At 68.8% G+C, this 55344-nt stretch carries 54 protein-coding genes and 1 pseudogene (2 of these 55 cut by a window edge); 31 read left to right on the plus strand and 24 right to left on the minus strand.

All coding sequences use genetic code 11. The features are described from left to right. The 5 genes from AMK34_RS05300 to AMK34_RS05320 form a co-directional block, all read left to right on the plus strand. Positions 1-285, plus strand: the 3' portion of a protein-coding gene (locus AMK34_RS05300; RefSeq protein ID WP_073843327.1) for a type 2 lanthipeptide synthetase LanM family protein. 2586 nt of this gene lie to the left of the window's left edge; only the last 285 of its 2871 coding nucleotides appear in the window; its start codon lies beyond the left edge, outside the window; the stop codon is at positions 283-285. A gap of 13 nt (positions 286-298) precedes the next feature. Next, positions 299-493, plus strand: a complete 195-nt coding sequence (locus AMK34_RS05305) for a hypothetical protein (RefSeq protein WP_016334466.1) — start codon at positions 299-301, stop codon at positions 491-493. Between the two features lie 90 nt (positions 494-583). Next, positions 584-3472 carry a helix-turn-helix transcriptional regulator gene (locus tag AMK34_RS05310; protein ID WP_073843329.1) on the plus strand — a complete coding sequence of 963 codons (2889 nt, stop codon included), beginning with the start codon at positions 584-586 and terminating at the stop codon, positions 3470-3472. Positions 3473-3475: 3 nt separating this feature from the next. Then, the gene (locus AMK34_RS05315; RefSeq protein WP_073843331.1) at positions 3476-3715 is read left to right on the plus strand and encodes a glutaredoxin family protein; all 240 of its coding nucleotides are present in this window, start codon (positions 3476-3478) and stop codon (positions 3713-3715) included. Beyond that, positions 3712-3927: a putative acetyltransferase gene (locus tag AMK34_RS05320; protein ID WP_038513192.1), complete on the plus strand. Its 216-nt coding sequence runs from the start codon at positions 3712-3714 to the stop codon at positions 3925-3927. The genes AMK34_RS05315 and AMK34_RS05320 overlap by 4 nt, the downstream gene beginning before the upstream one ends. A 218-nt stretch (positions 3928-4145) precedes the next feature. On the opposite strand, the gene AMK34_RS05325 is transcribed toward AMK34_RS05320, so the two are convergent. Continuing rightward, positions 4146-5027, minus strand: coding sequence for a manganese catalase family protein (locus tag AMK34_RS05325; RefSeq protein ID WP_073843333.1), 882 nt, complete (start codon positions 5025-5027; stop codon positions 4146-4148). Positions 5028-5058: 31 nt separating this feature from the next. After that, positions 5059-5514, minus strand: coding sequence for a DUF4383 domain-containing protein (locus AMK34_RS05330; RefSeq protein WP_038513188.1), 456 nt, complete (start codon positions 5512-5514; stop codon positions 5059-5061). 166 nt (positions 5515-5680) lie between these two features. Between AMK34_RS05330 and AMK34_RS05335 the strand changes: the two genes are divergently transcribed. Further along, entirely contained in the window at positions 5681-6349 is a 669-nt protein-coding gene (locus AMK34_RS05335; protein WP_073843335.1) for a hypothetical protein, read from the plus strand. Between the two features lies 1 nt (position 6350). Here the strand turns inward: AMK34_RS05335 and AMK34_RS05340 are convergent, their stop codons facing one another. The 4 genes from AMK34_RS05340 to AMK34_RS05355 all read right to left on the minus strand — a co-directional run bounded on the left by AMK34_RS05340 (position 6351) and on the right by AMK34_RS05355 (position 13214). Then, positions 6351-7658: an aldehyde dehydrogenase family protein gene (locus tag AMK34_RS05340; RefSeq protein ID WP_073843337.1), complete on the minus strand. Its 1308-nt coding sequence runs from the start codon at positions 7656-7658 to the stop codon at positions 6351-6353. 233 nt (positions 7659-7891) lie between these two features. After that, positions 7892-10225 (minus strand): chitobiase/beta-hexosaminidase C-terminal domain-containing protein, encoded by a 2334-nt coding sequence (locus AMK34_RS05345; RefSeq protein WP_073843339.1) that lies wholly within the window; start codon positions 10223-10225, stop codon positions 7892-7894. Positions 10226-10349: 124 nt separating this feature from the next. Further along, the gene (locus AMK34_RS05350) at positions 10350-12713 is read right to left on the minus strand and encodes an ATP-binding protein (protein WP_073843341.1); all 2364 of its coding nucleotides are present in this window, start codon (positions 12711-12713) and stop codon (positions 10350-10352) included. An 81-nt stretch (positions 12714-12794) separates the two neighbouring features. Then, positions 12795-13214, minus strand: a complete 420-nt coding sequence (locus AMK34_RS05355) for a hypothetical protein (RefSeq protein WP_241832689.1) — start codon at positions 13212-13214, stop codon at positions 12795-12797. Between the two features lie 195 nt (positions 13215-13409). Between AMK34_RS05355 and AMK34_RS05360 the strand changes: the two genes are divergently transcribed. The 4 genes from AMK34_RS05360 to AMK34_RS05375 all read left to right on the plus strand — a co-directional run bounded on the left by AMK34_RS05360 (position 13410) and on the right by AMK34_RS05375 (position 16908). After that, positions 13410-14429, plus strand: a complete 1020-nt coding sequence (locus tag AMK34_RS05360; protein WP_143202337.1) for a hypothetical protein — start codon at positions 13410-13412, stop codon at positions 14427-14429. Between the two features lie 79 nt (positions 14430-14508). Next, complete coding sequence (locus AMK34_RS05365; protein WP_038513178.1) at positions 14509-15333, plus strand: hypothetical protein; 825 nt, start codon at positions 14509-14511, stop codon at positions 15331-15333. Positions 15334-15454: 121 nt separating this feature from the next. Then, a complete protein-coding gene (locus tag AMK34_RS05370; protein ID WP_073843345.1) occupies positions 15455-16078 on the plus strand; it encodes a cyclodeaminase/cyclohydrolase family protein in 624 nt (207 codons plus the stop codon). Beyond that, the gene (locus AMK34_RS05375) at positions 16075-16908 is read left to right on the plus strand and encodes a bifunctional 5,10-methylenetetrahydrofolate dehydrogenase/5,10-methenyltetrahydrofolate cyclohydrolase (protein WP_073843347.1); all 834 of its coding nucleotides are present in this window, start codon (positions 16075-16077) and stop codon (positions 16906-16908) included. The genes AMK34_RS05370 and AMK34_RS05375 overlap by 4 nt, the downstream gene beginning before the upstream one ends. Before the next feature lie 166 nt (positions 16909-17074). Here AMK34_RS05375 and AMK34_RS05380 read toward each other — a convergent pair whose 3' ends face one another. Then, positions 17075-17647, minus strand: coding sequence for a TetR/AcrR family transcriptional regulator (locus tag AMK34_RS05380; RefSeq protein ID WP_073843349.1), 573 nt, complete (start codon positions 17645-17647; stop codon positions 17075-17077). A 113-nt stretch (positions 17648-17760) separates the two neighbouring features. Here AMK34_RS05380 and AMK34_RS05385 point away from each other — a divergent pair, with 113 nt between their 5' ends. Continuing rightward, positions 17761-18501 (plus strand): class I SAM-dependent methyltransferase, encoded by a 741-nt coding sequence (locus tag AMK34_RS05385; RefSeq protein WP_073843351.1) that lies wholly within the window; start codon positions 17761-17763, stop codon positions 18499-18501. A 44-nt stretch (positions 18502-18545) separates the two neighbouring features. Here AMK34_RS05385 and AMK34_RS05390 read toward each other — a convergent pair whose 3' ends face one another. The 3 genes from AMK34_RS05390 to AMK34_RS05400 form a co-directional block, all read right to left on the minus strand. Next, positions 18546-19997, minus strand: coding sequence for a cellulose binding domain-containing protein (locus AMK34_RS05390; protein WP_083649745.1), 1452 nt, complete (start codon positions 19995-19997; stop codon positions 18546-18548). Continuing rightward, positions 19994-22318 carry a cellulose binding domain-containing protein gene (locus tag AMK34_RS05395; protein WP_241832690.1) on the minus strand — a complete coding sequence of 775 codons (2325 nt, stop codon included), beginning with the start codon at positions 22316-22318 and terminating at the stop codon, positions 19994-19996. Before AMK34_RS05395 ends, AMK34_RS05390 begins: the two co-directional genes overlap by 4 nt. 121 nt (positions 22319-22439) lie before the next feature. Continuing rightward, on the minus strand, positions 22440-22805 hold the full coding sequence (locus AMK34_RS05400; RefSeq protein ID WP_073843358.1) for an RNA-binding S4 domain-containing protein: 366 nt from the start codon (positions 22803-22805) through the stop codon (positions 22440-22442). Positions 22806-22978: 173 nt separating this feature from the next. Here AMK34_RS05400 and AMK34_RS05405 point away from each other — a divergent pair, with 173 nt between their 5' ends. Beyond that, a complete protein-coding gene (locus AMK34_RS05405) occupies positions 22979-24520 on the plus strand; it encodes a GMC oxidoreductase (RefSeq protein ID WP_037338347.1) in 1542 nt (513 codons plus the stop codon). A 42-nt stretch (positions 24521-24562) separates the two neighbouring features. Here AMK34_RS05405 and AMK34_RS05410 read toward each other — a convergent pair whose 3' ends face one another. Both AMK34_RS05410 and AMK34_RS05415 read right to left on the minus strand, forming a co-directional pair. Continuing rightward, a complete protein-coding gene (locus AMK34_RS05410) occupies positions 24563-25042 on the minus strand; it encodes a carboxymuconolactone decarboxylase family protein (protein ID WP_038513161.1) in 480 nt (159 codons plus the stop codon). Next, positions 25039-26118, minus strand: coding sequence for an NAD(P)H-dependent amine dehydrogenase family protein (locus tag AMK34_RS05415; RefSeq protein ID WP_073843360.1), 1080 nt, complete (start codon positions 26116-26118; stop codon positions 25039-25041). Before AMK34_RS05415 ends, AMK34_RS05410 begins: the two co-directional genes overlap by 4 nt. Before the next feature lie 373 nt (positions 26119-26491). Here AMK34_RS05415 and AMK34_RS05420 point away from each other — a divergent pair, with 373 nt between their 5' ends. Continuing rightward, positions 26492-27637, plus strand: a complete 1146-nt coding sequence (locus AMK34_RS05420) for a Cmx/CmrA family chloramphenicol efflux MFS transporter (protein WP_073843362.1) — start codon at positions 26492-26494, stop codon at positions 27635-27637. Here AMK34_RS05420 and AMK34_RS05425 read toward each other — a convergent pair. Continuing rightward, positions 27570-28205, minus strand: a complete 636-nt coding sequence (locus AMK34_RS05425; protein WP_073843364.1) for a GNAT family N-acetyltransferase — start codon at positions 28203-28205, stop codon at positions 27570-27572. The genes AMK34_RS05420 and AMK34_RS05425 overlap by 68 nt on opposite strands. A 43-nt stretch (positions 28206-28248) precedes the next feature. Here AMK34_RS05425 and AMK34_RS05430 point away from each other — a divergent pair, with 43 nt between their 5' ends. Together AMK34_RS05430 and AMK34_RS05435 are read left to right on the plus strand one after the other, a co-directional pair. After that, positions 28249-28845 carry a formylglycine-generating enzyme family protein gene (locus tag AMK34_RS05430; RefSeq protein WP_073843367.1) on the plus strand — a complete coding sequence of 199 codons (597 nt, stop codon included), beginning with the start codon at positions 28249-28251 and terminating at the stop codon, positions 28843-28845. Positions 28846-28927: 82 nt separating this feature from the next. Beyond that, complete coding sequence (locus AMK34_RS05435) at positions 28928-29191, plus strand: amphi-Trp domain-containing protein (protein ID WP_016334492.1); 264 nt, start codon at positions 28928-28930, stop codon at positions 29189-29191. 153 nt (positions 29192-29344) lie between these two features. Here the strand turns inward: AMK34_RS05435 and AMK34_RS05440 are convergent, their stop codons facing one another. Then, the gene (locus AMK34_RS05440) at positions 29345-30070 is read right to left on the minus strand and encodes an SDR family oxidoreductase (RefSeq protein ID WP_073843369.1); all 726 of its coding nucleotides are present in this window, start codon (positions 30068-30070) and stop codon (positions 29345-29347) included. 92 nt (positions 30071-30162) lie between these two features. Here AMK34_RS05440 and AMK34_RS05445 point away from each other — a divergent pair, with 92 nt between their 5' ends. Then, positions 30163-30837 carry a TetR/AcrR family transcriptional regulator gene (locus AMK34_RS05445; RefSeq protein WP_073843371.1) on the plus strand — a complete coding sequence of 225 codons (675 nt, stop codon included), beginning with the start codon at positions 30163-30165 and terminating at the stop codon, positions 30835-30837. A 1-nt stretch (position 30838) separates the two neighbouring features. Here AMK34_RS05445 and AMK34_RS05450 read toward each other — a convergent pair whose 3' ends face one another. Continuing rightward, a complete protein-coding gene (locus AMK34_RS05450) occupies positions 30839-31687 on the minus strand; it encodes a fructosamine kinase family protein (protein WP_073843373.1) in 849 nt (282 codons plus the stop codon). A 99-nt stretch (positions 31688-31786) separates the two neighbouring features. Between AMK34_RS05450 and AMK34_RS05455 the strand changes: the two genes are divergently transcribed. Continuing rightward, complete coding sequence (locus AMK34_RS05455; protein WP_073843375.1) at positions 31787-32476, plus strand: hypothetical protein; 690 nt, start codon at positions 31787-31789, stop codon at positions 32474-32476. On the opposite strand, the gene AMK34_RS05460 is transcribed toward AMK34_RS05455, so the two are convergent. Further along, positions 32447-33274: a helix-turn-helix domain-containing protein gene (locus AMK34_RS05460; RefSeq protein WP_073843377.1), complete on the minus strand. Its 828-nt coding sequence runs from the start codon at positions 33272-33274 to the stop codon at positions 32447-32449. The two genes, AMK34_RS05455 and AMK34_RS05460, sit on opposite strands and share 30 nt — an antisense overlap. A 57-nt stretch (positions 33275-33331) precedes the next feature. On the opposite strand from AMK34_RS05460, the gene AMK34_RS05465 reads away from it, so the two are divergent. Continuing rightward, complete coding sequence (locus AMK34_RS05465; protein ID WP_073843379.1) at positions 33332-34195, plus strand: alpha/beta fold hydrolase; 864 nt, start codon at positions 33332-33334, stop codon at positions 34193-34195. On the opposite strand, the gene AMK34_RS05470 is transcribed toward AMK34_RS05465, so the two are convergent. Further along, positions 34192-34569 carry a hypothetical protein gene (locus tag AMK34_RS05470; protein ID WP_038513142.1) on the minus strand — a complete coding sequence of 126 codons (378 nt, stop codon included), beginning with the start codon at positions 34567-34569 and terminating at the stop codon, positions 34192-34194. The two genes, AMK34_RS05465 and AMK34_RS05470, sit on opposite strands and share 4 nt — an antisense overlap. Before the next feature lie 161 nt (positions 34570-34730). On the opposite strand from AMK34_RS05470, the gene AMK34_RS05475 reads away from it, so the two are divergent. Both AMK34_RS05475 and AMK34_RS05480 read left to right on the plus strand, forming a co-directional pair. Next, positions 34731-35486 (plus strand): thioesterase II family protein, encoded by a 756-nt coding sequence (locus AMK34_RS05475; RefSeq protein WP_073844590.1) that lies wholly within the window; start codon positions 34731-34733, stop codon positions 35484-35486. Positions 35487-35583: 97 nt separating this feature from the next. Further along, the gene (locus AMK34_RS05480) at positions 35584-36600 is read left to right on the plus strand and encodes an alpha/beta fold hydrolase (RefSeq protein ID WP_073843381.1); all 1017 of its coding nucleotides are present in this window, start codon (positions 35584-35586) and stop codon (positions 36598-36600) included. Here the strand turns inward: AMK34_RS05480 and xylA are convergent. Next, a complete protein-coding gene (gene xylA / locus AMK34_RS05485) occupies positions 36597-37766 on the minus strand; it encodes a xylose isomerase (protein WP_073843383.1) in 1170 nt (389 codons plus the stop codon). The genes AMK34_RS05480 and xylA overlap by 4 nt on opposite strands. Before the next feature lie 93 nt (positions 37767-37859). Between xylA and AMK34_RS05490 the strand changes: the two genes are divergently transcribed. Further along, complete coding sequence (locus tag AMK34_RS05490) at positions 37860-39035, plus strand: ROK family transcriptional regulator (protein WP_073843384.1); 1176 nt, start codon at positions 37860-37862, stop codon at positions 39033-39035. Here AMK34_RS05490 and AMK34_RS05495 read toward each other — a convergent pair. The 3 genes from AMK34_RS05495 to AMK34_RS05505 form a co-directional block, all read right to left on the minus strand. Continuing rightward, the gene (locus AMK34_RS05495) at positions 38992-39453 is read right to left on the minus strand and encodes a hypothetical protein (RefSeq protein WP_037338385.1); all 462 of its coding nucleotides are present in this window, start codon (positions 39451-39453) and stop codon (positions 38992-38994) included. The genes AMK34_RS05490 and AMK34_RS05495 overlap by 44 nt on opposite strands. A gap of 474 nt (positions 39454-39927) precedes the next feature. After that, complete coding sequence (locus tag AMK34_RS05500) at positions 39928-40845, minus strand: lysyl endopeptidase (RefSeq protein ID WP_073843386.1); 918 nt, start codon at positions 40843-40845, stop codon at positions 39928-39930. Between the two features lie 99 nt (positions 40846-40944). Continuing rightward, positions 40945-41556 (minus strand): LysE family translocator, encoded by a 612-nt coding sequence (locus tag AMK34_RS05505; protein WP_073843388.1) that lies wholly within the window; start codon positions 41554-41556, stop codon positions 40945-40947. Between the two features lie 82 nt (positions 41557-41638). On the opposite strand from AMK34_RS05505, the gene AMK34_RS05510 reads away from it, so the two are divergent. Further along, entirely contained in the window at positions 41639-42100 is a 462-nt protein-coding gene (locus AMK34_RS05510; RefSeq protein WP_073843389.1) for an Lrp/AsnC family transcriptional regulator, read from the plus strand. A 165-nt stretch (positions 42101-42265) separates the two neighbouring features. Here the strand turns inward: AMK34_RS05510 and AMK34_RS05515 are convergent, their stop codons facing one another. Continuing rightward, positions 42266-42805, minus strand: a complete 540-nt coding sequence (locus AMK34_RS05515) for an Lrp/AsnC family transcriptional regulator (protein ID WP_233629649.1) — start codon at positions 42803-42805, stop codon at positions 42266-42268. A 78-nt stretch (positions 42806-42883) separates the two neighbouring features. Here AMK34_RS05515 and pdhA point away from each other — a divergent pair, with 78 nt between their 5' ends. From pdhA to AMK34_RS05545, 6 genes and pseudogenes are all read left to right on the plus strand, one after another. Continuing rightward, positions 42884-43972: a pyruvate dehydrogenase (acetyl-transferring) E1 component subunit alpha gene (gene pdhA, locus AMK34_RS05520; protein WP_073843391.1), complete on the plus strand. Its 1089-nt coding sequence runs from the start codon at positions 42884-42886 to the stop codon at positions 43970-43972. Then, on the plus strand, positions 43972-44970 hold the full coding sequence (locus AMK34_RS05525) for an alpha-ketoacid dehydrogenase subunit beta (protein WP_038513128.1): 999 nt from the start codon (positions 43972-43974) through the stop codon (positions 44968-44970). Before pdhA ends, AMK34_RS05525 begins: the two co-directional genes overlap by 1 nt. Beyond that, positions 44963-46156 (plus strand): dihydrolipoamide acetyltransferase family protein, encoded by a 1194-nt coding sequence (locus AMK34_RS05530; RefSeq protein ID WP_073843393.1) that lies wholly within the window; start codon positions 44963-44965, stop codon positions 46154-46156. The genes AMK34_RS05525 and AMK34_RS05530 overlap by 8 nt, the downstream gene beginning before the upstream one ends. A gap of 81 nt (positions 46157-46237) precedes the next feature. Beyond that, positions 46238-47626, plus strand: coding sequence for an MFS transporter (locus AMK34_RS05535; RefSeq protein WP_073843395.1), 1389 nt, complete (start codon positions 46238-46240; stop codon positions 47624-47626). Continuing rightward, positions 47535-47810, plus strand: a pseudogene (locus tag AMK34_RS05540) (VOC family protein); the annotation flags it as partial. The gene AMK34_RS05535 and the pseudogene AMK34_RS05540, both read left to right, overlap by 92 nt. 78 nt (positions 47811-47888) lie before the next feature. Beyond that, positions 47889-48662: a PE-PPE domain-containing protein gene (locus AMK34_RS05545; protein ID WP_016334513.1), complete on the plus strand. Its 774-nt coding sequence runs from the start codon at positions 47889-47891 to the stop codon at positions 48660-48662. A gap of 372 nt (positions 48663-49034) precedes the next feature. On the opposite strand, the gene fusA is transcribed toward AMK34_RS05545, so the two are convergent. After that, positions 49035-51074 (minus strand): elongation factor G, encoded by a 2040-nt coding sequence (gene fusA, locus AMK34_RS05550; protein ID WP_073843398.1) that lies wholly within the window; start codon positions 51072-51074, stop codon positions 49035-49037. Positions 51075-51457: 383 nt separating this feature from the next. Here fusA and AMK34_RS05555 point away from each other — a divergent pair, with 383 nt between their 5' ends. From AMK34_RS05555 to AMK34_RS05565, 3 genes are all read left to right on the plus strand, one after another. After that, positions 51458-52477 (plus strand): sigma-70 family RNA polymerase sigma factor, encoded by a 1020-nt coding sequence (locus tag AMK34_RS05555; protein WP_073843400.1) that lies wholly within the window; start codon positions 51458-51460, stop codon positions 52475-52477. A 77-nt stretch (positions 52478-52554) separates the two neighbouring features. Then, on the plus strand, positions 52555-53940 hold the full coding sequence (locus tag AMK34_RS05560) for a DHA2 family efflux MFS transporter permease subunit (RefSeq protein WP_073843402.1): 1386 nt from the start codon (positions 52555-52557) through the stop codon (positions 53938-53940). Further along, positions 53937-54686: an isocitrate lyase/PEP mutase family protein gene (locus AMK34_RS05565; RefSeq protein ID WP_073843403.1), complete on the plus strand. Its 750-nt coding sequence runs from the start codon at positions 53937-53939 to the stop codon at positions 54684-54686. The genes AMK34_RS05560 and AMK34_RS05565 overlap by 4 nt, the downstream gene beginning before the upstream one ends. A gap of 50 nt (positions 54687-54736) precedes the next feature. Here AMK34_RS05565 and AMK34_RS05570 read toward each other — a convergent pair whose 3' ends face one another. Further along, positions 54737-55344, minus strand: the 3' portion of a protein-coding gene (locus AMK34_RS05570) for a serine hydrolase domain-containing protein (RefSeq protein ID WP_073843404.1). Its footprint extends 529 nt past the window's final position; only the last 608 of its 1137 coding nucleotides appear in the window; the start codon falls outside the window, past its right edge; the stop codon is at positions 54737-54739.

Genomic DNA, 55344 nt, shown 5'->3' on the forward strand with positions numbered 1-55344 from the left:
GGAGTGCTGGACGTGTTGTGCGTGCTGGCGGAGAACGGGCACACTGGCGCCGCGGCCGCGGTACGCCGCCGGACCGGTCATCTGCTCGCCGCCATCGACCAGCGCGGTGCCCGCTGCGGGACACCCGGCGCGGTCCCCTCGCCAGGGCTGCTGAGTGGCCTGGCGGGGATCGGCTACGGCCTGCTGCGGCTGGGATTCGGCGACCGGGTCCCTTCCGCGCTCCTGCTCCGCCCCGACCGGCCGCATCCCGCGGCCACCGTTTTTCCGCCGGTAAACCGAGTATGAGGAGAAGAACCACATGTACGAAAGAGATCTGCCCGCCACCGAAGACGTCCTCGGCGCCGTGAACCTGCCGCGCGCCCTCGAGGTCGGCTCGCGCAACCACGCGCTGGCGGGCAGCAAGCCGCGGCTGAGCGCCAACCCGCTCGCCACCCTGTCCACGGACACCGGTTCGCCGTCCGTCGTCAGCGTCTTCACCGGCGGCTGGATTTAAAGACAGGCTCACGGAGGCGGGCTCGCGCCGCCCGCCTTCGTGATCAACTTTTGGCCGTGACAGCGGAATCCGCTCGCTATAGTCACGGCGGTGGGTATCCGTTCGTCGCGGGTGATCGGCCGCGACGCCGAACTGGCCGAGCTCTCCGGAGCTCTCGATCGCGCCATCGCGGGCCGCGGCGGCGCGATCTTTCTCGTGGGCGAAGGCGGCATCGGCAAATCCCGGCTCGCCGTCGAAGCCGCCTCGCGAGCGGTCGCCGCCGACATCCCGGTGCTGCAGGGCAGGGCCAGTTCGATCGGCCCGCTCGTCCCGTTCCGTCCGCTCACCCAGGCATTGCTGTCGCATTTCCGCGGCGGGGGCCCGCCGGAGGCGACCGAACTCGACCCGTTCATTCCCGTACTCGCTCAGCTCATCCCCGACTGGAGTCGAGGGGACCGGCCACGAGAGTCCGGCTCCCTGCTGGTGCTCGCCGAAGCGGTATTCCGGCTGCTGGCCGTCACCAGCCGCGACCGCGGCGCGCTCCTGGTCCTCGACGATCTCCAGGACGCCGACGCCGAGACACTGTTCATCCTCGAATACCTCGTCGACAACCTGCCGGCGGCGCAGACCCTGTTCGTCGGCACGCTCCGCAACGAGCCCTCCGACGCGCTGCGCCTGGCGACCTCCGGAGCACAGCGGATGAGTTGCACAATCGCTGAACTCGGCAGGCTCGGCCTCGCCGACACCCACGCGCTCGCCGCCGCCTGCCTCGAGACCGAACCTGGGCAGTTGCCATCGGCCGCGACGGAACTGTTGTGGCGCAACAGCGCCGGCCTTCCGTTCATCGTCGAAGAACTGCTCCACGGCATGGTGAACGACGGTCTGCTGGTCGAAGGCCGCGACGGCTGGCGCGTCATCGGCGAACTCCGCGCCCGCGTCCCCGCCGCGCTGGTCACCAGTATCGGCGCTCGGATGGAGCAACTCGGCGAGCAGGCCGGCGAGCTGCTTTCGGTCGCGGCGATCATCGGCCGCCGCTTCCCGCTGACGGTGGTGCAGAAGGTCACCGGGACCAACGACCGGACGCTGCACAACCACCTCGGCGCCGCGGTCTCCGCGAACCTGGTGACCACCGACGAGATGACGCCCGGCTGGTACGCCTTCCGCCATCCGCTGACCGCGGAAGCGTTGCTGGCGCGCCAGTCACCGGCGCGGAAGGCGGAACTCGCCCGGCAAACCGCCGACGCGGTCGAGGAGCTGTACCCGGGACTGCCAGGCGACCTGTGCGCGCTCGTCGCGTCGCTCCGGCTGACCGCCCTGGATGAGCGGGCCGCGGGCCGGCTGTTCGCGGAGACCGGCCGTCGCGCTCTCGACGCGGGTGCCGCGGACTCCGCGGTCACGATGCTCACCAAGGCCCTCGACCTGCTCGCCGGGGCCGACGCGGGTGATCGGGCCGAGGTGCTGGAGACGCTGGTGCACGCGCTCGGGCAGACCGGCCAGTTCGACCGGGCCGTCGAGCTTTCCGCGGCGTTCGGTGAGATCGGCACGCTCGAACGGGCTGCGAAACTGCGCACCCAGCTGGCCTGGGCGGCCTACATCGCGGGGCGGCACGACGAATGCCTCGGCCAGATCGAACGCGCCCGTGCTCCCCTCGGCTCGGCGATCACCCCCGCTCAGCAGGCGGCACTCGACGCCGTCGAAGCGAACCTCTGGCTCGACGTCCCCGGCAAGACCGGCACGGCCGAGCGGCTCGCGCGTCAGGCGTGGAAGGTCGCCGAGGCGACCGAGCAGCCGTTCGTCGTCTGCCAGGCGTTGCAAGTGCTCGGGATGCTCGCCCTGTCGCGGGATCTCAGCGAATCCGAGCACTACATGCAACTCGCGCGGCGGACCGCCGAGGACAACCATCTGCACCATCTCCGCACCCAGGCGCTGGTCCGGCTCGGCGGGCATCGCGTGCTGATGAACGGCGACGAGCAGACCTTGCTGCTCGCTCGCGCCGACGCCCAGCGGACCGGGTCGATCACGCTGCACTGCGCGGTCGATTCCGTGCGCACCATGCACGCGATCCTGCGCTGCGATTTCGGCACCGCGCACACGTTGCTCGCGGAGAACCTCGCCGTGCTGGGCAGGCTCCGGCTGACCGCGTTGCTGCAGTACGCGCATATGACCAGGGCGATGTCGGCCGGGCACCGGGCGGACCGTCCCGCGATGGAGCAGGCACTCGACGACTTCCGCGAGAGCGGCGGCGAGAACGCGCAGGAGATGGTGCTCAGCATCGGGCTGGCGCGTGTCTTCTGCTCGCTGCTCGAGGAGGACTTCGACCGGGCCCGCCGCGAACTCGGCCAGGTCATCGAGCTGGAGGACCGGCGGCCGAGCCGGTTCCATCTCGCCGGCCAGCACGGGCTCCGGACGCTCGTCGACACCCTCGGCGGCGCGCCCTGCCCGGAGGACGGCTCCGCGGTGAGCGGGATGCGGTGGAACCGGCAGTTCGTCGAATTCGCGCGCGCCGTCGAGCACGGCAGGCGCGGTGACGCGGCCGAAGCCGAACGAGCGGTGGCCTCCGCGCTGGAGACGTCGGCGCCCTATCCCCTGGCCCGCCACCTCGGGCTCCGGCTGATCGCCGAGCCGGCCGCGGCCGACGGCTGGGGCGATCCGGCGGGCTGGCTCAAGGAGGCCGAAGAATACTTCCACGGCAGGGACATCCAGGCGGTGGCGGCCGCCTGCCGGACCCTGCTCCGCAAGCTCGGCGCGCCCGTCCGGCAACGGCGCTCCGGGGTCGACCGGGTGCCTGGCGGCCTGCGCGCGGCCGGAGTCACCGTGCGTGAATACGAGGTGCTCGTGCTGCTCGCCGAGCGGATGGGGAACAAGGACATCGGCGCCCGTCTGCACATCTCGCCCCGGACGGTCGAGAAGCATGTCGCGAGCCTGCTCGCCAAGACCGGGCTCGCCGACCGTGCGGCCCTCGCCGAACACGCCGCCGGACCGCGACCTGGCATGCTGTGAGCCATGAGCGACCTCACCGTGTACGGCGCCGGCTGGTGCCCCGACGTCAAACGCAGCCGGGCCCTACTGGACTCGAAGGGCGTCGAGTACGACTACATCGACGTCGAAGCGGACTCCGGCGCGGAGGAGACGGTGCGCGCGCTGCAGAACGGTGAGCGGCGGATCCCGACCATCGTCTGGCCGGACGGCACCCACCTGGTCGAGCCGAGCGACGACGAGCTCACCGCGCACCTGAACCGGTGACCCTCCCGGACGTCCCGGTCGGCACGAGGGTCGTCGTGCGGTATCGGATCGAAGGCGGGTTCACCGACGCCCTCGGCTACCTGCGCTCCCGTGACGACACGGAATGCACGGTGGAGACCAAACGCGGACTCGCGACGATCCGGCTGGCGGACATCGTCCTGGCGAAGACGGTCCCGCCGCCTCCTACTCCACGCACCCCTCGTGAGCGGTAAGGACATCAGAACCACCGCGTCCTCTGTACCTCCTGGTCGGAAGTCCGTGAAGGCCTCCTTGAGGGACCCAGAGTCCCTCAAGGAGGCCTTCACGCACTGGGGCACACAGGCACGGTGGGAGCGGAGGCGTGACTCGCGTGATTGGAAGCCGCACTCGGGGAGTTCCGCCGCTGATCACGCGAGTTCCGGCTTCGATCACGTGAGTGCGGCGCCGAGGGCTAGCTCTTGCGCGATTTGGTGGCCTTCTTCTTCGCGTCCTTGGCCTTGCCCTTGACCGTCCCGACGGCGTCCTGCAGCGGCGCGTAGGTGCCGAACAACGCGGGATCGGGCTTCGGAGCGGTGCCCGGACCGCCGAGCGGCTCCGGGTCCATCAGGTACTCGATCCCGTCTTCGCCGAAGCTCCAGCCGCCCTTCGCGCCGTCCGGCCCGTCGGACAGATGCCACACGGTGTTGTTGTGGTCCTGGTTCTCCTCGTCGAACAACGCCGTCGGCGCGATGTCGCTTTCCAGGCCGTCGGCCTTGAGTTCCTCGATCGCGGCGAGCCACTGCTTCTGGTGCACCGTGTCGCGGGCGAGGTTGAACTGCAGCATGGCCTTCACGCCAGGGTCGTCGGTCATGTTGTACAGCCGGGCCGTCTGCAACCGGCCCTGCGCCTCGGCCGCGGCGTTCGCCCGGAAATCGGCCAGCAGATTGCCCGACGCGACGACGTAGCGGCCGTTCCAGGGGTAGCCCTGGCTGTCGCTCGGGGTGGCCCCGCCACCGGAGATGATCGCCTGCTGGGGGTCCATCCCGCCGAGGATCGCCGCGGTGGCCGGATCCTTCGCCGCCTCGGCCACCGTGGTGGCAGGCGCCCCTTCCAGCAGCCGGGCGACCATCGTCGCGAGCATCTCGACGTGCCCGATCTCCTCGGTCGCCGTATCCATGATCAAATCCTTGTACTTGCCCTCGATCCGGCAATTCCAGCCTTGGAAGAGGTACTGCATGGTCACGGTCATTTCACCGTAGGCGCCGCCGATGAGTTCCTGCAGCTTTCGGGCGTACAAGGCGTCCGGCTTTTCCGGCTTGGCCTCGAACTGGAGCGATTTGGTGTGACGGAACACTGATTACCTCCGAATACTGGGTAAAAACGGATCAGCGAGAGTCGGCGATCGGCGCCTTCGAACCGGAAAGCGGAATGAGCCCGAGCGCGATCATCCCGACGGCCAGCCCGAGGTGCAGCCAGTTGTCGGCGCTGTTGACCGGCACGAAATTCGCCGCCGACCCGTGGTCGATCAGCAGTCCGTACAGCCAGAGCACGAGATAGACCACCCCGCCGCCGACGAGGAACGCCTTCGCGCCGCTTGCCGTCCGGGCCAGCAGGATGCCCGCGACACCGAACGCCAGGTGGACGATGTTGTGCAGGATCGAAACCTGGAACACGCCCAGCAGCAAAGCGCCGGACTCGTGCCCGGCCCCACTCAGCTGCTCGTAATTCGTCGTGACGCCGGGAATGAAGCCGAGAATGCCGACGAGCAGGAAGACCGCGCCCACGCCGAGGGCGATGAGCTGGCGCGGAGCCCGCCGAACGGTGGCCGGCGATGCAGTCATGATTTCCTCCGATCCAGGTGGAATGAGCTTCTGGAGCGTCGAGTACCCGTGCCGGAGCCGGTCACACCGGGGAATCGGTGTTTTCGAATTCGTGGGAATTCCCGTGTAATCCGATGCCGCCGGGGTAGCCACCGCCCAGTACTCACCTGGCAAGGAGGCGGAAATCGTGGCCGAGCACGAGGCACCGCAGGCAGGGCCGGTCGGCAGGCTTTTCCGGGCCGGCTTCCACTCGCTCTCCGCACTTCGCGGCGCGCGAGCGTTCCACCCGAACGGCCTACTGCTCAAAGGCGAGCTGCACGCTTTGAGGCGCGACGATCTAGCGTTGCCGCCGGAACCGGTGACCGTCACCGTGCGAATGTCCAAAGGGGCCGGTCTCCCGGGTCGTATTCCCGACGCGCTGGGGCTCGCGATCCGCGTCCCCACCGCCGACGGCGATCCGTGGGATCTCACCCTGACCACTTCGGCCGTCCGGGTGGTGCCGCGGCCGGCGCGATCCTGGACCACCGGCCGCTTCAGCTCGCTGCTGCCCTATCGCGTGAACGGCGAACTGGTCTGGCTGTCGGCCCGCGCGGAAACGCCGCGGCGCGCCGAAGCCTCACTCGACGCCTTGAGCCGACTGGTGCAGGAAGGACCGGTGACCTACCTCGTCGAAACCGTCCGCGCGAACGGGCATCGGAAACCCTGCGCGACGCTGACCCTCCACGAGGTGGACCAAGACGCCTCGCGCCCCGCCTTCGATCCGATGCTGAACGCTCCCCCCGGCTGGGAACTGCGGCCCCGCTGGCTCACCGGGTTGCGCGAGCGCGCCTACGAGGGCAGCCGCGAAGGCCGCTGACTCATCCCGCGATCGGCTTGTCCAGCACCGCCTTCACGTGGCTGAAATTCTCGATCGAGTAGCGCCCGTGATAGCGGCCCATCCCGCTCTCCCCCACCCCGCCGAACGGCAGTTCCGGCGCCGCGAGATGGATGATCGCCGCGCCGAACACCAGCCCGCCCGACGAGGTTTCCGTCTCGATCCTGCGCTTGGTTTCCTCCGATTCGGTGAAGGCGTACAGCGCCAGCGGCTTGTCGCGTTCGTTGACGAACGCCAGCGCCGCATTGACGTCGGGCACGTCGATGATCGGCAGGATCGGGCCGAAGATCTCGTCCCGCATGACCGGGGCGTCCGGCGAGACATCCGTGAGCACGGTCGGCGCGATGTACTTCTCGTCGCGGTCGGTCTGGCCGCCGACGACCGCGGTTCCGTTGTCCAGCAAGGCGGCGAGCCGGTCGTGGTGCCGGGTCGAGATGATCCGGCCGTAGGCTTCGCTGGTGGCCGGGTCGTCGCCGAACATCGCTCGGACGGCCTCGGCCAGGTGTTCCGCCAGCTTTGGGCCGGTGTCGCCGATCGCGAGGACGTAGTCGGGTGCGACGCAGGTCTGGCCCGCGTTGGCGAACTTGCCGTAGGCCAGCCGCTGGGCGGTCACGGCGAGGTCCGCCCCCGGCTCGACGATCGCCGGGCTCTTCCCGCCCAGCTCCAGCGTGACCGGCGTGAGATGCTTCGCCGCCGCGGCCATGACGATCCGGCCGACCGTCCCGTTGCCGGTGTAGAAGATGGTGTCGAACTTCTGCTCCAGCAACGCCGTCGTCTCGGGGATCGCGCCTTCGACGACACGGACGCCCTCGACGTAGTTCGGCAGATGCTCCGCGATCGCGGCCGAGGTGTTCGGCGACAGCTCACTCGGCTTGACGACCGCGCAGTTGCCCGCCGCCAGCGCGCCGACCAGCGGCGCGAGCACCAGTTGCAGCGGGTAGTTCCACGGCCCGATGATCAGCGCGACCCCTAGCGGCTCGCGAACGACGCGGCCGTCGGCCGGTCGCAGCGGATACGGCAGGCCGGCGGGCTCCGGGCTCAGCCAGGAGTCGAGATTCTCCAGCGTGTGGTCGATCTCGTTCCGTACGAGCGCGATCTCCGCGCGCTTCGCCTCGGCGGTGTTCTTGCGCAGATCGGCGTAGAGCGCCTTGAGGAAGACGTCGGCCTGCTCGGACAGAAGGGTCCGCAGGCCCGTGAGCTGCGTTCGCCGCCACTCCACCGGTTTCGTGACACCGGAGCGGAAGAGGGTGCGCAGTTCTTCGACGACGGCGGGGGCATCGCTGCTGATCATGGTTCTGAGCCTAACCGTGGGCGGTCACTGCCGCGCGGTATAGGGCGTTATACAAGAAGCCTAAGGCGTGACTCGCGTGATCAGGGACGTGACTCGCGTGACTGGAGGCCGCACTCGGGACGTTCCACCTCCTTCACTACCTTCCCCAAGTACATGAAGGCCCCCTTCCTTGCGTCTAGGGCAAGGAAGGGGGCCTTCATGTACTTCACGGTGCTCAACCCGGCGGTCGGGAGTTACGGGTAGCTCACCAGGTTGCTCGGCCGCGTGTCCGGCGGCGTCACCGCCCCGGCGTCGTTGATCACGTGGGTGATGGTCCCCTTGTAGTTCAACGAGACCGTCACCAGATTGTGGAACCGGACGCCGGAGCGGTTCGGCACCTCGAACGCGTGATACAGATTCACCGACGGGTTGTCGTTGAAGAAGCAGTAGCTGCCCAGGCCCCACGCCTCGTGCGTAGTCACGTTGTCCCCCACCTTGTAGGCGGCGTACCCGTTGAGCCCGTTGGGACTCTTCCAGCCCGCCTGGTCCGGGACGTCGTACGGGATCTCGTTCTGGAAGAAGATCGTCCTGCCGTTCTGGCCGTTCCAGATCACCTGGTACTTCTGGTAGTGCTCGACGAACAGGCCTGTCGCCAGCACGTTGTCACCGTTGACGACCACACCGGTGTCGCCGGTGTTGATCGTCCAGCCGTAGGTGCCCGCGTTGCCGTGGTCGGCCCGCCAGGCCCAGATGTGGTCGATGATCGTGTCACGGCTGTTGACGATCAGGCTGTTCGTCGCCTTCCCCGCGATCTGGCCGCCGATCCGGAAGAACACGTCCTGCAAGGTCGTCGGGTTCGCCGCGTGGTTCGTCGTCGAGCCCGCCTGTCCGACCGTGAGCAGCGACTGCGAGTTGGTCGTGCCGGCGTCGAACAGCAGCCCCTTGAGCCGGACGCCGTCGACGTCCGCGACCTTCATGGCGTCGACGCCGTTGTCCGGCACCAGCGTCGGGTAGCCGACGCCGAGGACGACGGTGTTCGCCTTCGTCACGTTGAGCGTCTGGTTCAGGTGATAGACGCCCGGCGTGAAGAACAGGTTGCAGCCCTGGGAAAGCGCGGTGTTGATCGACGACGCCGTGTCCCCCGCCTTCACGACGTAGAACTGGCTCATCGGCAGCGAGGAGCCCTGGGTGCCGCCGTTGGCCCAGCTCGGCCCAGAGGCGTTGGTGCGCAAGGAAGGCAGGAACACGCGGTACTTGCCGGAGCCGTCGAGGTAGAGATACGGGACGTCGCGGGACACCGGCGTGGTGCCGAGCGTCGTCTCCGGCGGGTTCGGGAAGGTGTTCGCGGGAGCGCCGCTCGTCCCGGAGAAGACCATGTTCCAGACGCCGCCGTCCCAGCTGCCGTAGCTGCTGTCCCGGGTGTACCACTGCTGCTGCGAGATCGACGCGGCCTGTCCGGAGACCTTGGTGTCTGCGGTGTAGCCACCGCTCGCGAACCCGTAGCTGGCCGGGTAGAGCTGGAGCCCGCCACGGATGTCCATCCGGCGGAACGGCGCGGCCTGCGCGACGGCCCAGCGGGTCGAGCCGCTGCTCGGGACGACGGCGAGGTTCTCCGCCGAGCGCCAGAAGTTCTGCAGCGCCACACCCTTGTCCGACTCGTTGAACGCGTCGACGGTCACGTCACCGTTGATCACCACGTCGCCCGGGTTCTGCCCGAGCCCCGCGACCGAGGTGTAGTAGCCGACGTTGTCGTGGATGCCGTTGTACACACCGGGCTTGAACAGGTGCGCGTACCGGCGCTCGGTGAACTGCGCGGTCAGGGTGTCCTTCTGCGCGTTGAAGTCCGCGTCGAGCCGGGACTGGATCGACGCCGCGGACATCCCCGGGTCGAAGATCCGCACGTTCGGGCCGAAGTCCGGGACCTCGGCCTGCACCGGGCAGGTCGCCTGTGTCGATCCGATCGTGTAGCTCGCCGACGCCACCGGGGAATTCGCCGAGCCGGATTTGAGCGCGATCGCGGAGATCGTCGAGGACGCGGAGACCGTGATCGGCCCGGTGTACAAAGTGGACGACGCCGTCGGCGTGGAACCGTCCACTGTGTACCGGATCGTCGCGCCGGAGGTCGCGCTCGACAGCGTCACCGAACGCGCGCTCGGATAACTGCCGCCCGGCGGATCGAAGGTCGGTGACGCGACGGTCGTGCCGCTGCCGCCGTGGGTGTACGTGAAGTGCGGGGTGTCGTACTGCGGCCCGCTCTTCTCGTATGTGAACCAATAGTCGAGCACCGTGCCCGCCGACAGCGAGCCGACGGTGTGCCGCCACGTGCCCCCGTTGTCGGTCATGCGGACGTTCTGCTGCCCCACTCCCGGAACGCCGGTGTAGTGGATGTCGACGTAGCGCGCGGGGCTCGCCGGAGTGAAGGAGAACTGCGCCTGGGTCGCGTTCAAGGACGCGGCGCTCTGGCTGTAGTCGGCGGCCGCGGCGGTGGCACCACCGAGCCCTGCCGCGATCAGGAGTGCGGAAAGGCCGAGGGCGAGCGCGCCCCGGAACCCTTTCCGCCGTTCGGGCTGCACAAAGATCCGGTTCACGTCGTGACACCTCCGGCGTTGGAAATCCACGGGCGAAGCGATTCGTTGCGCGCCACAACAAAGTAGCCGTCCGTGCGATATGTCCAGATCACGCTTCGGTAACACTGGTGGTCCAAACCACTGACTACTCCGGACGGTCCCTCCGGGTACCGCCGTTCCGCTCGCCTCGCACCGCCGTTCGGGTCACCCAGGCCGCGATCTGCGCACGGGAATCGAAGTCCAGCTTCCGCAGGATTCGCTGGACGTGCCCCTCGGCGGTGCGGCGGGAGATCACCAGCCGATCGGCGATCTCCCGGTTGGACAAGCCGTCGGTGATCAAGAGCGCGACCTCGTGCTCTCGGTCGGTGAGCACGGTCTCGACCTCGGCGACGGGACCGCTCTCCGTGCCCTCGGCTTCGTCGAGCGCGAAGGCGACGGCCTCTTCCAAGGTGAACTCGCTCCCGTACCGCGCCAGGACCGCGTACCGGCTGTCACCGAGCGCCTCACGGGTCCGCGCCTCACAGTCACCGTGCGGGGCACCGAAATACTTCGAGCCGAACATCGGGTAGCCGACCGATTGCCAGATCCGCCCGGCGCAGCCGAGCAGGGTCGCCGCACGCGCCCACTGCCGCAGCGACGACTCGATCCACGCGAGCACCTCGATCGACAACACCATACCGAGCAGGTCGTTGAAGGTGCGCTTGATCCTCAGGCAGTTGCGCGCGTAACCGATCGCCGGCTCGAATTCGCCCCGGTTCAGCGCCACGAGCGCCAGCACGTAGATCGCATAGGCATAGGCCCATTCCTCGCCATGCGCGGCGCCGATCGCCCGCGCCTCTTCGCACAGCTCCGCGGCCTCGTCCAACTCGCCGAGGAATATCGACGCGATCGCCATCTCGATTCCGGCCAGCATCACGTTGCCGTTCAGCTCGCCCAGCCGTCGATAGCGGATCCGGGCGTCCTGGAACAGGTCCTTCGCGTAGCCGACGTCGTCGCCGACCAGCGCGTTGCAACCCAGGCGGTGGATCGCGTAGGCGAGCGCCGCCTCGTCCCCGACCCTGCCCGCTTCGGTGCGGCACTCCCCCAACAGAGTCACCGCGCGCGCGACGTCACCCTGCAGCGTTGACACGTATCCGTTGACCCACAGGGCTTTCAAGCGGTCTTTGCCGCCTTCGCGGACGGCTTCGAGCGCGTGATCGAGCCAGTGTCTCCCCTCCCCCAGCACACCGCAGCCCGCCCAGTAGAACCACAGCGTGCCCGCGAGCTTCAACCCGGTCCTGCCTTCGGACGGCGTGGCGAGGCAATAGTCGAGCGCTGCGCGCAGGTTCGCGTGCTCCAGTTTGGTCCGCGCGCAGATCTCCGCCTGCTTCGGCCCGAACCAGTCCCGCTCGCTCCGCTCGGCCTGCGCGAGGTAGTAGTCCCGATGGCGGCGCAGGACCGCGTCCTCGTCACCCATGCCGTGCAGCTTCGCCCTGCCGAACTGGCGAAGCGGCTCCAGCAGCCGGTATCTCGTCCGGTCGCCGTCGCGTTCGAAGAGCAGGACCGACTTGTCCACCAGCCCGGCCAGGTGCCCGAGCACCGACCGAGCGGACAGCCCTTCCCCGGCGCAGACGGATTCGGCCGCGGACAGGCTGAACCCGCCTCCGAAGACCGATGCGCGCGCCCAGAGGACCCGCTCGGCGGCACCGCACAGGTCGTGGCTCCATTCCACGGCCGCCAGCAGCGTCTGATGCCTGGGCAGTCCGCCGCGTTCCCCCTTGGCGAGCAAGTGGAAGTTGTCCGCCAGGCGGTTCGCCAGCTCGTCGAGCGACAGCGCCCGGACCCGGACCGCGGCCAGCTCGATCGCCAACGGTATCCCCGCGAGCATCCGGCACACGTTCGCGATCAAAGCCTGGTTTTCGTCGGTGACGACGAATCCCGGCTCGACCGCGGCCGCCCGTTCGGCGAACAACGCCATCGCCGGATAGTCACGCCAGGCCCCCGATCGCAGCGGGATCCGGGGCGCGGGCAGCGGTAGCGGCGCGACCTGCCAGAGATGCTCTCCCGGGATCCCGAGCCGTTCCCTGCTGGTGACGAGGAAGCGGAGTCCCGGCGACACCCTCAGCAGCCGATCCGCCGACGCCGCACAGACCCCTATCAGGTGTTCGCAGTTGTCCAGGATCACCAAAATCCGGCGCTCCTTCAAGTGATCCGCGAGCACGTCCGCCTGGTCACGGCCCGTGTCGTCGCGGACGCCGAGCGCCTCCAGCACCGTGTGAGCCAGCAAAGCAGGGTCGGACAGATCCGCGAGTTCGACGAACCAGACACCGTCGGGGAAGGCCCGGCGCAGTTCGGCGGCGGTATGCAAGGCCAGCGTCGTCTTGCCGACGCCGCCGACCCCGGTCAAGGTCACCAACCTCGCCTTGGACAGCAGTCTTTTGACCTCGGCGACGTCCCTTTTCCGACCTACGAAACTCGTGGTCCCGGCGGGGAGGCTGCCCGGCCGGTCTGCTGCGGCCGCGGTGCCCACCCCAGAACCGTACGGACGCCCGCGACCGGCGGTCAACGAGGCCGGTGGCCCGTTCCCTCGGTCAGCCCAATCCGGATTCAGTTAGTCCGGCACCACATAGAGCGTCGACACGTCGCCTCCGTGCATGGCCACGAGGCTGGTCCGGCAAGCGAAGAGCACCTCGCGGTTCGCGACCGTGTCCGGTGGGACACCACAGCCGTCGCAAGAGAGTTCGACCGATCCCGGAAAGGTCTCGTCGATCTCGACGTCGACCGTGCGGTCGCAGCGCCGGCACCAGCGATGCCCGGTGACGACCAGTACGTGCAACGGATCGGAGATGCACTGGTGCACCCAGCAGCGGTGCACGTAACAGGTCGTGCGCGCGTGTGCGCTCAACCCGTGCTCCTCCGCCACGTCCTCGGCGGCGAGGATCGCGGCCAGCCGGCGGTCGGCGAGCTCGCCGTACCGATCCAGACGACCGCCCGCCCGGGGTGTCGTACGCGCATCCTCCGAGGAGACCAACCGGAGACGGGCTCGCGAGGGCGGTGTAGCACTTAGCACCATGTGGGTCTCGACCTTTCGGCATCCACTGGAAGTCCTACCAGGTTGCTCTCGTTCCGCCTGGGCGACACCCGTACAACTACCTGTCTTCTTACCTGAGCGCACTTTGAGTTTCGAGGTGAGACAGTCGCGGCGGCGCTCCCTCCGAGCTACGCTTTGAGCCACGAAATCGCGCTGGGGTTACGTCAGGGGTTAATGACCATGACAGATCCTGAAGCCGCCTCTCGCCACCACCTCATTCCTGACCGGGTGCGGGACCATGATGTCGAGGCGCTGGAAACACAGACGAAAGCGCTTCGTGCCGTCGACTACCAATGCGGGGGTGGGATGTGCCGCGACGCGGTCGTGGTCCGGATCCGCCGCGGCCATCGGATGCTCGCGATGCCGATCTCCGAACCGTTGCGGGCCAGGCTTTTCTCCGCGGTCGCGGATCTCCACAACCTCGCCGGATGGACGTGTTTCGACAGCGGTCACGTCGGCGCCGCGCAGCATCATCTCGATGTCGCGCTGAGGCTCGCCGCCGATGGCGAAAACGCCGAATTGATCGCGAACATCCATTACCGGCGAGGCCGGATCGATCTGCATTACGGAGTGATAGACGAAGCCCTCGCACAATTCGAACTGGGCAGGCTCGCCGCGAAGCGGGCCGGTTCGAAGCTGGCCGCGAGCATCCTGAGCGCGAACCAAGGCTGGGCCTACGCCAAGAAAGGCGACGCGAACCTCGCCGTCGGGCTGATGGGCCAAGCAGGCGAGGAATTCGCCGAGAAGGGTGACGCCGAGCCACCCGACTGGGCGAGGTTCTTCACGGAGGTCGACGTTTCCGCGATGGCGGGCTCGGTACACACCGACCTGGCTTTGCGCAGGGGTGGCCGCCATGTCGGACAGGCGATCGCCGCGCTCACCGACGCCGTACGCGGATACGGTCCGGAAATGGCGCGCAGCCGTTCCCTGTGCCTGGCCATGCTGGCCACGGCACACGTTCTCGGCGGAGACGGCGACCAGGCGCTGTCCGTCGGCATCCAAGCGATCGAAAGCGCCGAAACGGTCAAATCGGTCCGCACGAAAGACCGGCTGCGCCCGCTTGAGCGAGAAGCCGCCAAACACCCCGATGACGCCGCTTGCTGGACTTTGTCCGAGGCGGTGACCTTGTTCGTCACCGGCCGCGACCAAACCTGAAGAAGATCCGTTTGTACGGCCCTTGTATTCCCGCTGCCCATGCTTCCCGGACCAACCGGACCCGTTCAGGAGGCAGGAATTGTTGACCAAGGTAGCCGTGCTCGCGACAGCGACCGCGCTCTCCTTCGGCGTGGCCGCACCGGCCGGCGCCGAAGTGACCGCGTTGCCGACCGCCAGCATGGAAGCGGTGCTCAAGGCCGCGCAGATCGACCCGCGCCGCGCGGACAGCGCGCTGACCCCCGGCGCCAAGGACAGCGTGCTGCTGGTGGAGCAGGCACTGGCCGCCAAGGGACTGCTCGACCAGCAATACGTCGACGGCCACTTCGGCACGTCGACGATCACGGCGTACTCCAGCTACCAGAAGTCGCTGGGCTACACCGGGATCGACGCCTCCGGCCTGCCGGGAAAGACGTCGCTCGAGAAGCTGGGCGAGAACCGTTACACCGTCACCGCGGTGGTCTCGGCGGGTAGCCGCCTGACCTACCACGGCAAGACGATGAACACCCGGACCAAGGCGATGCTGGTGAAGGCCGAGGGTCTGCTCGGCAGGCAGCTCACCATCACGCAGGGCTCGTACAACCCCGGTGGCGTCGGTGCTTCGGCCGGGACGCACGACGGTGGCGGCGCGCTCGACATCGGCGTCGAGGGCATGTCCTCGACCACTCGGACCGACGTCGCGCGGAAGCTGCGTCAGGTCGGTTTCGCGGCTTGGGTCCGGACCCCGGCCCAGGGCTTCGCCTACCACATCCACGCCATCGCGCTGTCCGATCCGGACCTGTCGTCCGGCGCGCAGCACCAGGCCGGTGACTACTACCTCGGCTACAACGGCCTCGCCGGTCGCGGTGCCGACGACGGCCCCGCCGTGTCGCCGAAGCTCACTTGGGAGGAGTACCTGCGTTCCTGAACACCCTCACCGAAGGCCACCTTCACCGACGTAGATCGTCGCGAAGGTGGCCTTCGGGCTGTCCGGGAACGCCCAGGTAGGCTTCGGCGCGACGGCAAAACCAGCGGGAAGGGAACATCGCGTGGAGGCTCAACCGGTCGGTCAGTGGCTCGACGAGCTGGCATCGAAGGCCTCGACGCCCGGTGGTGGCGCGGGTGCCGCGATGAACGCCGCCGTCGGTGCCGCCCTGGTCTCCATGGTGTGCAACCTGACCATCGGCAAGCCGAAGTACGCCGAGCACGAGGCCACCATGACCGAGGCGCTAGCCAAGGCCGAAGACCTCCGTGCACGCGCTCTCGGCCTCGCCGCCGACGACGCCGCCGCGTTCGACGCCGTGGTCGCCGCGTACAAGCTCCCCAAGGCCACCGACGAGGAGAAGCAGGCCCGCACGGCCGCGATCCAGGCCGCGCTGGTCGGCGCCGCCGAGGTGCCGCTGCGCACGGCCGCCCTCGCCGCCGAGGTCATCGACGTCGCCGCCTCGATCCTCGAAGGCGCCAACACCAACGTCATCTCCGACATCGCGGTCGCGGCCTCGTCCGCGAAGTCCGCGCTCGAATCGGGAGTGGTCAACGTCGAGGTCAACCTCGCGTCCATGTCGGACGGGCAGCTCCGCAAGGAGACCGAGGCCCGCCTCACCGAGTACACCCCCGCGGCCGGGCGCGCCGACGCCCTGATCGCCCAGGTTCGCGAAAGGCTCGCCCGATGACCCTGATCGACGGGCGCGCGATCGCCGCCGCCATCACCGCCGAGGTCACCGAGACCGCCGCCAAGCTTCGAGAATCGGGCACCGCCCCGACGCTGGCCGTGCTCGTGCCGACCGACGACGACGCCACCGCCTGGTACGTGCGCTCGATCGAGCGCGCCGCCAAGAAGGTCGGCGTCGACTGCCGCGTGGTCCAGCTCGAGAAGCCGACCGGCGCGGACGTCACCCGCGAGCTCGACAAGCTGTCCGCGGACCCGTCGGTCCACGGCATCATCTGCCAGACCCCGCTGCCCGAAGGCGTGACGCTCGACGACGTCGGCGCGCATATCGACCCGCGCAAGGACGTCGACGGCGCCAACCCGGTCAGCCTCGGCCGCCTCACCGCCGGCCTCCCGACCTACGCTCCCGCCACCGCGGCCGCGGTCCTGGAGATCCTGAAGCGCGAGCAGGTCGCCCTGTCCGGCGCCCAGGTCGCCGTCGTGGGCCGCTCGACCATCGTCGGCAAGCCCGCCGCGCTGCTGCTGCTCGGCGAGCACGCGACCGTGACCATCTGCCACTCCCGCACCAAGGATCTCGCGGCGGTCACCAAGGCCGCGGACGTCCTAGTCGTGGCCGTCGGCCGCGCGCACTTCCTCGGCGCGGACCACGTCAAACCCGGTGCCGTGGTGATCGACGTCGGCACGAACCCGACTCCCGAAGGCGGGCTCGTCGGCGATGTCGACCAGGCCGCGGTCGAGGAGATCGCGGGTTCGATCACGCCGGTCCCCGGTGGCGTCGGCCCCGTCACGACGTCGCTGCTGCTGCGGCACACCGTCACCGCCGCGCAGTCCTGATCCACCGAGATCGAACTCCGCACTCGCGTGAGCAGAGGCGGATCTCGCGTGATTGAAGCCGGAACTCATGAGTTCCGGCTCTGATCACGCGAGTTCCGCCTTCAATCACGTGAGTGCGGAGTCTGATCACGCGAGTCACGCCTCCGGCACCGCCGGGCGAACGTCGTCAGGTCCCGATCACCGTCTCCACCACCTTCCGCACCTGGGCGGTCTCCGGCGCGGGCGCGGTGCGGTCCGCGTACAGCAGATGCGTGGCACCGATGAGCGTTGCGGCCAAAGTCTCGACGTCGGCGCCCTCGGCGACCCGGCCCAGATCCCGCTCCGCCTTGAGGTAGCCGCCGATCATGACGGCGGCCTGGGTCAGCACCGGAACCCCGGCAGGCCATTCGCGGCGTAACCGGGCACGAAGCTCGTCACGGAAGATCACGAGCGGGACGATCGCGACGGCGACCGACTCGAACACCGCCGTGAGCGCCGTGGTGAGGTTGTCCACGACCGTCCCGGTGCCGACGGCCTCCCGCAGTCCCTTCTCGTCGAGTTTCTCGATCCGGTCCAGCACGAACTCGGCGAGAAAGCCGTCGAAATCGTCGAAATGCCGGTGCAGCACGCCTTTCGCGCAGTCCGCCTCCGTGGTCACCGCACGGCTGGTGAGCCCGCTCGGCCCGTCCCGCAGCAGGACCCGTTCGGCGGCGTCGAACAACTGCGCGCGGACGGCACGCAAAGCCACTCCTGTCGGCATACGGCTCCCTTGCGTTGACGAGTGGGCACGTGCCCACTTAAGGTGGGCGCATGCCCACTCTACCTTCGGGGCAAGAGCCTCATCGTCATCGACAGGCCGCGGAATCCTTCGGCGTGGACGTCGAACGCTACGACCGGACCCGCCCCTCCTATCCCCCGGAACTCGTCGAACACCTCATCGCCGCCGCTCCCGGCCGCGAGACCCTCGACGTCGGCGTCGGCACCGGCATCGAAGCCCGCCAGTTCCACGCGGCGGGCTGTCACGTGCTGGGCGTCGAGCCGGACGAGCGAATGGCCGAGTTCGCCCGGCAGAGCGGAATCGACGTCGAAGTCGCGAAGTTCGAGGATTGGGAGCCCGCCGGACGCCGGTTCGACCTGCTCGTCTCGGGACAGGCCTGGCATTGGGTCGACCCCGTGGCCGGCGCCGCCAAGGCCGCCGAAGTCCTACGGCCCGGAGGACTCTTCGCCGCGTTCTGGCACGTACCCGAACCGCCGGAAGAGGTCGCGGACGCCTTGGCGGACGCTTACCGGCGGCTCGTGCCGGACGCCCCGATCGATCTCAAGAGCGTGCCGAAACAGCCCTCTGACCCGTACGGGCCACTCATCGTGAAGGTCGCCGACGGCCTGCGCGAAGCGGGCGGATTCGGCGAGCCGGAACGAAGCCGCTACGACTGGGACCGGGTCTACACCCGTGACGAATGGCTGGACCAGCTTCCGACGTTCGGCTCGCTGACCTGGGTCGAATCCACAGTGCGACAAGAGATCCTCGCTGAAGTCGGGGCGGCGATCGACAGGATGGGCGGCCGGTTCACCACGCGCTACGCCACCGTCGCGATCACCGCGGTCCGGGACTGACCCGCCGGTGACGGGAGCCGCGCCGCTCCCGTCACCGGCGTCCGTCAAGGCGTGACGGGGACGTTGGTCAGCCCGTTCACCGCCCTGGACACGGTGTTGGACGCGTAGACCACGTTCGGCCGTTCCGAGCATTTCGACGTCGACGTGATCTTGATGGCGTACTGGCCGACGCCGCCGAGATCGGACTTGTTGTCCCGCCAGACGTTCCCGCAGCCGTTCGGGAACGACGGGGTGGTGGCGGGATTGTGCGTCTCGTAGCCGTTCGCGAAGGTTCCCGGCGAGGCGAAGGTGCCGGTGTTCCCCTCGATGACGTATCCGAATCCCTTGACGTCGATCCAGGAATCGGCCGAGTTCTGCCCGGAAATCCCTTGACCGTCGAAGGTGTTGCCGCGGATCACGCCGCCTTCGGTGCCCTCCTTGACGTCGATGCCCTCCGCCGCCACGTACGGTCCGATGTGGTTGTTGAGCACCTGGATCCGGTCACTGCGGTCGACCCCGCCGGAGTTCCCGTGGCAGGCCCAGTTCGAGTTCGCCGAGCCGAGGTAGACGCCCTCGCCGTAACCGGCCTGCACGAGCCCGGTGTGGCTGATCGTCGAGTCACGGATGACGCTGTCGGCCGAGGAACGGCGGAAGTGCACGGCCTCCTCGTCGATCCGGTGGACCCGCAGCCCTTCGATCACCGTGTGGTGCGAGTTGTCGGCCACGATCCCCTTCTTGGCTTCCTGCACGGTGAAGCCCTGGAGGTGCCAGTACGGCGCGCCGTACAGCCAGAACCCGTACCCGGAATCCCAGCCCGCCGTCGGGGCCGGGCAGGACGGTGCCTCACCGGACGGGCCGTCGTTGATCAGGATCGCCGTCGACGGTCCGGTCACCGTGATCGGCGCGTCCGCCGTGCCGGGTTTCGTCGCGACGAACGAACCCCGATACGTTCCCGCGGCCAGCCGGATGGTCCGGCCCGGGATCGCCGCGGCCAACGCGGCCTGCAGTTCCGCCGCGGTGCCGACGTCGACGACGTCCCCGGACGGCACGCTGGTGGTGGTCGTCGGCGAAGTGCTTGTGCTGGTCGGGGACGGCGGGGTGGTGGTCGTGGTCGGCGCTCCTCCCCCGCACGGGCTGCCGTTGACCGTGCATCCGGTCGGCAGGCCCAGCCCGGTGGTGTTGAATCCGAAGGACGCCATGGCGCCGGGTTTGATCGTGCCGTTGAAGGCGGCGTTGGTCACCTTGTAATGCTGCCCGCTCCTGGTGAGCACCGAGCTCCACGACGTGGTGATCGCGGTGCCCTCGGGCAGATCGAACTCGATCGTCCACTGTGTACTGTTCGCGTCCCCGGCGTTGGTCAGCGTGTACTTCCCGCCGTATCCGCTGTCCCAGGCCGAGCTTTGGGCGAACGTCGCGGTCAGGCTCGGGGCTGCGGCTTCCGCCGTGACGACGGCGCCGAACAGTCCCGCCGCCGACGCCGTGGCCGCGATCGCGGCGAGCAGTCGTTTCCTCGTCATTCCGTGCCTCCGCATTTCGTTCCGGCGATCGAGCAGGCGAACGGCAGCCCCTGGCCGGCGGTGTTGAAACCGAACGTCGCCGTGCCGCCGGGTTGGACGCTCCCGTTGTACGTGGCGTTCCCGAATCGATAGTGCTGCCCGCTCTTGGTCAGCACCGAACTCCAGGAACTCGTGATCGTCGTCCCGGCGGGCAGGTCGAACTCGACCGCCCACGAACCCACGGAGGCCGAACACGTGTTGCTGATCGTGAAGCCGGCGCCGTAGCCGCTGTCCCACACCGACTTTCGGGTGAAGGTCGCGTTCAGGCAGGCAGCGGGGTTCTGTGTCGTCGTAGTGGAAGTGGGGGTGGTCGTGGTGGGGCTCTGGCTGGTCGGGGAAGACGGCGGCGTCCCGTCGACGGCCTTCAGGAACAGCGACGACGCGGCATCGGTCTTAGACGCGTCGACACCGTGCCCACCGGTGTAGTCCCGCTGCTCGTTCTTCGCCCAGTCGGCGATCGGGGTCCCGCCGACGTCGAGGTGTTTGTAGGCGGTGCCGTCCCAACCGAAGGAGTAAACGCGGTGACGGTCGGCGTAGAAGTCGTTATACGGGCCGTTGTCCGCGAGCTGTTTGGTCATGGCGTTGTTGAAGAACACGTTGCGGTAGCCGGAGGCACCCGACCACTTGACGGCCTTTTTGCCCGCGCCCCACCAGATCGGGAACCAGTTCGAGTCGTCGGGTCCGCCGCCGCCCTCCTCGCCGCAGTTGGCACGGCAGTTCCCGGACCGGTGCGCGTACGGGACCTTGACCGTGTTGAGTTCGAAGAGGTTGTTGCGTTCCCAGCCGCCGTGGAGGTTCAGGTCGGAGTCGAACGAGTTGCCGATCACCACGTTGCCCGCGGCGGACCATTGGAAGGTGAAATGCCGCAGCAGGGTTGAGGTGTTGCCCGCGTAGAGCGAATCCCAGACGCGGGAGCCGCGGAAGTACCCGTTGCCGCCCTTGCCCTTGTTCCACGATCCGTTGAGTTCGTTGTCGACGATCTGGAGGTTCTTCGCCTCCTCGGTGACGATCGGGTGCGAGCCGGTCATGTCCGCGCGGATACCGCGGACCCAGGAGTTCGCCGCCCACTTGAACACGATCCCGTGCATCTCCGCGGCGGGCGCCATGTTGCCGTAGTTGTTGTTCGCGTCCGCGGGGTTCAGGCCCGGCATGTCCTGGGTGAACCCGAGATTCTCGAACCCGACACCGAGCACCGGGTCGACCAGTGGCGCCGCCTTCGAATCGTAGGTGGCACCGTCGATCGGAGCCGAACCGTCCGAAGTGGAGTTCACCGGGACGTCGTACTCGAGCGGTTTGTCGAGGGTGATGGTGCGTGCCGTGGTGTCGAGCGCGGCGATCGTGAAGATCTGCTGGCGCATGTGCATGTTCAGCAACGGGAACGTGGTCGGTGTCGCCTGCTGCTGCTCGTAGAACTTCTGCGAGTTGGCCGCCCGGATGTTGACCAGGTTCCCGGCGGCGAGCGAGGTCAGGGCACCGCTGCTCGCCAGGTGGACGACCTTGTCCCCCGTCCTCGCGGCGAACGCGGTGTCACCCGGCTTGCCCCGCAGCTTCACCCCGGCCTTCCAATGGACGTTGATCGTGCCCTCGAAGATGTCCTTGCGGTTCGCGGGCGCGGCGGCGTAGTCGCTCGCGTAGGACGTGTGCACTCCCCTCGACTGGACGCGGAACAGCCCGCGGCCGGGCCACAACCAGCCGCCCTTGCCCGCGCCCGAGGTCATCCCGTCCTCGTCCCAGTCGGAACCGTCCGGGGTGAGGGCGTCGTACAGGGTGTTCGCGTCCGGCTTGTAGACGAACTTCGTGGCGTCCTTGCCCGCGCCGCGCAGGATCAGGTAGTCGGCGTCGACGTGGATCTCGTGCGTGACGTCGAACCGGCCGGCCGGGAAGGTGATCGTGCTCAGCTTCGTGTAGCTCCCGGACGGCGAGCACGCGCTCTTGATCCCGTCGATCGCAGCCTGGATCCCGTTCGTGTCGTCGGCGCCGTCGTCCGGTTCGACGTTGTACTGGCTCGCCAGCTCGGCCGCGGTGACCTGGCAGGCGGCGTTCGGATTCATTTCACCGGCGCCAGGGAGCGCGGCACCACCGCGATACCCGGCTTTGGACCAGTCGTAGAGGCCGGCGACCGGCGCGCGGCGATTGGCCGCGCCGAGGTCAAGGCCGGTCAGCGCGCCTGGTCCCGGCGCCGCGTCCGCCGCCGGGGGCGGTACTTGCAGGAGCGCGACGGTGGCGACCACGGCGGCGACCGCCGGTAGGACGGCACGACGAAGAGGACTTTTTCGGGACACCCGAAACCTCCGTGACGGACTGACGGAAGGTGTTGCGGCGTGTACACCCGGACCCCGTCTTTATAGTTCACGTCCCTGGCGTCCGTCAACGGATGTGAATCACGTCCACGTATGTGAACGGTCAGTGCTCTCCTGAGCGGAAGCGGTCGAGAACCCGGCGTTCCCGTTTGGTCGGACGCCCCGCGCCCCGCTCCCGCCGCGCGACCGGCACGGCGGCCTCGGGCGGCGGCGCCGGCGTCCGGTCGATGAAACAGGTCGCCGCGTCGGCGGCACCGACCCGCTTCTGGATCACCCGCGTGACTTCCAAGATCCGCGTCGTGTCGTGAACCCGCGCACGGACCTCGTCCCCCGCCACGACGGTGGTCGCGGGTTTGGCCGGTTTGCCGTTCACGCGGACATGGCCGCCACGGCAGGCCGCTGCGGCGTCCGGACGCGTCTTGGTCAGCCGGACGGCCCACAGCCAACGATCAACTCGAGTGGACTCCACAGCAGTACATAGTGGCCTATCGGCCGACTTTATTGCCACTCGGTATAGACGCAGGTATAACTTGTTCTAAATCCCTCAACGGTGAGGAAGATCACGTGAGCGACGAAACCATGTGGAGAAGCGCTTCCGGACAGTTATCACGTCGCCTCTTTATTGCTGGAACTGGTTCTATCTTGGGGGCCGCAGCCCTCGGTGGGACGGCTTCCGCGAAAAGTTCGATCGCCGACGCCGCCCGAATCCCGGCGCTCGTCATCGGCTCCGGATACGGCGGCTGTGTCGCCGCGCTCCGGCTCGCCGAAGCCGGCGTCGACGTCCACCTCGTCGAACTCGGCATGGCATGGGACACCCCGGGCACGGACGGCAAGATCTTCGCCAACACCACCAAGCCCGACTATCGCTCCTTCTGGCTGCGGACGAGGACCAAGCAGCCGTTGAGCAACTTCCTCGGCTTCCCGCTCGACAAGGACGTCCCGCGCCACACCGGGATCCTCGACGCCGAAGAGTTCAGCGGCATCACCGTCTACCAGGGCCGAGGTGTCGGCGGCGGCTCACTGGTCAACGGCGGGATGGCCGTCACGCCGAAGCGCGAGAACTTCGGGTCGGTTCTACCGACGGTCAACGCGGACGAGATGTACGGCGTCTACTACCCGCGCGCCAACGCGGGTCTCGGTGTGGCCACCATCGACCCGGACTGGTTCGAGACCGCCGAGTGCTACCAGTACGCGCGAGTCGGCCGGAAACACGCGCAGCGGTCGGGTTTCCCGTTCCTGTTCGTCCCGGACGTGTACGACTGGGACTACATGAAGAAGGAACAGGCCGGCACGGTCCCGAGGTCCGCGCTGGCCGGGGAGATCCTCTACGGCAACAACGCGGGCAAGAAGTCGTTGCAGCAGACCTATCTCCCGCGGATCAAGGCGACCGGGCGGGTGACGATCTCGGCACTGCACCGCGTCACGTCGGTCACGCCCGCGTCCGGCGGCGGATACACCGTGACGATGGAACAACTCGACACCGGAGGCACGGTGACGGCGACGAAGTCGGTCACCGCGGACAAGGTCTTCTTCGCGGCGGGCAGCGTCGGCACGAGCAAACTGCTGGTCAAGCTCAAGGCGACCGGCGCCCTGCCCAACCTCAACAACGAGGTCGGAAAAGGCTGGGGCGACAACGGAAACGTCATGTGCGGCCGGGCGAACCACATGTGGGACGCCACCGGGGCCCTGCAGTCGTCCATCCCCACCGCGGGGATCGACAACTGGGCGGCGGGCGGGGCGTTCGCCGAGGTCGCGCCGCTGCCGACCGGTATCGAGACCTACGCCTCGTTCTACCTGTCGATCACCAAGAACCTCAACCGCGCGACGTTCTCCTGGAACCCGAGCGCGAACAAGGTCGACCTGAACTGGCAGACCGCCTGGAAACAGCCGTCGATCGAGATGGCGAAGACGATCTTCGACAAGATCAACGCGAAGGAAGGCACGATCTACCGGACCGACCTCTTCGGCACGTACAAGATCTGGGGTGACCACCTCACCTACCATCCGCTCGGCGGCGCGGTGCTCGGCAAGGCGACCGACAATTACGGCAGGCTCCACGGCTATCCGGGCCTTTACGTGATCGACGGCGCGTTGATTCCGGGTAATACGTCGGTGAACCCGTTCGTCACCATTACCGCGCTGGCGGAAAGGAACATCGAAAAGATCGTCGCCACCGATCTGTGACGACGATCCTTAATAGGCCGGGGCCGCCACCCCGGCCTATTCTTATATCTTCGGAAGAACGCAGACGGTGTCGATCCCCAGAACGTGGTTCAGCCGTCCGAAGGCGAGCCAAGAACCGATGCTCATGCTCAGTTCGACGATCTCCTTCTGGCTGTAATGCTCGGCCATCCGCTTCCAGAAATCGTCGTCGATGCCGTGGTGGTCGAGCGCGTAGCGTTCGGCGTACTCCGCGGCCAGCCGGGTCCGCTCGTCGAACGCGTCGGTGGTGCGCCACTCGGTGACCGCGTCGGCGAACTCCTCCTCGACCTTCACCCCGTCGCGTTCGGTCCGCCAGTCCAGGCAGAAGACGCAGCCGTTGATCTGCGCGATCCGCAGCCGGGCCGCCTCGAACTCGCGCAGCCCCAGCGTGGTGTGCGAGTACACCGCGAGCGAGAGATTCGACGCCGCGACGCCGATCCCGGGCACCATCTCACCCCACACGTAACCGATCGGGTCCTTGCCCTCGGGAATGTCGATGTTCATCGCGCGCTCCTTCCGAGCTTGCCGGTGGCCGGTCGCAAGGGGACATCGAGTGCGTCGTAGAGGCCCGGTTTCGCGTCCACGAGCCAGTCGATGGCGCCGACCAGCCTCCCGACCGCGGTCGCGTTGCCGCCCGCGGACCGGTTCTCGCCCTCGTCGGTGGCCTCGACGGAGACCTCGATCCTGGGACGGCCTTCGATGATCACCTTGTGCGCGCCGTCGCCGCTGGGCGGCATCGGCCAGTCCGGCGCGCACGAGGCATGGATCCGCGTGACGTGCTCGACGACGATGCGGGGTTCGCCGTCCACGATCCCCTGCACTTCGAATCGGACGGCGCCCTGCGTACCCGCCTCGAACTCCCCCATCGCCCGTGTGGTCACGGTTTCCTCGAGCGGGCGGCGCTCGAGTGTCTCGCGGATCTCGTCCAGTTCGACGCCCAGACCGCGCGCGATGAGCCGGACCTGCCCACCCCACACCATCGTGGGCACCGACGGGGCCAGCATCGGCGGCTGATAGTCCATCGGCTGCCCCATCCCGACCAGATAGCGGACCGAATCCGGCTGGTCGTAGGTGGAGTAGTCGAAGATCTCCTGGCAGCGGACCGCGTCCACGGTGGTGCCGAGCCCGCTGATCAGCAACGGCAGGATGTCGTTGCCCCAGCCGGGATCCACGCCGGACACGAACAGCGAACCGCCGCCCTCGGCGATCGCCGCGAGCACAGGCTCACGCAGTTCGTCCGGCGCGTTGCGCTGGTCGTACAGCGCGTAGAGCGCGGGCGTCACGACTACCGCCCCGGCCCGGACCGCGCGGACGATGTCGGCCAGCGCTTCGGCAGGCCGGATGTCACCCGATGCCGCGTACACCACCGCCCGTGGACCCGCCGCCATGACCGCTTCGACGTCATCGGTCGCCGCCACACCCAGTTCGCCGTCGATCCCCGCGAGCGCGGCCGCGTCACGGCCGACCTTCGCGGGATCGTGCACGAGCACTCCGGTCAGTTCCAGCGCCGGATGCGCGTCGACGGCCCGGATGGAGGCACGGCCGATGTTGCCCGTACCCCAGACAACCGTGGGAATCATGAAGTCGAGGTTAACCGAATCCAAGTGCGGTTCCCAGTACCGAAACAATCACGAAAACCGCAGGTCAAAGCGCATTACTCGGGTTCATTCGAGTGGGCAACGAAACCGTTCCGGTACGCGGAACGAGCGCCGTTTTCCCTTGACCGGCGATATCCGTTGGACCGGTCGCACGACGTCTGTGTAGTGTGCGCTCTCGTGACGAGCCCCGAGTCGGACAGAACCCCGCCGCCGGTCATCCGGCGGCGAGTCTTCCTGTCCTGCCGTTAGGTCCTCTCGCCTCCCGGTGACCGGAGCGCTGTTCCGTGCGCCCGGCCGGGTTTCCTCCTGTCCAGCGCACGGCTCCTCCTGCTCACTTTCCCATGGGAGTCGTCCGTTGCCCCTGTTCGTCTATGTCCTCGGCCTTGCCGTTTTCGCGCAAGGCACCTCTGAATTCATGGCCTCCGGTCTCGTACCGGGGATCGCCGGCGAGCTGTCCGTGCCGGTGGGCGCGGCCGCCACGCTGACCTCGGCCTACGCCGTCGGAATGATCGTCGGCGCTCCCGCGATGGCCGTGCTCAGCGCGCGCTGGCCCCGGCGCCGGGCGTTGGCCGGGTTCCTGGCCGCTTTCGTCGTCGTGCACGTCATCGGCGCGGTCACGACGAGCTTCCCGCTGCTGTTCGGCACCCGGGTCGTCGCGGCGGTGGTCAACGCCGGATTCCTCGCCGTGGCGATGCCGGTCGCGGTCGCTCTGGCGCCGCAAGGGAAACAGGCGCGGGCGACCGCGCTCCTGTTGGCGGGCATCACGTTGTCGTGTGTGGCCGGAGTACCCGCGGGTGCCGTGCTCGGTGATCTCGCGGGCTGGCGCTCCGCGTTCTGGGCGGTGGCCGCGTTGTGCCTTCCCGCACTGGTGCTGGTGTTCCGTTCGGCGCCCACCGGCGCGGCGACGCCGCCCGAAGTCTCGATCAGGCGCGAAGCACGCGAACTGAAAGCACGTCCCGTCCGCCAGGCGATGCTCTTGGCCGCGTTGGTCAATGGTGCGACCTTCGCGACGTTCGCCTTCCTCGCGGTCATCGCGACGGACGTCGCGGATCTTCCGGCCGGAGCGGTCTCCGCGCTGCTGGCGGCGTTCGGCGTCGGCGCGTTCTTCGGTGTCACGGTGGCGGGCCGCACGGGAGACGGCGAACTCCGGCGCGGTCTGGTGCTCGCGTTGTGCGCCTTGCCGGTGGGCTGGGCCGCTCTCGCGGCCACCGGCGCGCACCCGATCGCGTTGTTCGTCCTGGCGACCGTCCAAGGTGGACTGTCGTTCGGCTGCGGTTCCGCGCTCGTGGCCCGGGTCATGCACGTGACTCCCGGAGCCCCGACGCTCGGGGGTTCGTTCGCGACGGTCGCGCTCAACGTCGGCGCGTTCCTCGGGCCGGTGCTCGCCGGTTTCGTCACGGAGTCGACGGCCGACTACCGCTACGCCATCTGGATCAGCGCGGCGATCGCGCTTGTGCCGCTTCCGTTCGTTCTGCGGAAGAGGTCGCCGGTCCGTTCCTGAGCCGCGCGTGCAGGTGGACGTCGTGCCACCCGTCGACGTGCAACATCGATGAGCGCAGCGTGCCTTCGAGTTCGTATCCGGCCTTGCCCGCGACGCGGCACGAGGCGGCGTTCGCGGTGGAATGCAGGAGGAACAGCCGGTTCAGCCGGATGGTTTCGAACGCCCACCGCGTCAACGCCGCCACCGCGTCGCCCGCGATCCCCGCGCCGCGGGCAGCCGGGAGAACCCAGTAGGACAGTTGCGCAGACGCCTCGAAGAGCGAGATCGCGCGAAGACCGACCTGCCCGACCGGCCGGTCTTCGCGCGCGTCGACCACGGCCCAGCTCGCGTCGGTCTCGTCCGTCCAGCGCCGTTCCCAGCTCGCGATCCACTCGCGGGCCTCGTCCGCCCCGTCGATGCGGCGGACGTGCCAGCGCTGGATGACGGGGCAGGCGAAGGCGGCTTCGACGTCTTCGGCGTCGTCAGCGCACCAGGGCCGCAACACCAGCCTGTCGTCGACGATCAGACACGGCTGCCGGGCCGAGCGGAAGGTACCGGCGGGGAGGGCGGGCTCGATGAGCAGAGGCACGCGCCCATCATGGCGGGTCCGGCTGGGTAACATCGGCCGGACCATGGAGATGATCACCGTCCCGGCAGGCCGGGCGACGCTGGCGGACCGGCGGACGCAGCGGAACTGGACCGTCGATGTCGCGTCGTTCCTGCTCGCCCCGGTTCCGGTCACCCAGGAGACCGGACGGCTTCCCCTCGTCGACGTCTCCTGGCAGGACGCGCTCCTGTTCTGTAACGCCCTGTCCGAACGCGAGGGTCTGACTCCCGTCTATGAGCTGGATTCGCCGACCTGGGACCGGTCCGCGAACGGCTACCGCCTGCCCACCGAAGCGGAATGGGAACACGCCTGCCGCGCCGGCACGACCGGCCCCCGTTACGGACCGCTCGACGAGATCGCCTGGTACCGCGAGAACTCGGCGGAGTCCGTGCACGACGTCGGTGGGAAGGCGCCCAACGCGTGGGGCCTGCACGACATGCTCGGCAATGTCTGGGAATGGTGCTGGGACGTCTACGACGCCGAGGTGTACGGCGAGTACAGGGTGTTGAAGGGCGGGGGCTGGTTCGACGAGCAGTGGAGCTGCCGGGCCTCGGTGCGGCGTCGCAGCCACCCCACGTTCCGCGTCGACGACGTGGGCTTCCGCCTCGCCCGGTCACTGTGACCCCGGCCTCTCGCACGTGTCGATCACCCGATTGAATGACGCCAGGACACCCGGCCAGGGTGTCGGACCTCTGGAGGAAACCGTGACCGGAACCGCTCCCCGAGACGTCGAACGCGTCTACTCCACCGCTGACGTCGTCGCGAAACTGCGCAGGCTCGCCGACGCGCTCGAGTCCGAGACCTCGTTCCGCATCCAGATCGCCGGGGAACGTTTCCGCGTCCCCGCCCGTGCGCAGTTCTCGATCGAGCACGAGCGCGGTGACGGTGAGGAGGAGGTCGAGTTCCAGCTGAAGTGGAAGATCGAGGAGACCGACTCGGACGACGACGCCGAGGGCACCGTCGTCTGAATCTGTCCACAAAGGACAAGTTGCGGACCAAGGGAGCCCCGAGCGTCGGCGATGCAACCTCCGCTGACGTTGTGAAAGCCACTTTCGCAACCTTCAACGTTGCGAAAGTGGCTTTCGCAACCTGCCCAACCGTCGTCACCGCTCACGAGGGCCTCAGACGATGCCGCCGTTGGCGCGAAGGACCTGCCCGTTGACCCACCGCGCCGGACCGGCGAGGAACGACACGACCTCGGCGATGTCGGACGGGGTGCCGAGGCGTTCGAGCGGGGGCTGCGCCGCCATGCTCGCGATGGTCGCCTCGTCCTTGCCGTCGAGGAACAGTGCCGTGGCGGTCGGGCCGGGGGCGACCGCGTTCACGGTGATGTCGCGGCCGCGCAGTTCGCGGGCGAGGACCAGGGTGACGGCTTCGACGGCGCCCTTCGTGGCGGCATAGGCGGCGTATCCCGGCAGGGCGAGACCGAGCACCGAAGTCGAAAAGTTGATGATCGCGCCGCCGTCGCGCACGCGGCGGGCGGCCTGCTGGTCGACCACGAAGGTGCCGCGGATATTGGTGCGGTGCAACCGGTCCAGCCGGTCGAGATCCAGTTCTGCCACCGGCGCGAGATACATGATTCCCGCCGCGTGGACCACGACGTCGACACCGCCGAACGCCTTCTCCGCGGTGTCGAAGACGGCCGCGACGGCTTGCTCGTCGGCGACGTCGGCCTGGGCCGCGATCGCCTGGCCGCCCCTGCCGGTGATCGCGTCGACCGCGGCCTGCGCCTCGTCCTTGTTGCCGCCGTACACGACGACGACCGCGAACCCATCCGACGCGAGCCGCTCCGCGGATTCCCTGCCGATGCCCCGCGACCCGCCGGTGACGATCGCTACGCGTGCCATGACTTGCTCCCATCAGGCGTTTCCATTGGTAACGGCATCACAGTATCACCGATACCGAACCGCTGCTACCAGTCGAGTGTTATCGTCGGTACATGACGTTGACGACGAAAGACCGGTTGGTCCGCGCGGCCGCGGAGCTTCTGCGGGAGGGCGGGCGTGAGGCGTTGTCGACGCGTGCGGTCAGCGCCGCCGCCGGAGTGCAGGCGCCCACGCTCTACCGGACCTTCGGCGACAAGGACGGGCTGCTCGACGCAGTCGCCACGTATGGCTTCAAGAGCTATCTGGAGGGGAAACACGCTCTCGGCGAAACCGACGACCCGGTGGGCGACCTGCGGCGAGGCTGGGACCTGCACGTCGAGTTCGGCCTGCAGCAGCCCGCCTTCTACATGCTCATGTACGGCGAGCCCCGCGTCCGCGAAGCCCGCCTGGAGGCGGACGCGATCCTCCGCCGGATCGTCGGCCGCATCGCCGAGGCCGGCAGGCTGCGCGTCCCGGTCGAACAGGCCGCGCAGCTGGTGCACGCGACCGGGATGGGCGTGATCCTCTCGTTCCTCTCCAGCCCGCCCGACCAACGCGACCCGGACCTGATCGTCGCCGCGCGTGAACACGTCATCGCGGCCATCACCACCGACAGCGCGGACGAGGCGTCGGACATCCCCAGCCGTGCGATCGCACTCAAAGCCGCGCTGGAGAAGGAACCCGGGGACGCGCTGACCCCCGCCGAGCACGCGATGCTCGCCGAATGGCTCGACCGCCTCGCCCGGTGACCTACCGGCCGACGGCCTTCGCCGCCGCGACCGCCTGACCGGCGTACGACCGTCCGAAAAGGACGGTGTGGACCAGGAGCGGGAAAAGCTGGTGCGCGCCGATCCGGTCGGTCCAGCCGTCGGCGAGCGGGGCGACCTCCTGGTAGGCGGCGAGCACCCGGTCGAGCAACGGGCAGCCGAACAACTGCAGCATGGCGAGATCGGTTTCGCGGTGGCCGCCATGCGCCGCCGGATCGATGAGCGAGGCTTCGACAGGCCCCCACAGCACGTTGCCGTTCCACAGGTCGCCGTGCAGACGCGCCGGAGGTTCCGCCACCTCCGGGAGCCGCGCGCAGGCCCGCTCGATGACTGCGGCCTCGTCAGCGTTCAGAGTGCCCTCGTCGACCGCGCGACGGACATAGGGCAGGACTCGATACTCGGCGTACCACCGCGACCAGTCGTTTCCTGGCGTGTTCTTCATCGGGGCCAGGCCGATCCACGCGTCGACGAGGCCGTCCGGCGGCGCCGCGCCGAACGCGGGCGCGCCCGCCGCGTGCAGTGCCGCGAGCCCCCGCCCCAACCGCTCCGCGGCGTGATGAGTCGGCCGCCCTCCGCCGACCAGATCCGTGACCAGCCACTCGTCGTCGTGGCCGCGCACCTCGGGCACCCGCACGGCACCGGGCTCCCCCAGCCATCGCAGGCCCGCGGCCTCCGCGGGTATCGCGTTGCGGGCATGACCCCGTTTGACGACCACGGTGTCGCCGCTGTCCAGCACCACTTCGGTCACCCCGCTCGAGAGGCTTCTCTGCCCGGAGACAGCGCGTCCGGTGATCCTCGTGGCAGCCTCGGCAGGCGGCGAAACCTGGGTCATGTCCGCAACCTACCTCCGCCGATCGGGTGAACGCTCGTTGGCTAAAGTGCACTTCGGGGGAAATCCAAATGTTTTCACTTTTCCGAGGGGAGATCGGTCGTGCCCACACGTCCGAGAGTTCGTCATGCCGTCGTCACCGCGATGCTCGGCGCCGCGCTGGTCGGCTGCACAGCACCGCAGAACGTTGGTCAGGCCCGGAGCGCCGGCGCCACCACTTCCGGCGAGACGTCGGCCAGTGAACCGACGACGACGCCGAAGCCGTATCTCACCACCACGCCGACCCTGGAGGTCACCGGCGAGGCGGTCAAACCGGGCACGAAGCTCAAATTCGGCGAGCAGGCGATCATCCCGTTCTACAGCCACTACGCGAAGGGCGTCATCGGGCTGACGGTCACCGTGGAATCGGTCAAAGCGCCCGACGCCGACATCGACGGCCTGCCGCTCAAGGACGAGGACAAGGCGAAGCTGCGGGGCAAGAATTTCTTCTTCGTCCGCGAGAAGCTCACCAACGTCGACGGCTCCAACATGGCCGAGGTGTACACCCCGATCCTCAGTGCGAAGACCAAGAGCGGCGGCTGGCCGGGTTCGCTTCTGGGCATGGGCGACGCCGACGTCACCGGGTGCGAGGACCAGAATTTCGCGCCAAAGGACTTCTCGACCAAGGGCGCGGTCTTCGAGTCCTGCCGTCTGCACTTCGGGGTCGCGTCCGATCCGATCACGTCGCTGTCGTACACCTCGCAGCCTTACGAAAGCGCCGATTCACGCGCCGTCACGTGGCGGAACAAATAGCCCCGCCGGTTTCCCGGCCTCGGTCGGGCTGCATCCGGTCAACGCCCGGAACTCCCGGACGAGATGCGCCTGATCGCTGTAGCCGCCCAGGTGCGCGACCTCGGCCCACGGAAGGGACGACGCCCGGCTCATCAACGCCAGCACCCGATTGAGCCGGGCGATCCGCCCGGCCGTGCGGGGATTCAGCCCGATCTGTTCACGAAACCGGGCGTTGAGATGTTGCCTGCTCCAGCCGACCTCGTCCGCGAGAGCGTCGATGCGGACCGGGCCCGCCGAAAGCCGGTCCCACGCGTGCCGGACCGGGGCGGCCAGCACGGGGCCGCGAGCCAGCTTCGCCGCGAGATATTCGTCCAGCAGCCGGAATCTCTCCGCCCAGTCCGCCGCCCCGGCCAGCCGCTCGGTCAACGCCCTGACCGGCAGAAGCGCGGACGCCGCGACCACCGAATTCGTCAGTTCCCGCAACGGAATCCCGAACAACGCGTACGCACCGAGCGGGGTCAGGGTGACCACGATCCCGCGCGAAGCTCCGGTCTGTTCGACACGCAACGGCCGGTCTCGCAGCCCCAGCACCGGCGAAGGGGGAACCCCGGCACCGCGGGCCGGGGCGTCGAGGTCGATCATCCAGGTGAGCACTGACAACGGGGTGATCTGCCAGGAGTTCGCGCCCACGTCGGGTAGGTCGTGCGCGACGTAGCTCGCCACGTGGGCGGCAAGCGCGGGATGGGGCCACCGGAGAACCCGCTCGCCGGGTGCGCGGGCGATATCCCGCCGCGGCACCACGAGACCCCACCCGCCCATGCCTTCAGCTTACTTTCGTTCAAGACCGGAAACGCGGCTTTGCTTAGCGTTCGGCTCATGCAGAAAATCGGGGGTTTCAAAAATCCGGCGGCCGAGAAGCACTACTTCGCCGCCTATGACCGCGCCATGGCCGAGTGCCCGGACCCGGACGCGGTCTTCGACGTCGAAACGCACCATGGCACCACGCGGGTCTACCGCTACGGGAACGACGGCACGCCGATCGTCCTCTTGCCGGGGCTCATGGCCACTTCCGCCTGTTTCGCGACCCTGATCCCCGCTTTGGCGGAGCGGCACTCGGTCTACGCGATCGACACCCTCGGCGAAGCGGGCCGAAGCGTGCATAAGGCCACGTTCAGAGACATCCGCGACCGGGCGAGCGCTCTGAACGACGTCTTCGAGAACCTGGGACTGACCGACGTACATCTCGTGGGCGGTTCGACCGGCGGCTGGCACGCGGTCAACCAGGCGATCCACGCGCCCGGAAGGCTCGCGTCCATCGGCTTGCTGGACGCCACCACCGTTTCGGCGCCGTTCTCCCGGCGCGTGTCCTGGTACGGCTTGCCCGTGGCCGTACTCGACAACGACCGCCTGTGGCGGCGGTTCGTGGCGTGGACCGCCGGGGAGGACGTCCTCGACCAGCCCGCCGCGCGGCTGATCCTCGCCGGGATCCGGTGCTATCGCGCCCGGGTGCCGTTCCAGGTTCGCCCGAGCGAAGCCGCGTTACGGTCCATCGAAGTGCCCACGTTCGCCCTGTTCGGCGGACGCAGCGTCGTGCACGATCCGGTCAGCGCCGCTACACGACTCGAAAGCCTCATCCCCCATGCCGACGTCGAAATCCTGCCGGACGCCGGTCACTATCTCTATCTCCGCCCGCCTGATCGCGACCGGATCATCGAGCGCGTCCTCGGCCGGGTCGGTTAAGCGGCCTGAGCACCGAAACGGCGGCGCGCGGCGGCCAGGCTGGCCCGGCACGCGGCGATCAGCCGGGCGGAGGCGGCGCTTTCGCCGTGACCGCACCGAGGGCAGAACATCGTGACGTCGCCGGACAATTCGTCGATGGAGACGGTCAACGCGGTCGCGCACGAACGGCACCAGCGGTGCCGTGTGATCGGGTTGACGTGCAGCGGCGAAGCCACGCATTGGTGGATCCAGCGGCCGTGCACGTGACAGGTCAGCCGGTCGTCCGGGGACAGGCGGCCGACGTCTTCCGCGTCGTCCTCCATCGCCAGCAGAACCGGCAGGGTGCGGCTCACCGGGTTCAGCCGCGTGGTCGAGGCCAGTGTCGTGGTGTTCATCGCTTTCTCCTTCCGGCTCTTATCAAGACGTCGAACAGGGAGTGCCAGATACGACACGGCCGGGCATCTTTTCCCGAAGAGCTCCCCCTCGTGGGTGAATTGATCTTGGTCGAATCCGAACCGTTACCCCATTCGGGTTAATGGCGCGTATCTTTCGGATCATGACGGCCGCACTCGTTCCACTGTCCACATCAGACAGTCGTGGCCGCGGCTACCTGGTGTTTCCCCCCGCCGGCGGCACGCTGCGCGCGTTCGACCCGCTCGCCGGCGCGGCCGATGCGGACGTTCGGGGCGTCGAATACCCCGGACACGGGGAAAGGCTCGCGGAGCCCCCGGCTTCCGCCGTCGAAGAACTCGCCGCGCAGTCGGCCGCCGCGATGCCGGCGGCCTGGTTCAGCCGTTGCGTGACGATCGGATTCGGCATGGGCGCCTTCGTCGCATTGGAAACGGCTCAACGGCTGGGTGTGTCGCCTCGCGCGCTGATCGTCGTGGACGCCTGCGCCCCGCAACGGCGTTCACCGGACAAGAACGCCAAAGCGGGGGCCTCGGCGATGGCACGGGTTTTCGGCCGCACCGGGCTCACCCCCGTCGCGGGCTACCGCGATTCGCCCGAAAGCTGGGAGTACGCCCTGGACCTGCTACTCGGCGATCTCCAGTTGCTGAACGCCTACCGCGGGCCCGCCAGGACCCAGCTCTTGTGCCCGATCGCGGCGATCCGCGGCACCGACGATCCCGCGACCGCTTCGGGCGACGACGCCACGGGCGGCTGGCGGGTGTGGACTTCCGGTCCGTTCGTGGGCCGTGTCGTCCCCGGCGGCTACCTGGGCGTTCTCGACTCCGGCCGAGAGGCCGAGTTCTGGGCGCGGATACACCGGCTGGAAGAGGCCTTCGTGGCCGCCCACCCCGAGGTGGCCTAGGGCGACTTACACCGGTGACGTCGTCCGACGGTCGCCGCGGCCGGAGCCGCCCCCTTAATTTCGTCCCGTACCAGGCGTTTCGCGGGAGGAATCAGGGATGCTCAGCAGGAGAAGGTTCGCGCAGGCCGTCGTCGCCGCGACAGCGGGTGCCACCGTGGCGGGCTGCTCGGCCCAGCCCGCGGCGGCACCGGTGGCCGCGCCCGCCACGACCGGCGGGAACACCTCGTTCGGCCCGCTCAAGCAGATCGACGCCGGGGAGCTGAGCATCGGTTATGCCGAAACCGGCCCCGCCGACGGCCCGGTGGTGGTCCTCCTGCACGGCTGGCCCTACGACATTCACAGCTACGTCGACGTCACCCCGCGCCTGGCCGCGGCCGGGTACCGGGTGATCGTGCCGTTCCTGCGCGGCTACGGGCCGACGCGGTTCCTGTCGAAGGACACGTTCCGCAACGGCCAGCAGTCCGCGATCGCCGCCGACATCGTCGCGCTGCTGGACGCGCTCAAGATCGAGAAGGCCGTCTTCGGCGGCTTCGACTGGGGCGCCCGCACGGCCGTGATCATCGCCGCGCTGTGGCCCGAGCGCTGCAAGGCGCTCGTGTCGGTGAGCGGCTACCTGGTGACCAACCGGGAGACGAACAAGCAGCCGCTCTCCCCCGCCGCCGAACTCGGCTGGTGGTACCAGTACTACTTCGCCACCGAGCGCGGCATCCTCGGCTACACGAAGAACCGGCACGACTTCAACAAGCTGATCTGGAAGATCGCGTCGCCGAAGTGGACCTTCGACGACGCGACCTACGACCGTTCGGCGGCCTGTTTCGACAACCCGGACCACGTGGCCATCGTGATCCACAACTACCGGTGGCGGCTGAGTCTCGCCGAGGGCGACCCGAAACTCGACGCCCTCGAACAAAAGCTCGCGCAAGGGCCGGCGGTTTCGGTGCCCACCATCACGATCGGCAGCGACTTCGACGGCCCGAACACCGACGGCAAGGCGTACCGGTCGAAGTTCTCCGGCAAGTACGAGCACCGCGTCCTGAACGGCATCGGCCACAACGTGCCGCAAGAGGCGCCGGAGGAGTTCGCCAAGGCCGTCATCGACGTCGACCGGTTCTAGCGGGCCCCGGTGAGGTGTTCGAGGGCCAGCTGGGACAGGCGGATGAAGCCGTAACCGCGTTCCGCCGCCTTGTCCGGATCGAAGTCCTCGAACGCCGACCGGTCCGCCAGCAGATCCGCCGCCGTCTCGCCCTCGTTCAGCGTCGGCGTCGCGAGCTCGGGGACCAGTGCGGCGTCCAGGGCGGCCCGCACCTCGGGATCGGCACGGAAGGCGCGGGCACGTTCGGCGAACAGCACATAGCTGGCCATATTGGCCTCGGCGCTGGCCCACACGCCGTCCATGTTCTCCGTGCGCAGCGGCTTGTAGTCGAAGTGGCGCGGCCCGTTGTAGCCACCGTGCTCCAGCAGATCGACCAGGAAGAACGACGACAGCACGTCGCCGTGGCCGAACACGAGGTCCTGGTCGAACCGCGGGCCGCGCTGGCCGTTGAGGTCGATGTGGAACAGCTTGCCCTGCCACAGGGCCTGCCCGATGCCGTGGACGATGTTGAGCCCGGCCATCTGCTCGTGCCCGACCTCGGGGTTCACGCCGACGATCTCGTGGTTGTCGAGGGTGGAGATGAACGCGAGCGCGTGGCCGATGGTCGGCAACAGGATGTCGCCGCGCGGTTCGTTCGGCTTCGGTTCGAGGGCGAGCCGGAGGCCGTAGCCCTGGTCGAGGACGTACTGGGCAAGGAAGTCGATGCCCTCGCGGTAGCGGTCCATCGCCGCGCAGACGTCCTTCGCGGCGTCCGTCTCGCTGCCTTCGCGGCCGCCCCACAGCACGAACGTCGACGCGCCGAGTTCGGCGGCGAGGTCGAGGTTCCGCAGCACCTTCCGCAGCGCGTAGCGGCGGACGTCACGATCGTTGCTGGTCAGGCCGCCGTCCTTGAAGACGGGGTGGCTGAACAGGTTCGTGGTCACCATCGGGACCACGAGACCGGTCTCTGCCAGCGCGCCCTGGAAACGCTTCAGCTGCCGCGCGCGGTCGTCGTCGGCCGAACCGAACGGAACGAGGTCGTCGTCGTGGAAGGTGATCCCCCAGGCGCCGAGGTCCGAGAGGCGGTGCACGGCTTCGACCGGGTCGAGCGGAGGACGGCTCGCCGGACCGAACATGTCGTTCGCCTGCCAGCCCACGGTCCACAGCCCGAAGCTGAACTTGTCCTCACGCGTCGGTGCCTGAGCCATCTCGCCTCCTATTAGTTTGATGCCTGAACTTATCGACGCCCGGCCCGGCGGGTCAAGGCTTTCGTTCAGGCATCGAACGAATACAATCGCGCGATGATCGGCACGCGCCCGGCGGGACAGCACACCGTGCGGCAGCACAACGCCGCGCTCGTCCTCAGGGCGATCGCGGACGGTCCCGGCACGTCGCGGGCAGGCCTGGCCGCCGCCACGGGACTCACGAAGGCGACCGTGTCGAGCGTGGTCGACCGGTTGATCGCCGCGGATCTGGTGGCCGAAGGCGAGCCGGAACAACGCGTCGGCCCCGGGCGGCGCGGTACCGTCGTTTCGCTCTCCCCCACCGGCCCGCACGGACTCGGCATCGAGATCGGCGTCGACTACCTGGCGTCCTGTCTCGTCGATCTGACCGGCGCCGTCCGAGCGCAGGAGGTCCGATACGCGGACAACCGGACCCCGCGGGTTTTCCAGCGCGTGTCGGCGTTCCTGCGTAAAGCCCGGAAGCAGGCGGACGCGCTGGGCGTCCCGGTCGGCGGCGTCGGTATCGCGGTGCCGGGCCTGGTCGAATCCGGCCTCGTGCGGCTCGCCCCCAACCTGGGCTGGCGCGACGTCGATCTCGCCGACCGGCTCGGCGGGACGTTCACCGTCGCCAACGAAGCGAACTTCGCGGCGCTCGCCGAACTCTGGCACGGCTCGGCGTTGCCGGATTTCGTCCACGTGTCGGGTGAGATCGGGATCGGGGCGGGCATCGTGCTGGACCGCGCCCTGTTCGAAGGCGTCCGCGGCGCGGGCGGCGAGATCGGCCACCTGCCCGTGGCGCCCGACGGCCCACCGTGTTCCTGCGGCGCGAACGGCTGCCTGGAACGGATGGCCGGCCAGGAAGAGATCCTGCGGCTCGCCGGCGCGGAAACGGTGGACGAACTGGTTTCCTCACTGGAATCCGGCGACGCCGCCGCGCTCTCCGCGGTGACCACTGCCGCAGGGCATCTCGGCGTCGGACTGTCCACTGTGGTCAACCTGATGGACGTCCCGGCGGTGGTGCTAGGCGGAACCTACGCGCGGCTGGAGCCGTGGCTGCGTGAGCCACTCCTCGCCGGACTGGAACGCCGCGTGCCCAGCACGGCGTGGTCGCCGGTGCGCGTCGTCCGCTCGGCGCTCGGCACGGGCGCCGCCGTCCGCGGCGCCGCCGGCTCGGTGATCCGCGGCATCCTCGCGGACCCCGAGCACCATCTCACGACTCACTCGCCATCCGATCAGGACGCTCGGGATCGGTGACCCCGGGCAGCGACGCTTCGATGGCCTGCGCGCGCTCCTCGATGTCCGCGCGCTGGACGCGCCTGGCGTAGGCGATGAGTTCGTCGCGATCCGCGTGCGGGAGCCAGCCCTGCTCGCAGCCGGTCTCCAGCCGCACGAGGTAGCGCACCAGCTCCGCCGACTCGGCGCCGAACTCCCGCATGCGGCGCGTCAGCAGTTCCGCCGCGGCGAGGTAGCCGTTGTTCCAAGCGTGGACCGCCAGCAGTTGCGCGGTCGCGGCGAGGATGTCGCCGAGGTGGAACCCGCCCTCCGCGGCGAGATGCCCGGCGATCCGGAAACTGCGTCTGCCCTCGCCGACCGGCCCCTCCTCGCGAATCGCCTCGAGCAGCGCCCCGATCTGCCGCGTCAGGTAGTCCTGACCCGCGTCCTCCACCGTCACCGCATTCCTCCACCCAGTCGCCGTGATCGCAGGAAGGTGTCAATGGGGTGTACGGCAGATACATCGAATGCCGAACCGTTATCACCCGAATGGCGTGTGTCGGTCAACAGGGTGCCACCGCTCCGGTCTCGCCCGTGGGGCACCAACCCGGATGCTCGCGGAGCCACTTGTCGCGCTGTTTCTCGACGTCGCGCTGCGTCATCCCGCGTCCGGCATTGACGCAGCCGCCGGTCTGGCATTTGGTGTTCGTCCCTGGCTCGTAGCACTGGTTCTCGTCCTTGCAGCGGGCCGCTCCCCGCTGGTCCGCCTTCGACCGTCGTGGGCACCTCAGTGCTCGGCAGGTCCGTCAAGACCGGTTCGACGCTCGTGGCGACCGCGAACAGGACCAGCACACGCGCCACGATTCCTCCGCCTCCGCCATCGAACCCGCCTGTATTCGGCGGAAGCGCGGAGAGCGTTACAGCGTCTCCGAGGTCAGCCCGTGGTGGCGGTGTTGATCGCCCGCGCGTAGTCGGCGGCCGTGCCTTGCGCCGAACACTTCTTGATGTCGTCGTACAACCACATGAAGCCACCCGGAATCCCCGCGGACGACTTCCACGCCCGCATCTTGCTCTCCACCTGAGGGGGCGAATCCCCCGCTGTGCAGCCGGAGCCGTTCTTGCTCCAGAGTCCCGGATCCACCGGCATGCCGAGCGACCGCGTCCAGGTCGCCGGGTCGTTGCCGCTGCCACCCGCGTACGCCTGCAGGTACACGCGATCGACCAGGCCGCCGAGCCCGTTCTTCACGCCTTGCCAGTACGACACCGCGGTGTACGGAGCGAGCGTGAAGTTCCGGTAGCCCATCACGTTCGCCATCCGCGCAAACGTGACGGTGGAGTCGACGTCGTAATGCGCTTCGTCGTCGTTGTTGATCGCGTCCGCGCCGGTGGCGTTCTTCAGCGCCAGGAAGTTGCGGTACAGCACGGTGCCGCTGCCGGTGCCGTCGCGCGTGATCAGGTTGTCGATGGCTTCCCAGTCCGGGGTGCCCCAGGCACCGACGGAGACCTCGATGCGATCGACCGACGTCGGCGCCTGTTTCAGCGTCCGCAGCCGCGCCGGCCATCCCGCGTCGCCGACGTACTGACCGTCTTTCACAACGAGGTGATCGTTGTAGTACAGATCCCCGTTGTCGTGGACGTGGATGCTCCACAGGATGACCGTGGTGAAACCCGACGACCGCAGGACGTCCATGACGCCCTGACCGTCCTGATAGAACGGACCCCCGCCATAGATCGCGGACCGGCCGGCCGCGGCGGGGCTCACCTGCGCTTCGGCCGTATCCGGTTGACTCGTTTGCACGATCGACGCGGCGACCACCAAGGCCACCGCTGTTCGCACCCAGGTCCACCGCATCAGGTCAGCTCCCTTCGGCCTGCTTCGGAGGGTATGAGATTTTCCAACGGTGCGGCCAGGTTTGTTCGGCGACCTGTCCGGTGGAATGGACCATTCGGCTCACGCCACCAGTCGCTCGACGACCAGGAGTGCTCCCACCAGGATCATCGAGACTCCGGAAACCCGGGAAACGACAAGGGAAACGGCGGGGCGGGCGCGCAGCAGGGCTTGTGCTCCCACGCCGACGCAGGGGTAGACCATCGCGCAGGTGCCGACGAAGGTCAGCCCGAGCACGGCCAGCTGGACCGGGATCGGCCAGCGCGCGGCCGGGTCGGTGAACTGCGGCAGCATCGCGACGAAGACCAGCAGTCCCTTGGGATTCAGCCCGCTGACCGCCATCCCTTCCAGCAGCGTTCCACCCCGGCTCCCGACTTCCCCAGGAGCGCTACCCGGCGTCGACGGATGGCGCACCGTCTTGAATCCGAGCCAGATCAGGTAGAGCCCGCCGGCGACGGTGAGCGCGAGCAACGCGATCGGCGTCGACGCGACGAGGACGCCCAGTCCCGCGGCGACCACCAGCGTCATGGCCAAGTAGCCAAGAACGATGCCGCCGGCGGCCGGCAGGACCTGGCGACGAAGTCCGGCGCTGATCGCGAAAGCCCAGTCGGCGCCGGGCACCGCGATGAGCAGGGCCGCGACGCCCCAGAAGGCGAGGACGGATCCGAGAGGCATGCTCGAAAAGCTATTCGCGATCAGGCCAAAGGTGCTTCCAACTTCTGCTCCCTACTGCGCTGAGCGTGGAAGAATCTTCCCCATGGACGCTGTCGATCGGAAGATTCTTGCCATCCTCCAGGAGGAGGGGCGCCTGACCCTCACCAAACTCGCCGAGCGGGTCCAGCTGAGCGCGTCGCCGTGTCACCGCCGGCTGCGCGCGCTCGAACGGGACGGCACGATCAGCGCGTACCGGGCGGTGGTCGATCCCGCCGCGCTGGGGCTGAACTTCGAGGCGCTCGTGTTCGTCACCATGCGGCAAGAGGACCGCGAGACGTTGCTGAGCTTCGAAGACGCCGTCACGCGGATCCCGAACGTCCTGCTCGCGCAGCGTCTTTTCGGCGACCCCGACTACCTGCTACGCATCGTCACCGCCGACCTCGCCGCATATCAGCGGCTCGAGGACGACGCGCTGTCCGCGCTGCCGGGGGTGCAGCGGCTGAACTCGACGCTCGTGATGAAGCAGGTGGTCAACGACCGGCCGCTGCCCACCACCGCCTCGTGAGCGGTGAGGGTGAACCGTCCCCTATGTACCTACCAGTCCGAAGTCCGTGAAGGCGTGACTCGCGTGATCAGGGACGTAACTCGCGTGACTGGAGGCCGCACTCGGGTGTTCCGCCGCTGATCACACGAGTTCCGCCTTCGATCACGTGAGTGCGGCGCCACGTCCTCACCACTCACGAGGGGCGACGCCTGGCTGCTCCTCGAAGATCAGCCAAGTCCGCGTCGAGCGCACGCCGTCCAGCGCCTGCAAACGTTCCAGGACGACATCCCGCAGCGAAGCGTTGTCCGGTGTCCGCACCAGCAGCAGGATGTCGAAGTCGCCACCGACGAGCGAGACATGCTCGACGAACGGAATTTGCCGCAGCTCGGCGGACATCGTGCGCCACGACGTCTGCTCGACGGTGATCAGGATGTACGCGCTCGTTCCGAGCCCGGCCCGCCGAGGGTCGATCCGGGCGCCGAAGCCGGTGATGACGCCTTCGGACATCAGCCTGTCCAGCCTCGCGTAGGCGTTGGTGCGCGAGATGTGCAGCCGTTCCGCCAGCGCCCGGACGGCGAGCCTGCCGTCCGCGGTCAGCTCGGCGAGGATGGCGCGATCGATGTCGTCGAGGGCAAGGACCGTTCGTCCCGGATCCGGCCCGTGAGCCACGCCACTACCGGACGGTCGGCCCGGCTGAACCGATTCTGCCGACAGTTTGTCGCTCATTTCGCGCACCTCTTGAACACTAGGACTCCGGAAACCACGATCTCAGCATCATATGTCTGTGAAAGGTGGTGCTGCGCCATGTCGCGGGGGACCCCTGCCGCCGCGTTGCTGCCGTCCGGGATCCCGGTGCGGTTCCTCGCCGAGGACGGCACGCGCGTCGACGAGCACGGTGACTACACCGTGCCGCCGGCCGAACGGCTCGTCGAGGCCTACCGGCTGATGGTGCTCGGCCGCCGGTTCGACGCGCAGGCGACCGCGCTGACCAAGCAGGGCCGCCTCGCCGTGTACCCGTCCAGCGCCGGCCAGGAGGCCTGCCAGGTCGCGAGCGCGCTCGCCCTCACCGACGCCGACTGGCTCTTCCCCACCTACCGCGACTCGGTCGCGCTGGTCGCCCGCGGCCTCGAACCGGGCGAGATCCTGACGCTGCTCCGCGGCGACGCGCACTGCGGTTACGACCCCGCCAAGACCCGTGTCGCCCCCCAGTGCACGCCGCTGGCGACGCAGACCCTCCACGCCGCCGGGCTCGCCCACGCGATGCAACGCCGGGGCGAGGACGCCGTCGCGTTCGCGCTCATCGGCGACGGCGCCACCAGTGAGGGCGACTTCCACGAGGCGCTCAACTTCGCGGCCGTGTTCAAGGCGCCGGTGGTGTTCTTCGTGCAGAACAACGGGTTCGCGATCTCCGTCCCGTTCGAGAAGCAGAGCGCCGCGCCCGCCCTGGCGTACAAGGGTGTCGGCTACGGCGTCCGCTCCGAGCAGGTCGACGGCAACGACGCCCTCGCGGTCCTTTCCGTACTGGACGACGCCGTCGCGCACGCGCGTTCCGGTCGCGGGCCGGTCCTGGTGGAGGCGCACACCTACCGGATCGACGCGCACACCAACGCCGACGACGCCACCCGTTACCGCGACCAGGCCGAGGTCGAGAAGTGGCGAGCGGCCGACCCGGTTCGCCGTCTCCAGACCTATCTGACGACCGAGAACCTGTTGTCCGACAACGACATCGAGCGATTCCGGGCCGAGGCCGAGACGTTCGCCGCCGGAGTGCGCGACACCCTCAACGCCGACGTGGAGCCGGATCCGTTGTCGCTGTTCGAGCACGTGTACGCCGTCCCGACCCGTCAGCTGGCCGCCCAGCGGGCGCTGGTCGCGGCCGAACTGGAGGCCTGATGTCCGAGCTCTCGATGGCACAAGCGCTCAACGCCGCCCTGCGTGACGCGGTCAAGGACGACGACCGCGTGCTGATCTTCGGCGAGGACGTCGGCCCGCTCGGCGGCGTGTTCCGGGTGACCGACGGCATCACCGCCGATTTCGGGGAGGAACGCTGTTTCGACACGCCCTTGGCCGAGTCCGGCATCGTCGGTTTCGCGGTCGGGATGGCGATGGGCGGGTTCCGTCCGGTGGTCGAAATGCAGTTCGACGCCTTCGCCTACCCCGCGTTCGAGCAGATCACCTCGCACGTCGCGAAGCTGCGGAACCGCACCCGCGGCGCCTTGTCGCTGCCGATGGTCATCCGGATCCCCTACGCGGGCGGCATCGGCGGCGTCGAGCACCACTGCGATTCGAGCGAGGCCTACTACACCCACACGCCCGGCCTGCGCGTCGTCACACCCGGCACGCCCCAGGACGCCTACGACCTCCTGCGCGACGCGATCGACTCGCCGGATCCGGTGATCTTCCTCGAACCGAAATGCCGCTACTGGTCGAAGGAACCCGTGTCCTTCACCCGGGAAGGCGCGGCCATGGACCGCGCGATCGTGCGCCGCGAGGGCAAGGACGTCACGCTCATCGCCTACGGCCCGATGGTCGCCACCGCGTTGGAGACCGCGGAGGCCGCGACCGCCGAAGGCTGGGACGTCGAGGTGGTCGACCTCCGGTCGCTGAGTCCGTTCGACGACGAGACCGTCGCCGCCTCGGTGCGCCGCACCGGCCGTGCGGTCGTCGTCCACGAGGCGGCCGGGTTCGGCGGCTACGGCGCCGAGGTGGTCGCCCGGATCACCGAGCAGTGCTTCCATCAGCTGCACGCGCCCGTCCTGCGCGTGACCGGGCTCGACATCCCTTACCCGCCGCCGAAACTGGAGCGCCATCAGCTTCCGGACGTCGACCGGATCCTGGACACCGTCGCCCGGCTGCAGTGGAACGACGAACCGGTGGTGGCCGGTGCCTGATTTCCTGCTCCCCGACCTCGGCGAGGGCCTGACCGAGGGCACCATCGTCACCTGGCTCGTCGCGGAGGGCGACACCGTCGGCGTCGACCAGACCGTCGTCGAGGTCGAGACCGCGAAGGCCGCCGTCGAGGTGCCGGTGCCGTTCGCCGGCGTCGTCACCCGCCTCCACGGTGAACCCGGCCAGTCGCTGCCCGTCGGCGCTCCCCTGCTCACCATCGGACCCGGGTTCAGCGAACCCGGCGTGACGACCGCGAGCGAGGGCAGCGGCAACGTCCTCATCGGCTACGGCACGACCACCACGACCAGGCGCCGCCGGACGCGCACCGTCGTCGCCACCCCGGAGAAGCCGTCGAAAGCGCCGGGCGTGATCTCGCCGTTCGTCCGAAAAATGGCCGTGGACAACAAGATCGACCTGACGAAGCTGACCGGCACCGGTCCGGGCGGCATCATCCGGCGCGCCGACGTCGAAGCGGCCCTCGCCGTCCCGGAGCAGCGAGACGGCGAGACACGGATCCCGCTGACCGGCGTCCGCAAGGCGGTCGCGGACAAGCTGACGACCTCGCGGCGTCAGATCCCCGAGGCGACGGTCTGGGTCGACGTCGACGCGACCGGGCTCGTCGCCGCGCGGAAGTCGCTCAACGCCTCGGCGCCGGATCGTCCGGTCAGCCTGCTCGGTCTCGTCGCCCGGTTCGCCGTCGCGGGGCTGCGGAAGTTCCCCGAGCTGAACGCTCGGGTGGAAGGCGACGAGATCGTCCAGCTTCGGGACATCAACCTCGGTTTCGCCGCGCAGACCGACCGCGGTCTCGTCGTGCCGGTGGTCCGCGACGCGGGCTCACTGTCCACAAGGGAGCTTTCGGCGGCGATCGGCGACCGGACGACGCAGGCCAGGGAAGGGAAGCTCGGCCCGGCAGGCCTCACCGGCGGAACCTTCACGGTCAACAACTACGGGGTGTTCGGGGTGGACGGCTCCGCCGCGATCATCAATCACCCGGAGGCGGCGATCCTCGGCATCGGCCGGATCATCGACCGCCCTTGGGTGGTCGACGGCGAGCTGGTGGCGAGGAAGATCTGCGAGCTGACCCTGGCGTTCGACCATCGGGTGTGCGACGGCGGGACCGCGGGCGGGTTCCTGCGGTTCGTCGCGGACTGTGTCGAGTCGCCGATCACCGCGCTCGGGGACCTCTGAGCGGGTCGCACAACCGACGGTTGTGACCCGCCAACGACCCGTTGTTCGACTTCGGGGCTCCGCCTTGCTTTGATCTCGCGCGTGACTGGGAGATCGCTGGGGCGACGGTTCGGCTGGCTGTGGGCGGCATACGCGGCGAGCGCGTTCGGGACGAGGTTCGCGTTCGACGCGTTCAGCCTGATCGCCATCGTCGTACTCGGCGCGGGCACCGCCGAGGTCTCGTTGCTGGCGGCCGCCGGTCTCGTCGTGGGCGCGGTGGTCGCGCTGCCGCTCGGCCCGTGGGTCGAGTTCCGCCGCAAACGGCCGGTGATGATCGCGATGGACCTCGTCCGGTGCGTGGCTTTGCTGACCGTCCCGGTGGCGTACGCGTTCGGGTTGTTGGGATTCGGCCAGCTTCTCGCGGTGTCCGTCGTCGTCGCGGCGGCCGACATCACGTTCCTGGCCGCCAGTGGGGCTTTCCTCAAAACCCTGCTGCCCCGGGAAGATCTGCTGGTCGCGAACGCCCGGTTCGAGTCGACCACCTGGACGGCCACCGTGCTCGGGCCGCCGCTCGGGGGTTTCGCCGTCGGCCTGTTCGGGCCGGTGATCACGATCGCCGCCGACGCGGTCAGCTATCTGCTTTCGGCGCTCGGGATCCGTGCCGTCGGTGGTTCGGAGCCGCCGCCCGCGAAGCCGGAAGGCGCCCGGTTGACCGGCCGCGACCTGCGGGAAGGCTGGCGATTCATCCTCGCCCATCCGTTGTTGCGGCCCCTGTTCGTCAACACGATCGTGGTCAACGGCCTGATCATGGCGACCGCGCCGCTGTTCGCCGTGCTGATGCTCGGGCAACTCGGCTTCGCGCCTTGGGAGTACGCGGTCGCCTTCGCGGTGCCCTGTCTCGGCGGGTTGATCGGGGCGCGGCTCTCCCGGCCGTTGGTCGCCCGGTATGGCCGGGACAAGGTCCTCTTCGTCTTCGGGTGGCTGCGGGTCTGCTGGCCCGTTGGGCTGGTCTTCATCCAGCCCGGTGTTCCCGGCCTGATCCTGGTCATCGTCGTCGAACTCTGCCTGATCACCTGTATCGGTGTATTCAACCCGGTACTCGCCACCAGCAGGCTCGAACAGGTGCCCCTCGACCGCGCGGCCCGCACGCTGTCGGCCTGGTCGATCGCCGGGAAGCTCACCACCGCCGGCCTGACCGCGCTGTGGGGCCTGCTCGCGGTATTCACCGGCCCGCGCGCCGCGGTCGGCATCGCGGGGGCGCTCATGCTGGCGACGCCGCTCCTGCTCCCCCGAAACCGTCGGACCCCTGTGCCAATATCCGGGCATGTCGATCAAGAGAGTGGTCACCGACCTCGAGACCAAGACGCTGGCGGAAGCGAAGGCCTTCTACGTACAGGTTCTCGGCTTCGAGGTGGTGATGGATCACGGCTGGATCGTGACCCTGGCCGATCCGGAGCGGCCGGATGTCCAGCTGAGCCTCATGACCCATGACGAGACTGCGCCCGTCGTGCCGATCGCTTCGATCGAGGTCGACGACGTCGACGCGCGCTACGCCGCGGCCAAGGCCTCCGGCGCGGAGATCGTGCACGAACTGACCGACGAACCGTGGGGTGTCCGGCGGTTCTTCGTCCGGGATCCGAGCGGGCACGTGGTCAACGTCCTGTCCCATCGCTGACGTCCGAAGGGGGTTTCATCAAAATTTCATGACTCGTCCCTAGCGTTCGACCACGCACCGTAGTCGAACGAAAGGACGATGAATGTGAAGAAACTCAGGGGGGTCCTGGCGGCGGCCGCACTGGCCACCGGCTTGATCAGTGTCATGGCGCCGTCGGCCCAGGCCGACCAGGCGCGCTACTACATCCTCGTCGGCGGCACTTGCGACGGGGCCGCGACCGTGTACAACGACGCCTGGTTGCGAGGCGGGATCAAGAAGGTGGTCCACTACCCGGCAGGGGCCGCCGGAGCACCCAACTGCGACCAGACGCCCATGGACCAGAGCGTCGCCCGCGGGCACGAAGAGGCCCGCCGTGTCGTCCAGAGCTCCTTCGACGAGAACCCCGGGGCGGAATTCACCGTCGTCGGCTACTCGCAGGGCGCCCTCGTCGCGAACCTGGTGCTGAACGACATCGCCGACGGGAAACTGGCCGTGGACAAGTCACGGTTCCGGGCGAAGATCTTCGCCGACCCGATGCAGCCCGTCGGTCCTCCGGGACGCGGGATCAGCGCGGTGCTCCCGGCGGGAACCGGGGCACCGTCGCCGTTCGGCGGCTACGTGTCGTTCGGGCCCGGCCGCACCGACTTCGGCGGCATCCCGTTCATCCGCTACTGCATCGAAACCGACGGTGTCTGCCACTTCGACACCATCGAGGCGCCTGGCGGCTATTTCGCCCAGCACCTCTGCTACCAGTGGGCCCGTCCCACCGATCACCGTTCGATCATGGAGGACACGATCGCGGACGGCGTGTACACCAACGGATCGCACGCGCTGCCGCGGCAGAACTGCCGTCCTCCGTGGCCTTCGGTGTGACCGGCTGAAGACGGCTGCCGCCCGGCGCCCGATAGCCGGGTGACAGCGGTTCGGGCGATGGCCCGCCCACAGTGTCGTGGGCGGGCCATCGTCGGACTACTGCCTGCTTGATGGATGTATGTCCGATTCGCGATGGGGTCGGCCCCCGAGCCGTCCGCCTGGACACGCGTGTCGTCCGTCTGATCACACGCGCCGGCCATCCAGTCACGCGATACCGCCACCTCGCGCATCAGCCCCGCGCTAACCCGAACCGCCACTCGTGATTCCTGTACACAGGCGTCGGCCGATCCCTCATCTCACCGGGTGAAGGACGCTTTACCCGCGTCGTATGCGGGTAAAGCGCCCTTCACCCCGAGACCAGAATGGTGCGAACTACCGAACCGGCAGGCCTTCCGGTGCCGGAGCATGACCCACCGGCCGGGCGGTGAACGTGCCCCGGCCCTGGGTCCGGCTCCGCAGCCGCGTCGCGTAGCCGAACAACTCGGCCAGCGGCACCGTCGCGGTGACCACGGTCGTTCCGGCGCGCACCACCGATCCCAGCACCCGGCCACGCCGGGCGGCGAGGTCGCCGAGCACCACGCCGACGGCGCTTTCGGGCACCGTGACGGTCACTTCGGCGATCGGCTCCAGCAGCGTCATCGCACCGGCGGCCAACGCGGCCCGGAGCGCGAACCGTCCGGCAGCCCGGAACGCCAGCTCCGAAGAGTCCTTCGGGTGGGTCGCCCCGTCCGTCAGCGTGACCCGGACACCGGTCACCGGATGCCCGCCGAGCGGGCCTTCCGCCAGCGCGTCACGGCAACCCGCTTCGACGGCACGGACGTATTCCCGCGGCACCCGGCCACCGACCACAGTGGACTCGAACGCGAACTCTCCTTCCTCCAGTGGTTCCGTGTCGATGACGACGTAGGCGAACTGCCCGGCGCCGCCGTCCTGTTTGACATGCCGGTGGACGAAACCGGACACGCCGCGCGCGACCGTCTCGCGATAGGCGACCCGAGGCCGTCCGACGCCGACGTCCAGCCCGTGGTCGCGCCGGATCTTCTCCACCGCCACCTCCAGATGCAGTTCACCCATCCCCGACAACAGGGTCTGACCGGTCTCACGATCGGTCCGGACGACCAGCGACGGATCCTCCTCGACCAGCCGTGCCAGCGCCGACATCAAGCGTTCCGTGTCGGTGCCCTTCCGCGGTTCGACGGCGACCGAGACGACCGGATCGGCCACGACGGGCGGCTCGAGGAGGATCGGCGCCGACGGCGTGCACAGCGTCGCGCCGGGACGGACCGTCTTGAGCCCGACCACCGCGACGATGTCGCCCGCGACGGCGCTGTCGACCCTGGTGTGCCGGTCCGCCTGAACCCGCAGGATGCGGCCGACGCGCTCGCTACGGCCGCTGCCCACGTCCATCACCGCCTCCGAAGTCCGGATCGTGCCCGAATACACCCGCAGGAACGTCAACCGCCCGGTGGCGGTCGAGGTCACCTTGAACGCCAGTGCCGCGAACGGTGCCGACGGATCGGCGGGACGTTCCTGGCCCGTGCCTTCGTACTCACCTCGGACCGGCGGAACATCCGACGGCGCGGGCAAGTACGCCACCACGGCTTCCAGCAACGGCTCCACCCCGCGGTTGCGGTAGGCCGAGCCGCACAGGACCACGACGCCGTCGCCGGTCCGGGTGAGCTCGCGCAGCGCCGAGACCAGCGTGTCCGTCGACACCGCCGACGACGCGCAGAATTCCTCCAGCGCACCAGGATGAGCTTCCGCCACGGCCTCGTCGAGCAGGCGCCGTCGCCGGTTCGCTTCGTCCACAAGGGACTCCGGAATCGGCCCTTCCTCGGCGGCCTCGGCGCCATCGGTCCAGACGAGTGCCCGCATCCGCAGCAGGTCGACGACGCCGACGAAACCGTCTTCCGCCCCGATCGGCAGCTGGACCACCAGCGGACGCGGATGCAGCCGCTCCCGGATGGACGCCACGGCCGCGTCGAGGTCGGCACCAGCGCGGTCGAGTTTGTTGACGAACGCGATCCGCGGCACGCCGTGTCGATCGGCCTGTCGCCACACCGATTCGCTCTGCGGTTCGACCCCGGCGACGCCGTCGAACACGGCGATCGCGCCGTCGAGGACCCGCAGCGACCGCTCGACCTCGTCGGAGAAATCGACGTGGCCGGGGGTGTCGATCAGGTTGACGCGATGGCCGTCCCACGAACAGCTGACGGCGGCGGCGAAGATGGTGATGCCACGGTCTCGCTCCTGGGAATCGAAGTCGGTGACGGTCGTGCCGTCGTGGACCTCACCTCGTTTGTAGGTGGTGCCGGTGACGTACAGGATCCGTTCGGTGAGGGTGGTCTTGCCGGCGTCGACATGGGCGAGGATGCCCAGGTTGCGGACGGCGGACAGCGGGACGGTGCGCATGGCGCAGGCCTTTCGAGCTGAACTGGTGGAAACTCCGACGGCGCGATTCGGCGAACGCGGACAGGCAGGTACCCCCGTTGCGCGGCAACGGGAAGAGGTCAGGCGTTCGTGAGACGGGCCGGTGCTAGCCGCGCGGCTGGCACCGGGTGCGCGGAGACACCAGGATCACCTCGTAGCGAGCCGAGGGGACGACGACGGCGTGGTGATGACGCACGGTCCTGTCCTTCCTCGCCGGGGTGATTTCGTGGCGAGTGTAGCCACTCCGCTGTGGACCGCGAACCGGTTTTCCGCGAATCCGGGGGAAACTGGTCGGCGACCGACAAGTTTCCGGCGATGGCGGTGTCCATCCCTTCGAGAGACACCACAAGAGGAGGGAACCCGGTATGCGGGTGGACGAACTGCTGGCCCTGGCGAAAACCGGTGACGGCGAGGCGTTCCGTGATCTCGTGGCGCCGTACCGCCGTGAACTGCAGGTGCACTGCTACCGCATCCTTGGCTCGGTGCAGGACGCCGAGGATTTGCTGCAGGAGACGCTGCTGGCCGCGTGGCGCGGGATCGACGCGTACGAGGAACGCGCGTCCATCCGGACCTGGCTGTACCGGATCGCGACCAACCGCTGTCTCAACGCGCTCCGGGCGGGCGCCCGCCGCCCGCACGACCACGCGGCCTACCGACCGGAGGTCCCCTTGCCCGAGCCGACGCGCCGCCGCCCCGAACCCAGCTGGCTGGAGCCGTACCCGGATCTGCTGCTCGCCGAGATCGCCGACCGGGTGCCCGGCCCGGAGGCTCGCTACGAGGCCAGGGAGTCGATCTCGCTCGCGTTCCTGGCGGCGCTCCAGCGGCTTCCTCCCCGGCAGCGGGCCGTGCTGGTCCTGCGCGACGTCCTCGGGTTCCGCGCGGCCGAAGTGGCCGGGATCCTCGACACCACCGAGAACTCCGTGACCAGCGCGCTGCACCGGGCGCGGTCGGCGCTGGCCGAGGAGATGCCGCCGGGTGAACGGGAGTCCGCTCCCCTGCCCGATTCCCCGCGGGAACGCCGGATCGTCGACGAGTTCACCCGCGCCTTCGAGAACGGCGACGTCGAGGCCATCGTGGCGCTTCTGACCGACGACGCCTGGCTGACCATGCCCCCGCTTCCCCTGGAGTACCAAGGCCCGGAGGCTGTCGGGCACTTCCTGGCGACCGTGGCGCTCTGCGATGGCCGCCGGTATTCGCTGATCCCGACCCGCGCCAACGGTCAACCCGCTTTCGGTTGCTACCTCCGCGACCCGAGGACGCCCATCGGCCACGCGCACGGCGTGCTCGTGCTGGAACTCGCGGGCGATCGGGTCACCGCGGTGACCCGGTTCCTCGACAACTCACTGCTCGCGGCCTTCGGGCTGCCCCGCTCGCTGCGCGGCTGACACCCGCACTTCCCTGACCACGCCCCGCGGGGCGTGTGCCTCGTCATGCCCGGAAACCCTTCCACCAAGGAGAAATCTTGACCCCGAAACAGGCGTGGGTCCTGGCGCTCGCCTCAGTGGCGTCGTTCATGATGGCGCTGGACAGCCAGGTGGTGACGACGGCGCTGAGCACGGTCCGCGAGGATCTGTCCGCGTCGATCGAGCAGCTCGAATGGATCGTCAACGCCTACAACCTCAGCTTCGCCGTCCTGCTGCTCACCGGGGCGGCGCTCGGCGACCGGTTCGGCCGCCGCCGGATGTTCGTCACCGGTCTCACGGTCTTCACGCTCGCTTCGGTGGGCTGCGCGATGTCCGGGGACATCGGCACGCTGATCGTCGCGCGGGCGGTGCAGGGCGCCGGTGCCGCGATGGTGCTGCCGCTGTCGCTCACCCTGATCAGCGCGATCTTCCCGCCCGAGCGGCGGGGCAAGGCGATGGGGCTCTACCTGGGGCTCACCGGGCTGGCGACGTTCAGCGGCCCGTTCATCGGCGGTGTCATCGCCGAAGGGCTGGCGTGGCAGTGGATCTTCTGGCTCAACCTGCCGGTCGGCGTGGCCGCGGTCCTGCTGACGCTCCGGCGTGTCGACGAGAGCACCGGCCCTGGTCACCGGCTCGACCACGGCGGCGTCGTCCTGGTGTCCTTGGGATCGCTGGGCATCGTGTGGGGCCTCGTCCGCGGAAACCTCGCGGGCTGGGACAGCGCCGAGGTCCTGGGCTCGCTGACCCTCGGCGTCGCGCTGGTGATCGCCTTCGTGTCGTGGGAGCGACGCAGCGAAGCGCCGATGCTGCCGATGCGGTTCTTCAGGCTGCGGGCCTTCTCGACGGCCAACGCGGCGAACTTCTGCGTCTTCGCCTCGCTGTACGGCACGTTGTTCTTCCTGCCCCGGTACTTCCAGACCGCGCAAGGTCTCGGGCCGTTCGAGGCGGGGCTGCGGATGATGCCGTGGACCGCGACCCTGATGATCTGCGCTCCCCTCGCTGGAAAGCTGGCGGACAGGTACAGCGCGCGGATGTTCGTCGCCGTCGGATTGCTGCTCCAGACGGTCGGTATGAGCTGGATCGTGCTGGTCGCCGAACCCGGCGCGGGCTATGCCGTCCTGCTGCCGGGGCTGATCGTCAGCGGCGCCGGGATCACGTCGGCCATGCCCGCCGCACAGCGCTCGGCCGTCGGAGCGGTGCGGCCCGCCGAGATCGGCCAAGCGTCTGGCGCGTTCATGACGTTGCGGATCTTCGGCGGGGTCTTCGGGGTGGCGGTGGGGGTCGCCGTCTTCGCCGGCGCCGGAAGCCATCTGTCCCCCGAGGAGTTCGGCAGCGGCTTCACGGCGGCGATGGCCGCTGTCGTCGCGTTCGCCTTCGTCGGCATGCTCGTCGCGCTACGCATGCCGGCCGCCCTGTCCACTACCGATCGAGGAGGAAGCCGATGACCGATCCGAAGACGCAGGCCGAAACACTGCGAGGCCTTCACGGCGGGGAAATGCTCGTGCTGCCGAACGTCTGGGACGCGGCGAGCGCCGAAATCGTCGCGGAGGCGGGTTTCCCCGCGGTCGCCACGGCGAGCGCCGCCGTCTCGGCGATGCTCGGGTACCCCGACGGCGAAGGCGCGCCGTGGCAGGAGATGTTCGCGGCGGCGGCGCGGATCGCCCGCGTGGTAACGGTCCCGGTCACCGTGGACGCGGAAGCCGGTTACGGCCTGGCGCCGCGGGAGTTCGTGGAACGGTTGCTGGAGACGGGAGCCGTCGGCTGCAATCTGGAGGACACCGATCACCGGTCGGGCGGACTGGCCGACGCGGACGAGCACGCCGAGCGGATCGCGGAGATCCGTTCGGCCGCGACCGGCGCCGGGGTCCCGATCGTCGTCAACGCGCGGGTCGACACGTTCCTGGGCGACCGCGGGATCCCGGAGCGCGACAGACTCGCCGAGGCCATCCGGCGCGGCAGGCTCTACCGGGAAGCCGGTGCCGACTGCGTGTACCCGATCGGGGTCCGGCGCCGGGACGATCTCGCCGCGCTGGTCACCGAACTCGCGTGCCCGGCGAACGGGAACGTCGGCGAGGAACTGGATCTGGCCGCACTCCGCGACCTCGGTGTGGCGCGGGTGTCGTACGGCCCGCGCTTCTATCGCGCGGCACTGGAGGGATTCCGCACCGCGATCGGGAATCTAGAGGGGTGAGGCGTCGCGAAGGCCACTTTCACAACCTTGCGAAAGTGGCCTTCGCGTCGTCACTTGCAGAACGCGGTGTCCACAGTGGCCATGACGGCGTTCGAGCCCTTCTCCCCGTCGCCGAAGGTCCCCGGCATCGCGGTAACCGCGAGACCGACGGTGCGGCCGTCTTCCGTGGCGCCACCGCGGGTTTCGAACCCGTGGATGTCCCCGCCGTGGCCCCAGTACACGCCGCCGCAGCTGAGCGGGTTGCTCATCAGGCCGAGCCCGTACTTCGTCCCCGGGAACAAGGGCGCGTCGACCGTCTTCCGCATTTCGGCCAGCTGCGCGGCGGGCAGCAGCCTGCCTTCGAGCAGCACGCGGAAGAATTCGCCGAGGTCACTGGGTGTCGAGATCAGCTGACCGGCGGCACCGCCCCAGGACGGATCCAGTTCGGTCGCGTCGATCACCTTGCCGGTGGCGGCGTTGCCGATGGCGTAGCCCTGCGGGTGCCGTCCCTGGATGGTCTGGTCACCGACCTGCGGCCAGTAGGTGTTCTTCAAGCCCGCCTTCTTGATCACGCGTTCGGTGATCTGCTCGTGGAGCGGGCGTCCGGTGACCTTCTCGATCACCATTCCCGCCAGCAGGTACCCGGTGTTGCTGTACTCCCACTTGGTGCCGGGCGCGA

The sequence above is a fragment of the Amycolatopsis sp. CB00013 genome, assembly GCF_001905755.1.
Lineage (GTDB): Bacteria > Actinomycetota > Actinomycetes > Mycobacteriales > Pseudonocardiaceae > Amycolatopsis > Amycolatopsis japonica.

What these genes read in the sequence shown, in the direction of transcription:
- AMK34_RS05305 (WP_016334466.1), top strand. Translation starts at nt 299, where the DNA reads ATGTACGAAAGAGATCTGCCCGCCACCGAAGACGTCCTCGGCGCCGTG.
- AMK34_RS05315 (WP_073843331.1), top strand. Translation starts at nt 3,476, where the DNA reads ATGAGCGACCTCACCGTGTACGGCGCCGGCTGGTGCCCCGACGTCAAA.
- AMK34_RS05330 (WP_038513188.1), bottom strand. Translation starts at nt 5,514, where the DNA reads ATGACTGCATCGCCGGCCACCGTTCGGCGGGCTCCGCGCCAGCTCATC.
- AMK34_RS05340 (WP_073843337.1), bottom strand. Translation starts at nt 7,658, where the DNA reads ATGATCAGCAGCGATGCCCCCGCCGTCGTCGAAGAACTGCGCACCCTC.
- AMK34_RS05375 (WP_073843347.1), top strand. Translation starts at nt 16,075, where the DNA reads ATGACCCTGATCGACGGGCGCGCGATCGCCGCCGCCATCACCGCCGAG.
- AMK34_RS05380 (WP_073843349.1), bottom strand. Translation starts at nt 17,647, where the DNA reads ATGCCGACAGGAGTGGCTTTGCGTGCCGTCCGCGCGCAGTTGTTCGAC.
- AMK34_RS05390 (WP_083649745.1), bottom strand. Translation starts at nt 19,997, where the DNA reads ATGACGAGGAAACGACTGCTCGCCGCGATCGCGGCCACGGCGTCGGCG.
- AMK34_RS05410 (WP_038513161.1), bottom strand. Translation starts at nt 25,042, where the DNA reads ATGAACATCGACATTCCCGAGGGCAAGGACCCGATCGGTTACGTGTGG.
- AMK34_RS05415 (WP_073843360.1), bottom strand. Translation starts at nt 26,118, where the DNA reads ATGATTCCCACGGTTGTCTGGGGTACGGGCAACATCGGCCGTGCCTCC.
- AMK34_RS05430 (WP_073843367.1), top strand. Translation starts at nt 28,249, where the DNA reads ATGGAGATGATCACCGTCCCGGCAGGCCGGGCGACGCTGGCGGACCGG.
- AMK34_RS05440 (WP_073843369.1), bottom strand. Translation starts at nt 30,070, where the DNA reads ATGGCACGCGTAGCGATCGTCACCGGCGGGTCGCGGGGCATCGGCAGG.
- AMK34_RS05445 (WP_073843371.1), top strand. Translation starts at nt 30,163, where the DNA reads ATGACGTTGACGACGAAAGACCGGTTGGTCCGCGCGGCCGCGGAGCTT.
- AMK34_RS05450 (WP_073843373.1), bottom strand. Translation starts at nt 31,687, where the DNA reads ATGACCCAGGTTTCGCCGCCTGCCGAGGCTGCCACGAGGATCACCGGA.
- AMK34_RS05460 (WP_073843377.1), bottom strand. Translation starts at nt 33,274, where the DNA reads ATGGGCGGGTGGGGTCTCGTGGTGCCGCGGCGGGATATCGCCCGCGCA.
- AMK34_RS05465 (WP_073843379.1), top strand. Translation starts at nt 33,332, where the DNA reads ATGCAGAAAATCGGGGGTTTCAAAAATCCGGCGGCCGAGAAGCACTAC.
- AMK34_RS05470 (WP_038513142.1), bottom strand. Translation starts at nt 34,569, where the DNA reads ATGAACACCACGACACTGGCCTCGACCACGCGGCTGAACCCGGTGAGC.
- AMK34_RS05475 (WP_073844590.1), top strand. Translation starts at nt 34,731, where the DNA reads ATGACGGCCGCACTCGTTCCACTGTCCACATCAGACAGTCGTGGCCGC.
- AMK34_RS05480 (WP_073843381.1), top strand. Translation starts at nt 35,584, where the DNA reads ATGCTCAGCAGGAGAAGGTTCGCGCAGGCCGTCGTCGCCGCGACAGCG.
- xylA (WP_073843383.1), bottom strand. Translation starts at nt 37,766, where the DNA reads ATGGCTCAGGCACCGACGCGTGAGGACAAGTTCAGCTTCGGGCTGTGG.
- AMK34_RS05490 (WP_073843384.1), top strand. Translation starts at nt 37,860, where the DNA reads ATGATCGGCACGCGCCCGGCGGGACAGCACACCGTGCGGCAGCACAAC.
- AMK34_RS05500 (WP_073843386.1), bottom strand. Translation starts at nt 40,845, where the DNA reads ATGCGGTGGACCTGGGTGCGAACAGCGGTGGCCTTGGTGGTCGCCGCG.
- AMK34_RS05505 (WP_073843388.1), bottom strand. Translation starts at nt 41,556, where the DNA reads ATGCCTCTCGGATCCGTCCTCGCCTTCTGGGGCGTCGCGGCCCTGCTC.
- AMK34_RS05510 (WP_073843389.1), top strand. Translation starts at nt 41,639, where the DNA reads ATGGACGCTGTCGATCGGAAGATTCTTGCCATCCTCCAGGAGGAGGGG.
- AMK34_RS05515 (WP_233629649.1), bottom strand. Translation starts at nt 42,805, where the DNA reads ATGAGCGACAAACTGTCGGCAGAATCGGTTCAGCCGGGCCGACCGTCC.
- pdhA (WP_073843391.1), top strand. Translation starts at nt 42,884, where the DNA reads ATGTCGCGGGGGACCCCTGCCGCCGCGTTGCTGCCGTCCGGGATCCCG.
- AMK34_RS05525 (WP_038513128.1), top strand. Translation starts at nt 43,972, where the DNA reads ATGTCCGAGCTCTCGATGGCACAAGCGCTCAACGCCGCCCTGCGTGAC.
- AMK34_RS05545 (WP_016334513.1), top strand. Translation starts at nt 47,889, where the DNA reads ATGAATGTGAAGAAACTCAGGGGGGTCCTGGCGGCGGCCGCACTGGCC.
- fusA (WP_073843398.1), bottom strand. Translation starts at nt 51,074, where the DNA reads ATGCGCACCGTCCCGCTGTCCGCCGTCCGCAACCTGGGCATCCTCGCC.
- AMK34_RS05555 (WP_073843400.1), top strand. Translation starts at nt 51,458, where the DNA reads ATGCGGGTGGACGAACTGCTGGCCCTGGCGAAAACCGGTGACGGCGAG.
- AMK34_RS05565 (WP_073843403.1), top strand. Translation starts at nt 53,937, where the DNA reads ATGACCGATCCGAAGACGCAGGCCGAAACACTGCGAGGCCTTCACGGC.